Below are 57,671 nucleotides of genomic sequence, written 5' to 3'. Positions count from 1 at the left end.
ACCGCCGACTTCAGCTTGTGCGGGGCGCGCAGGCCGCGGTAGCGCAGCTCCAGGTCGATGGCCATCCGCACCGAGTCCTGCACGCCGTAACGGCACCAGGTCTGCCCCACACAGGACTTCACGGTGCGCAGCGCCTTGCCGTAGGCGTGGCCGGACTCGAAGCCCGCGTCCACGAGCCGCGTCCAGATGATCGGCAGCTGCTCGACGCGCGCGCCGAACAGGTCGATGCGCTGGCCTCCGGTGATCTTCGTGTAGAGGCCGAAGTCCCGGGCCACCTCGCCGATCACGATCAGCTTCTCGGGGGTGATCTCGCCGCCGGGGATGCGGGGGACCACCGAATAGGAGCCGTTCTTCTGGAGGTTGGCGAGGAAGTGGTCGTTGGTGTCCTGCAGCGCGGCCTGCTCGCCGTCCAGGACATAGCCGCCGGCGCCGATCGTCGGGGCCAGCGAGGCGATGATCGAGCCGACCGCCGGCTTGCACTCGTCGCATCCCTCGCCGCCGCGCGCCTCCTCGCGGCCGTGCCCGTCGAGCAGCGCGCGGAAGGAGGTGACACGCAGGGCGCGCACGATCTCGTACAGCTCCTGGCGGGTCTGCGCGAAGCAGCCGCACAGCCCGACGTCGCCGCTCTTCGGCAGCAGCTGCCCGATCACCTTCAGGCAACTGCCGCACCCGGTACCGGCCTTGGTGCACTTCTTCACCTCGGGCAGGCTGGAGCAGGCGCAGATCTGGTCCTTGGTGACGTTGTGGCAGTTGCAGATCACCGCGGAGCCCGGCAGCGCCTCGGGGCCGAGCGCGACCGGCGCCCCCGCGCCCGCCGGCAGCACCAACTGCTCGGCGGGGACGGGCGGTACGGATCCGGTGAGCGGGCGCAGCAGCCCGTACGCCTCGGCGTCGCCGACGAGGATCCCGCCGAGCAGCTCCCCGCCCGGCGCCATCACCAGCTTCTTGTACGTGCCCGAACGCGAGTCGGTGTAGACGACGTCGAGGCAGCCCTCCGCCGCGCCGTGCGCGTCACCGAAGGACGCCACGTCGACGCCGAGGAGCTTCAGCTTGGTGGACAGGTCGGCGCCGGTGAAGCTGCCCTCGTGGGAGGCGATGGCGGCGGCCGCCGTCTGCGCCATCTCGTAGCCCGGCGCGACCAGGCCGTAGACGCGGCCGTCCGCCGCGAGGGCGCACTCGCCGATCGCGTAAACGTGCGGGTCGCTGGTGCGGCACCGCTCGTCGACGGTGATGCCGCCGCGCTCGCCGACCTCCAGGCCGTGCTCGCGGGCGAGTTGGTCACGCGGCCGGACACCCGCCGAGAACACCACGAGATCCGTGGCGAGTTCACTTCCGTCGGACAGCTTCATGCCGGTCACGGCGCCGTCATCACCGGTCACGATCTCCTGCGTACCGGTGCCGGTGTGCACGCTCAGGCCCATGCCGGTGATGGTGCGCAGGAGCGCGGCGCCGCCGCCCTCGTCGACCTGCACCGGCATCAGGCGCGGCGCGAACTCCACGATGTGCGTGGTCAGTCCGAGGCCTTGCAGGGCGCCCGCCGCCTCCAGGCCGAGCAGCCCGCCGCCGACGACCGCGCCGGTGGTGGCGCGCCGCTTCGCGTACTCCTCGATGGCCAGCAGGTCCTCGATGGTCCGGTAGACGAAACAGCCCGCCGCGTCCTTGCCGGGCACGGGCGGCACGAAGGGGTACGAGCCGGTGGCGAGCACCAGCGCGTCGTACGGGAAGACGGCGCCGGAGCGCGCGGTGACCGTCCTGGCCTCGCGGTCGAAGGTCTCCGCCGCGTCGCCCACGTACAGCTCGATGCCGTGCTCGTCGAGGAACGCCCGGTCGGTGAGCGAGAGTTCGTCGGGCGTGCGACCCGAGAAGTACGAGGTGAGCTGCACCCGGTCGTAGGCGGGGCGCGGCTCCTCGCAGAGCACCACGATCCGGTGGCTCGCGGTGAGCCCCTGCTCGGCGGCGGCCTCAAGGAACCGCTGACCGACCATGCCGTGTCCGACGAGCACGAGGGTGGGGCGGGACTGCGGGGTCTGCGTGGTCTGGGCGGGCCGCGGGGGCTGCGGGGTCCGGGCGGGCGTTGGCATGTCAGCGGCCTCCGTCGTGTGCGAGCAGGTGGAGCAGGGGGCTGTCGTCGTCGGGCAGCGGGTCGTCGGCCTCCCAGGCGCGGGCGAGCGCGCCGACCGCGGCGAGTTCGCCGAGCAGGACGCCGCCGACCAGCCGGCCGTCGCGGACGACGACCTTGCGGTAGGTGCCGCGGGTGGCGTCGGTGAGCTGGACGACGTCGTCGTCGGGGCGCGGCTCGGGATCCCCGAAGGCCGCGAGATCCAGCGGGCCCGGGCCCGGCAGGGTGAGGCGGGTGAGGGTGCGGGTGCCGGTGTAGGGGCGGGCGGGGAGGTGGAGGGGCTGGGGGGTTGGGGTGTTCGGGGTGGGGGAGGTCTGGCCGGGCGGGGCTTGGGTCGTGTCGTCTCGGCGGGGGGCGGTTCGGCTCGCGGTGTCGGTGCCGGCGCCTTGGCTCGGGTCGTCTCGGTCCGCGGCGTGTCGGCTCGCGTGGTCTCGGCCCGCCTCGTCGGGGTGAGGGGCGTTCCGACTCGTGGCGCGTTGGCTCGCGGCGGCTTCGCCGAGGGCATTCCGGCCTGAGGAGCCTCCCTCCGCCGCGTCCCGGATCAGGGCCTCCGCCAACGCGTCGGCCTGCTCGACGGCGGGCGTGGCGAGACCGTAGACGCGGCCGTCGTGCTCCGCGCAGTCGCCGATGGCCCGGATGTGCGGGTCGGACGTCCGCAGCAGGTCGTCCACGACGACGCCCCGGCGTACGTCGAGACCGGCGGCCCGGGCGAGCCCGGTGCGGGGCCGTACGCCACACGCGACGACGGTCAGCTCCGTCTCCAGCAGATAGCCGTCGGCGAGGACGACGCCCCGCACCGCGCCGTCCGTGACTCGGACTCCGCGCACCCGGCACTCCGTGTGGACTTCGACGCCCAGCCCCGTGAGGTGGCGGTGCACCAACTCGGATGACGTCGGGTCGAGTTGGCGCTCCATGAGCCGTTCGGCCTGCTGGACCAGTACGACCTGGGCGCCGCGGCAGGCGAGCGCGCGGGCCGCCGAGACGCCGAGGAGGCCGCCGCCGATGACGACGACGCGGACGCCCTCCGCCACCGCCGCGGACAGGGCGAGACAGTCGTCCATGGTGCGGAACGCGTGCACGCCGCCGGGCAGTTCCCTTGCGCCGGGCGCGAACAGGCCGCGCAGCGGCGGCAGTACGGGATTGGAGCCGGTCGCGAGGACGAGGGTGGTGTACGGGACGACGGTGCCGTCGGCGCACAGTACCCGGCGTTCCGTACGGTCGACCCGGACCACGCGGGTGCGCAGCACGGGGCTCCGCGGACTCGGCAGGGCGATCACCTCGGGGCCGTACCGGCCGGCGAGGACCTCGGCGAGCAGGACGCGGTTGTACGGGGAGTGCGCCTCCTCGCCGATCAGGACGGTGCCGTCGCCGAGGCGCTGAGCCAGGCGGGCGCCGGCCAGGCCCGCGCCGATCACCACCACACGGGCAGCTTCCCCGGGGTGACCTTCGGGGGCCGGTGCGGTGCCGGTGGCCGGCGGCTGCGCTGAGGAGATCATGTCCAGCAGCCTGCGACGCGGGTGTTACCCGGCAGGATCGGAGCTGTTTCCCGCGGGGAACGCTGCGCTCAGCGGCGGCGGGGGAGGGCTGTGAGGGCCCATGGCTTAACCCCTGTTGAGCGGTTCCTCAAGGCCGCCTTAAGGAACCGGCGAACGCCGCTGACCAGCGGATCTCGACCCCTCACGGCGCCTAGTGTGCCGCCGTGACCACCGAGGCAGCCGACCCCAGACTCGACGCGTACCCCGCGCTGGCCGCGTACCTGCGCCAGATGGACGCCCCACCGGACCCCGGCGTTCCGCCGACGGACGGCGGGCCGACGCAGGGCGGGCCGACGTACGACGACCCGACGCATGGCGGGCCGATGCGCGGCGCGCCGACGCACGGTGAGCCGGCGCACGGTCAGCCGGTGGAGGTGCCGCCTGCGGGCGCGCCACCGGTCGGGGCGCCGGGCGTGCGGCGTCGCGTGTCACGGAGGGGGCGGCGGGGCGTGTGGCGCGGGGGGCGGCGAGGAGTGGCTCCGAGCCAGCCGGGCCAGCCGGGCCAGCCGAGCCAGCCGAGCCAGCCGAGCCAGCCGAGCCAGCCGAGCCAGCCGAGCCAGCCGGGCCAGCCGGGCCCGCCGAGCCCGCAGCACCCGCCGAGCCCGCAACACCCGCAGCACCCGCAGCACCCGCCGTGCCCGCCGAGCCCGCCGTGCCCGCCGAGCCCGCAGCACCCGCAACACCCGCAGCACCCGCCGAGCCCGCCGAGCCCGCCGAGCCCGCCGAGCCCGCCGAGCCCGCCGAGCCCGCAGCACCCGCAACACCCGCAGCACCCGCCGAGCCCGCAAAGCCCGCCGAGCCCGCAGCGCCCGCCACGAGGCGCGACCACGGCACCGCAGAACCCCGGCACCACCGGCACCACCGGCACCACCGGCACCACCGGCACCCCCGTCACCCCCGTCACCCCCGGCACCCCCGGCACCCCCGGCACCCCCGTCCCCCCGATCCGCGTCTCGCCCCGCGCCCTGCGGACCGGTGTGCTCGGCGGCGCGTTCGCCGTCACCGCGCTGTGGGCCGCCCAAGTGGAGCCGTCCGCGCGCCTCGACGTGCTGTGCGCCACCGCGGCGCACCTCGCCGGGCTGCTCGCCGGGTACGGGATCCTCGTCATGCTGTTCCTGATGGCCCGCGTCCCCGCCGTCGAGCACGGCGTCGGCGCCGACCTGCTCGCCCGGCGGCACGCCCTCGGCGGCCGGTACGTGCTGAGCCTCTGCGCGGCCCACGCCCTGCTCGCCCTCTGCGCGTACGCCGCCCACACCGGCACCGACCTGCTGAGCACCGCACTCGGCCTGCTCGGCTACCCGGGCGTCGCCGCCGCCTCCGCGGGCACCGTCCTGCTCGCCGCCGTCGGCGCCACCTCGGCCCGCGCGCTGCGCCGCCGCGTCTCGCACGAGACCTGGCGCGCCGTCCACCTGCTCACCTACCTCGGCGCCGCACTCGCCTTCGCGCACCAGCTCGCGGGACCGGACGTCGCCGCCGGCGTCCTCACCCTGTGGCTCTGGTCGCTGCTGCACGCCACCGTCGCCGTTCTGCTCGGCTGGTACCGCCTGGTCGTCCCCGTACGTCAGGCACTGCGCCATAGCCTGCGCGTCACCGAGGTGCGCGGCGAGGGGCCCGGTGTCGTCTCCGTCACGGTGCAGGGCATCGGGGTCGACCAACTGCGCGCCGAGCCGGGCCAGTTCTTCCGGTGGCGCTTCCTGCAGCGCAGGCTCTGGCGCACCGCGCTGCCGTTCTCGCTCTCGGCGCCCGTACGCGACGACATGCTGCGCATCACGGTGAAGGCGGCCGGTGACCACACCCGGCGGATGCGGCGCCTGCGTCCGGGCACGCGCGTCCTGGCGACCGGGCCCTTCGGCGCGCTCACCGCGCATCGCCGTACGCGGCGCAAGGTGCTGCTCCTCGCGGGCGGCGTGGGCATCACGCCGATGCGGGCCCTGTTCGAGACGCTGCCCGGCGGGCCCGGCGACCTCACGCTGCTCTACCGCGCGGGCAGCGCCGAGCAACTCGTCCTGCGGGAGGAGCTGGAGGCGATCGCGGAGCGGCGCGGCGCGGGCCTGCACTATCTGCTGGGGCGCTCCGACGCCGCGTTCTCCCCGCTCGCGCCGCAGGCCCTGCGCAACCTGGTCCCGGACCTGGCCGAGCACGACGTCTACGTGTGCGGGCCGCCCGGCATGACGGCCGCGGCCACGACGGCGCTGCTGCGTGCGGGGGTGCCCGCCCAGCACATCCACGCGGAGCACTTCACGCTCTGACCGCTCCGGCTCCAGCTCCCGCTCCCGCTCCGGCTCCCGCTCCCGCTCCCGCTCCGGCTCCGGCTCCCGCTCCCCTCCGCCCCACCCCGCCCCGCCCCGCCCCGCCCCGCCCCCGAGAACGAAAGCTGGTCACCCAACCCCATGGGACGTCACCGCAAACCCGTCGCCCCCGCCCCGGGACCCACCCTCCTGGCCCGCCGGAAACTCGCGGCAGGCCTGGCAGGAGCGAGCGCGCTGGTCGCCACGGTGCTGGCCCTGGCCGTCGACCCGGCGGCGCCCCCGGCCCCCGACCGCACGTCGCCGATGGCACCGGCTCCCCAGGCGGCGCCCTGAGGGGGCCGGGCCCCGCTCGAACGCCCTGCCGCGGTCTCCTGCCCGGACCTCAGAAGACCCTCAACTCTCCGACTTTTCGTGGACGCCGTGATCACCCGGTACTTAAGGTCGCGATCATGCCTGACATATCCCTGACCGCGATCGTCGTCCTCTGCCTCGCCGCCCTCGCGGCCGGCTGGATCGACGCCGTGGTCGGCGGCGGGGGACTGCTGCTGCTCCCCGCCCTGCTCCTCGGCCTCCCCGGCGGCACCCCCGCCGCGCACGCCCTCGGTACGAACAAGGCCGTGGCGATCGTCGGCACGACCGGCGCCGCCGTCACGTACGTCAGGAAGACGCCCGTCGACGTACCGACCGCCGTGCGGATCGGTCTCGCCGCGCTCGTGGGATCGATGGGCGGCGCGTTCCTCGCGGCCGGGATGAGCACGGAGGTCCTGAAGCCGGTCATCATGGTGGTGCTGCTCGCCGTCGCCGCCTTCGTGATCCTGCGGCCCGCGTTCGGCACGGCGCCGGCCACCGGGCCCGCCTCGCCGAAGCGGATCCTCGCCGCGATCGGCCTCGCGGGCCTCGGCATCGGCTTCTACGACGGCCTCATCGGCCCGGGCACCGGCACGTTCCTCGTCCTCGCCCTGACGGCGGTGCTCCACCTCGACCTGGTCTCCGCCTCCGCCACCGCGAAGATCGTCAACTGCTGCACCAACGCGGGCGCCCTCGCGATGTTCACCTGGCAGGGCGCGGTCCTGTGGCAGCTGGCCGCCCTCATGGCCGTCTTCAACCTCGCGGGCGGCATGTTCGGCGCACACACGGCCCTGAAGAAGGGCAGCGGCTTCGTCCGCGCGGTCCTGCTGACCACGGTCCTGGCCCTGGTCGTGAAGATGGCCTACGAGCAGTGGCTGGCGTGAGGGGGCTCGCCGGGGGCGCAACAGGGACTCGGGCCCCGCGCCGCGTTGGGGGCGGTAGGGTCTGGCGTCCCACGCCGGGGCGGTAAGGGTCTGGTGCTCCCGCCGGGAAGGCGCAGTGCCCGGCGCCGCAAGCGGGCAGCGCCCCGCGCCGGGAGCAACAGGGTCTGGCGCCCACGCCGGGAAATCGCAGTGCCCGGCGCCGACCAGCGGCAGCACATCGTACCGGGAACGCCACGGCGCACGGCGCGAGGGAGCGCAATGCCCCGCACCGGGAGGGGGCTGGGCTCGGTCCGCTCGCCGAGGAATCGCCCGCCCCCTCCGGGCCGGGCGCGCAGCCGAGCCACCCTGCCGGGCAATCCTCGACGCCCCGCACACCGGGCGGTCACCACGCTGCTGCCCCGCGCCGGGCAGCAGTCACGCCCCCGCCCCGCACGGGCCTCACCGCACCGCCGTCAGGTGGGCGAAGACGACTACGTTGCCCTGGTAGCCCGTCTGCTTCGAGTATCTGCCGCCGCATGTGATGACCCGCAGCTCGGGGCGGGGGGCCGCGCCGTACACCTTCTCGTCGGGGAAGTCCGCCGCGTCGTACACCTCGTTCGCGTCGACGGTGAAGACGGCCACGCTGCCGTCCCTGCGCGCGACCTCGATCGTGCGGCCCTTCTGCAACGCGCCCAGCTGGTAGAAGACGGCCGGGCCCTCCTTGTTGTCGACGTGGCCCGCCACGATCGCGGTGCCGCGCTCGCCGGGCGTCGTGCCCGCCTCGTACCAGCCCGCCAGGTTCTTCCGCTCCGGCGGCGGCACGTCGAGGCTGCCCTGCTTGGTCAGGCCGAGCCCCATCAACGGCGTGTCGACGCCGATCGAGGGGATCCGCACACGGTCGGGCGGGGACGGCGGCAGCGGCGCGGTGGCGGTGCCGGAAGCGCGGGTGGCGGCCGGCTGCCGCTCGTGGTGGGGAGGGCGCGTGACCGGCCCGGCGGGCGACGCGGCCTGCGCGGCGGACGGCTGCGGCGGCGGATGCGTCCGCCCGCCACTGCTCAGCAGCCACGCCCCGGTGCACAGCGCCACTGCGGTGACCGTGCCTATGAGCGCGTTCCCGACCTTGCGGCGGTTACGGGACCCCGTACGGGAACGCGTACGGGACTTCGGTGCGCGGCGTGTACGGCATGTACGGCGCATACGGCGTCCCCCTCGGGGTCGGTCGGGCCACTCCCTCGTCCCCCTCCCCCTCCCCGCCCGCGAGGGGACACGGGCCGGGAAGGGGCGGGGGCGGCGGTACCGGTGGACAGCGGAGGGTGTCCGTCAGATCCTGTCGCCTCTCGCCCGGCGATGCAGGAGCCAGGTACCGCCCGCGGCGGCGACGGCCAGGGCCGCCACTCCCGCCGCGGTCTGCACGGGGTCGGGGCCGAGTGCGCCGCCGACCCCCGTCTTCACGTGTCCCCGCGGGAGCGGGTGCGGACGCTCGCCGGCGGCCGCGGTGGAGGTGATGGTGACCACCAGGTCGCCCGCGATCCGCTTGTCCTTCGCCCCGGAACCGCCGGATCCGGAGCACTTCGCGACGATCTCGTAGGTGCCGGGCTGCGCCGACGGAGGCACCTCGAACCGGCCGGCCGTGGCCTCACCGCTCTCCTGGTGTGCCCCGGGCGCCATCGTGAACGTTCCCGCGCCCACCGCGCTGGCGTCACCCGTCGCCGTCCCGCCGGGTCCGCACGCGGTGGTGTGCACGGTGACGTTGGAGCCGGGGGTGACGGTGGCCGGCTGGATCTGCAGGACCCCGGCGGGCGGGCCGGGGGCGCCGGCCGCGGCGAGGACGGGGACGGTGAAGGCGGGGACGGACAGGGCGCCCACCGCCACGGCTAGAGCGGTACCGGTCAGCAGGCGGGCGTTGCGCATTGCTCGTTCCTCCGAGGGCCTTCGCGCAGGCACGGCCCGCGGCACCCCCAAGTGCCGCTGCGTCGGTCGAACCCCGCTCTACCGAGGTAAGTGGCAGCGAGCGGCCCACGCTTCCTGATGGGGCATCAGAAACAGGGGTTTCGGGCTCTCTGGGACCCGGTGACGGACGCGTTCCAGCAGGTCACCGGGGTAGCGGGGGAAACTGCCCGAAGGGCGCGCGGGACGCCTGTGAATGGGTGACCCGCACCCGCCGGGTAGCCCGTCCGGGGGAGCGGCCGGAGGGGGGCCGGGCCGAGGGGAGAGGCCGGGTCGAGGGGGGAGACCAGGCCGAGCGTGGAGACCAGGCCGAGGGGAGAGACCAGGCGGACGGAGGGGAGGTCGAGGGGCGACCGGGATCAGATCGCGTCCCACGGCACCGCCTCGTAGACCCCGGCCACCCTCCCCATCAGCTCCTCGTCGATCCCGTACGTCACGTCGTCGATCCGCCGCACCGGCCTGACCCCCCAGGCGTTGGTGACGAAGGCCGCCGCGTACGACGGGAGGTCGGCGAGGGTGACCGGCGCGTGCCGGGTCGGCAGGCCCGCGGCGGGCAGACCGGCCTCGACCAGCTGCATCGTGATGCCGGACAGGTGCGGTGCGCTCGGCCACACGACCGCGTCGCCGTCGAAGAAGGCGACATTCGTGACGGCCCCCTCGCTGACCGCGCCGTCCGCCCCGGTGAGCAGCGCCTCGTCGAAGCCGGCGCGGCGCACGAGCTCGGCGTGCCGCGCCTGCCCGAAGCCGCCCAGGTGCTTGATGTGGGCGAACGGCCGCTGGTACGGCACGGACCGCAGCGACTGCGCCCGCTCATCCCAGGTGACCGCCAGCTCCGTCGGCGGCCGGACGGTGACCATGAACGACGGCTCCCCGTCGGGAGCGTGGACGTGAATCCGTACGGTCGCCTCCGTGATGTCGTCGCGCAGGATGTGCCGGATCAGGCCGCGCACCCGCTCCCCGTCGACGGCGTGCCCGAAGAGCTCGCGGGTGGCCGCGTCGAGCCGGGCCAGATGACGGTCGAGGCCACGCACCTTGCCGCCCCTGACCTGCATCGCGGTGAAGTGCCCGGTCTGGACGAGTGCGGGCCACAGCAGGGCCTCGGCGGTGGCCGGCTGTCCGTCGATCTCGATGCGCTCGACCAGTGCGGTGATAGTCATGCGGACACGCTACGAGACGTGCGCGCGGCGGCTGACGAGGCGTGTGCACGGCGGTGTGCACGGCGGTTACGAGGCGTGGGCGCGGCGGCGGCGAGGCGTGGGCGCGGCGGCGGCGAGGCGTGGGCGCGGTGGCGGCGAGACGCCGGTATGCCGTCCGTCCGTCGCCGCTACGGGGTGGCCCGGTCCGCCGGCGTGGACCCGCACGCCCCGGTGGCGCAGGGGATCTCCTTCTCCACCACGCGGCGCGGTCCCGGCCCGCGCGAGCCCAGCCCGTCCCACGAGTTGGACAGCGCGCACCGGGAGAGCGAGAGGCAGCCGCAGCCGATGCAGTCCGTGAGGTTGTCGCGCAGCCGCTGCAGGGTCCGTATGCGCTCGTCGAGGTCCTCGCGCCAGCACTCGGAGATTCTGGCCCAGTCCGCCCGGTTCGGGGTGCGGTCCTCGGGGAGCAGGGAGAGCACCTCACGGATCGCGGCCAGCGGCATGCCCAACTGCTGGGAGGTGCGGATGAAGGCGACGCGGCGCAGGGTGTCGCGGCTGTAGCGGCGCTGGTTGCCGGACGTACGGCGGGACGTGATGAGCCCCTCGCTCTCGTAGAACCGCAGGGCGGAGGGTGCGACGCCACTGCGTTCGGCGAGCTCGCCGATGGTGGCTTCCTTGGCTAGCGGGGCGAGGCGGTGGGTCATGCCGCCAGCGTAGTCAGGGGTGGAGCGGGACCCCGGACCGCGGTGCGCACCGCCCAACTCCCCGCCGTACGCGCCCGGTACGGCCCCGCGGCAGCCGCGCCCCTCCGCGAGGCCAGCCCCACGGCAGCGGCACCCCCGAGGTCAGCCCCACGGCAACCGCGCCCCCCGACGTCAAGCCCGCGGCAACCGCACCGTCGCCACCGCCCCGCCGTCCGCGGCGTTGGTGAGCGTCACCCGGGCGCCGATCACCTGGGCCTGGCCGAGCGCGATGGTCAGGCCGAGGCCCGTGCCCTGGCCGCGCTCACGCGCTCCGGTCTGGAACCGCTGCGGACCGTCCGCCAGCAACCGCTCCGGGAAGCCGGGCCCGTGGTCACGCACCCCGACCTCCACGCCGTCGACCCGCACCTCGACCGGAGCACCCCCGTGCCGGTGGGCGTTGCTGACCAGGTTGGTGAGGATCCGCTCCAGACGGCGCGCGTCGGTCCGTACGTACGTCTCGTACGCGCTCTTCGCACCCACCGCCGTGAAACCGGCCGTCGAACCGCCCGTACGCTCCGCGATGGTCTCGACGAGCCGCCCCAGCGGGTGCACCTCCAGGTCCGGCTTCTCCACCTCCGCGTCGAGCCGCGCCACTTCGAGCAGATCCTCGGTGAGGACGTGCAGGGCGCGCACCCGGTCGCGGACCAGCTCGGTCGGGCGGCTCGCCGGCAGCAGCTCGGCCGCCGTGTGCAGCCCGGTCAACGGGGTGCGCAGCTCGTGCGCGACATCCGCGGTGAACCGCTGCTCGGCCTCCAGGCGTTGCTGCAGGGAGGCGGCCATCGTGTCGACGGCGGTGGCCAGTTCGGCCACCTCGTTCCCGCCGTGCGTCCCGGCGGGCCGCCGCGGATCGCCGATGCGGGCGTCGAGTTCGCCCTGGCTGATCCGGCGCGCGATGGCCGCAGCGGTGCGCAGTTCGCGGCTGAGCCGGCTGGAAAGCCCCGCGCCGCCCAGCGCGGCGAGGCCGACGACGACGGCACCCGAGACGAGCAACTGCCGGTCGAACTCCGCCATCTCGTCCGCCTGTTGCCGCAACGACTCCCGCACGGACAGGACATGGCGCGGATGGTCGCCGACCGGCCGGGCCGCCCAGACGCACGGGTCGTCCGACGCCATGTCGAGGTAGGTGGTCCGCTGCCCGGCCAACGCGGCCCGCCGCAACGGCCCCGGCAGCCGCGGGTCGTCGAGGGCGGCCCCCGTGTCGGCCTGGTCGACCTGGCCCGTGAGCTCGTACAACTGCCGTACGCGGACGAGTTGTGCCACCGCGCCGGAACGGGCGCTGTCGGTCACCTGGTCGAGCCGGGCGTCATGCACGAGCAGGCCGATGGCGACGGCCACCACGGCGCAGCCCGCGGCGAGCAGCGCGGCGATCTTCCAGCGCAACCCGAGACGGCCCGGCGCGGCACGGAGCTGGGCCAGAGCCAGAGCCAGGGCCGCCGAGACCGGGTGCGGCCGCCGCCCGACCGTGCGCGACATCGAGGTCCTCACGGGGATGGGGGCGGCGACGGGGACTTGGGGGGCGTGGCCGGTGTGGGCGATGTGGGCGGCGTGGAGGTGCCGGCTTCCGGTTGCGGCTGGAGTTGCGGCTGAAGGGGCCCGGCAGGCCGGTCGGAATGCTTGTTGTTCTTGTTGCTCTTGCTGTCCTTGCTGTTCTTGTAGTTCTTGATGTCGCTGACCGTGGACATCCGGGCGCCGTCCCAGTGGAACCGCACGGCCTGCTCGCCGCCGTCCGAACACGGCGTACGCACCAGCAGATCGGGGCCGATCGTCTCCACGGCCAGATTCCTGCCGGAGGTGAACAGGATCGGATAGACCTTGCCGCCCTCCTCGCGGTAGACGGCCAGGACGGACCGGCCGCTCTCGGTGTCGGCGGCCACGAGCATCTCGGGCTTCTTGTCACCGGTCAGGTCCAGGAACTTCGGCGGACGCAGCCCCGCACGCCCCGGCCGGTCGATCTCCCCGCGGTCGGCCAGCGGCTTCGTACGGGGATCGGCCCGCAGCACCGCGTGCACGTCCACCGAGGCCAGCCCCCCGGAGCCGACGCGCGCCAGCCCCCTCAGCGGGCGCGGCGGCGGCTGCCGCGTGGCGGCCTCCGCGCCGGGCGCCCGCGAGGACGTACCGGTCCAGGCCGGCCAGACCGCCTCGGGGCGCGGCTGTACGGAGACGGTCGGCGCGGCCTCACCGTGGCCGAGGCCGTTCGTGCCGCCGCACCCGGCGAGCGCGAAGGCGGCCAGGACGGCGAAGGGGGCGGCGCCCAGCAGGAGCGGGCGGCGGGAGATCGGGTTCATGGCGAGGCTGACCGTCAGGTGGCGTATGGCATGCACATGTGACATGCGGCATGTGAGGGGGCGCGCTGGTGGTGGCCGGCCGGGGGACTGCACCGGGGATTCGGCAGAACGGCCGGCCACCGCTCTCGAAGGTAGGAACCGTCCATCACGGAAAACGGAAGATTGTGTAACAGCTGCCCCTAAGCACTGCCGAACCACCAGTTTCAGGACCTTCGACCTGGGCGCTCGCCTCTGGCCGAAGCTGTGCACAATCGTCATATGGACGCTGCGCACGATCGGCACGTGAACCTGCCGTTCTTCGTCTACGGCACCCTGCGCCCGGGCGAACCCAACCACGCCGCGTACCTGCACGGCCGGACCGTCGCGCAGGAGCCCGCCCGGTGGCCGAACGCGGTCCTCTACGAAGGCCCCGGATATCCCTACGCCGTCGAAGCCGCGGGCCACGGCCCGGTCCACGGAGAACTGGTGACGGCCGGGCCCGCCTCTTACGACCGGCTCCTCGTCGCCCTCGACCTCCTTGAGGAGTACGTCCCCGGCGACCCCCGCAACCTGTACGAACGCGTCGCCCGCGACGTCATCCGCCCGGACGGTACGACGACCCGCGCCTGGATCTACATCGCCGCCCCCCGCCTCGCAGCCGACCTCCTGACCTCCGGAACGGTGATCGACGGCGGGGACTGGACCACCCCCACCACCCCCACCACCCCCAGGACCCACCACTGAGCACCAGGGCACACAACCCACCCAGCACCACCCGCGCACTCGATCCGGTGGACTTCGTCGCCCGTGCGAGCGACAAGAGCCGCCCGCGTGATCACGGAAGGCGCCGGTCGATGCGACTCTCTGTCCGCACCGGTCGGTGCATGAGCCGGTGCGCGAGCACCACGTCCTCAGCAGGAGTTGCCCATGAGCCTTCGCCGTACGCTGTCGGTCCTCGTCGGAGCCGCGGCCCTCACCCTCGGCCTCCCCGCCGCGGGCACCGCGTCCGCTCACGCACCGGCCGCGGCCCTGAACCCCTGCGGTTTCTACGAGACCGCCAGCGACGCGTACTACAACCACTGCACCAGCGACGGCTCCCGTGTCGTCATCAAGGTGCGGGTGGCCTGGGGCCCCGACTACGAGCGCTGCGTCGCCCCGGGCAGGAGCTGGCTGGGCTCGGCGAAGAAGATCCAGGGCGCGCACTACATCGGCCGCACCTGCTGACCCTGACCCCGCCCCCGTAGGACGACGGGCCGCCCCCGACCACCCCAGCGGCCCGTCACCCTGCCAACCCCCAACCTGCACACCGCTGCACACGCTCCCCCCGGCCCACCACCCACCACCCCCTACGCCCGTTCCAACCGCACCGCGCACACCTTGAACTCCGGCATCCGCGAGACGGGATCCAGCGCCGGATGCGTCAGGTTGTTGGCCCGGCCCTCGCCCGGCCAGTGGAACGGCATGAAGACCGTGTCCGCGCGGATCGCCGTCGTGACCCGCGCCGGAGCCACCGCGCGGCCGCGCCGCGAGACGACGGCGACCGGATCGTCCTCCCCGACCCCCAGACGCGCGGCGAGCCGCGGATGCAGCTCCACGAAGGGCCCCGGAGCCGCAGAGTTGAGCTCGTCGACGCGCCGCGTCTGGGCCCCGGACTGGTACTGCGCGAGCACCCTCCCCGTGGTCAGCAGCACGGGATACTCCGCGTCCGGCTCCTCCGCCGCTGCCCGGTGCACCACCGGCACGAACCGCGCCCGCCCGTCCTCGGTCGCGAACCGGTCCAGAAACAGCCGCGGCGTCCCAGGATGCGGCCCCCCACCACCCGGCACCCCCGCCGCGTCGGCCACCCCCTCGTCCGGGCACGGCCAGAACACCCCCGCCCCCTCGTCCTCCCTCAGCCGCTCGTAACTGATCCCCGAATAGTCCGCCGGGCCGCCCGCACTCGCCCGGCGCAGCTCCTCGAACACCTCCTCCGGTTCCGTGGGAAACCCCTTCCCGTGACCGAGCCGGGCCGCGAGCCCGTGCAGTACGTCCAGGTCGCTGCGCACTCCCGCCGGCGCGGACACGGCCCGGCGCCGCAGCAGTACCCGCCCCTCCAGGTTCGTCACCGTCCCGGTCTCCTCCGCCCACTGCGTCACCGGCAGCACCACGTCCGCCAGTCGGGCCGTCTCGGACAGCACCACGTCCGCCACCGCGAGGAAGTCCAGCGAACGCAGCCGCTCCTCCACGTGCGCGGCCCGCGGCGCGGAGACGACCGGGTTGGAGCCCATCAGGAGCAGCGTCCTGATGTCCCCGCCCAACGCGTCGAGCAGCTCGTACGCCGACCGGCCCGGACCCGGCAGGGAGTCGGGATCCACCCCCCAGACGCCCGCCACATGAGCCCGCGCCGCCGGATCGGTCAGCTTGCGGTAACCGGGCAACTGGTCCGCCTTCTGGCCGTGTTCGCGCCCGCCCTGGCCGTTGCCCTGGCCCGTCAGGCAGCCGTACCCGGACAACGGCCGACCGGCGCGCCCCGTGGCCAGGCACAGGTTGATCCACGCCCCGACGGTGTCCGTGCCCTTGGCCTGCTGCTCGGGCCCGCGCGCGGTGAGCACCATCGCTGCGCCGGCGTCGCAGAAGAGCCGTACGGCGTCCCGCAGTTGGGGCACCGCCACGCCGGTGATCCGCTCCACGTGCTCGGGCCAGTGCGCCATCGCCGCCGCCCGTGCCTCCTCCCATCCGCTCGTCCGCTCCTCGATGTACGCCTCGTCCGTGCGCCCCTCCGCCACCACCAGGTGCAGCAGGCCGAGCGCCAGGGCGAGATCCGTGCCGGGCCGTGGCGCCAGGTGCAGGTCGGCCTGTTCGGCGGTCCTGGTCCGGCGCGGGTCCACGACGATCAGCGTGCCGCCGTTCGCCCGCAGCTCCGTGAGGTAGCGCAGCGCGGGCGGCATGGTCTCGGCGAGGTTCGACCCGACGAGGATCACGCAGCCGGTGCGCGGCACGTCCTCCAGCGGGAAGGGCAGCCCCCGGTCCAGGCCGAACGCCCGCTGCCCGGCGGCCGCCGCCGACGACATGCAGAAGCGGCCGTTGTAGTCGATCTGCGACGTGCCGAGCGCCACCCGCGCGAACTTCCCCAGCGCGTACGCCTTCTCGTTGGTCAGACCGCCCCCGCCGAACACCCCGCAGGCGTCCGCCCCGTGCTCCGCCCGCGCGCGGGACAGCTCGTCGGCGATCCGGTCGAGTGCCTCCTCCCAGGTGGCCGGCGCGAGCTCGCCCGTGGCGCGGGACCGGACGAGCGGCTCCGTCAGACGCACCCGCGAGGAGAGCACCTCGGGAGCCGTCCGGCCCTTGCCGCAGAGTGCCCCCTTGTTGACGGGGAAGCCGGCACGCTCCACCACCTCCACCCCGCCGCCCGGCTCCGCCCGGAGGCCCATCCCGCACTGCAACGCGCAGTACGGACAGTGGGTCGCCGTCACCCCGGCCCGGGCAGCCGGGTCCGTGGCCGGGGGAGTCGCCGGTGTCGCCGGTGTCGCAGTGGAGTGCATGCCGTCCAGCCTCCGCCGGGCGTGTTACGTGCCCCGGCGTGATCACGTTACGCACGCGGTAAGCCGACCTCAGCGTCCCCCGCGCCCGGCTGTGAGGCCGGCCCGAGCCTCCCGCAGGGGTGAGGGCCACCCGTCCCGACCCTCCCGCCGGGGCGAGGGCGAGGGCGAGGGCGAGGGCGAGGGCGAGGGCGAGGGCGCGGACCCGGAACCGGTCGCGGTCACAGCCAAGGCCACCGCGCACGCACGCCCACCCTCCGCTCAGCGCCGTGAGGCCAACGCCCGCTCCACGCCCGGCTCCTGCCGCCCCAGGAAGTGCGGATCGGGCCGGAACGCCGCGTCGAGCGCCGCCTTGCCCGCCGCGAAGACCTCCCGCGCGCCGCCGTAGTACCAGGTCGCGTCGTGCACCGCGTCCACCCCCACGCCGTACGACGAGACGCCCGCCGCGTCGCACAGCGCGACCGCCCTGCGTATGTGGAACCCCTGGCTGATCAGCACCGCCTGGTCCACGCCGAAGATCTTCTTCGCGCGGACGCAGGAGTCCCACGTGTCGAACCCGGCGTAGTCGCTCACGATCCGGCGCCCCGGCACGCCGTGCTTCTTCAGGTACGCGCGCATGGCGTCCGGCTCGTCGTAGTCCTCACGGCTGTTGTCGCCCGTCACGAGCACGACCTCTATGCGGCCCTTGCGGTACAACTCGGCCGCCGCGTCGAGCCGGTGGGCCAGATACGGCGACGGCTCGCCCTTCCACAGCCCCGCGCCGAAGACCATGGCGACCCGGGAGCGTGGCGCGTCCTCGACCGTGCCGACCTTGTCGTCCGTGGTCACGAACAGCCAGGTCGCGGGGGACAGCGCGAGCACGCACAGGGCCATCACGGCCTGCACGGTCCGCCGCCGCTCCGTGCGGGTGCGGGGCATGCGCAGCCAGGCCGGCCTGTGCGTCCGCCACCTCGGCCCCGTCCGCAACCATCGCGCCCGCAACCTCCGCGCCCACCCCGGCCGTTCCCGTTCCCCGTGTCGTTCCACCGTCATCCGCCCCCGTGCCCCTGTACCCACCGGATCCCCCCGACCCGATCACTGCCACAACCGTAAACGCCGCCACCCGCCGCGTCAGCGCCTCCCGCCCCCGAAACAACCCGGAGATGACCCCGACCCCGCCCCCGGGCCCGACCCTGACCGCGCCCCGCCACCCACCGTGAGCGGCGGGAAAACAGCCGTCACCACCGCGCAACGCCCCGGCAACATCCCCCGGCCATCCTCGGTCCATGACGCCGTCGAACCCTCTTCACCACGCGTCCGGCAGCACTCACCGCGACCTCCGACCCCGCCGCCCCACCCTCGTCATCGTCGCCCACGGCAGCCGCGACCCCCGCGCCCTCACCACCGTCACCGCCCTCGCCGAACGCGTCCGTGAGCAGCGCCCCGGTCTCGTCGTCCGCCTTGGCCACATCGAACTGAACGAGCCCCTGCTCACCGACACTCTCGGCACCCTGGCCCACGAGGCCGCCGTCCTCGTCCCCTTGCTTCTCGGCCGCGGCCAGCACGTCAAGCGCGACATACCCGGCGCCGCCGCGGACGCCGCCGCGGTCGACACCCGCGTCGCCGCCGCGCTCGGCCCGCATCCGCTGCTCGCCGCCGCGCTGCACGCCCGGCTCGTCCAGGCGGGCTGGCCCGCGCGGGCCATGAGCGCGCTTGAGCGCCGACGGCACGCCGTGGTCCTCGCCGCCGCGGGCTCCCGCGACCCCGAGTCGGCCGCCGACACGGAGAGCGCCGCCGCACTGCTCGCCGACCGCATCGGCGTCCCCGTCGTCCCCGCCTACGCCGCCCCGACCGCCGCCTGCGCCCGCACCGTGCCGCAGGCGCTCGACACCCTCGCCGCGCAGGGGCGGACACGGGCCGCCGTCGCCTCGTACTTCACCGCGCCGGGCCGCTTCGCCGCCCAGAGCGCGGCCGCCGCCCCCTGGCTCGCCGCGGCCCCGCTCGGTGCGCACCCGGCGCTCGCCCGGCTCGTCCTGCACCGCTACGACCAGGCACGCACCACCCCCGTACCGGCCCGGGGACGCCGTCTCAGCGGCGTCTGACGCAGGCCGAAATCACCGGGGCCACATCCCTGTTTGTCAGTGCTTGCGTCTACTGTCGGTGCATGGAAGGCACAGCACCGCACGCGCGACCCGAGGACCGCACCGCTCACAGCGCCTACAGCGTCTACGACGAGGCAGCCGTCGACCGGTGGGCCGCCGAGCCCGACAAGAGGCCGGGGCGCACGGCCTTCCAGCGTGACCGCGCGCGGGTCCTGCACTCCGCCGCGCTGCGCCGCCTCGCAGGGAAGACGCAGGTCGTCACGCCCGGCACCCGCAGCCAGGCCTGGGACGCCAGCGCCCGCACCCGGCTTACGCACTCTCTGGAGTGCGCCCAGGTGGGCCGCGAGCTGGGCGCCGCCCTGGGCTGCGACCCCGACCTGGTGGAGACGGCGTGCCTCTCGCACGACCTGGGCCACCCGCCCTTCGGGCACAACGGCGAACAGGCGCTGAACGAAGTGGCGGCCGACTGCGGCGGCTTCGAGGGCAACGCCCAGTCGCTCCGGCTCCTCACCCGCATCGAGCCCAAGCGGTTCGTGCGCGCGCGCGGTGGCGACGAACTGGTCAGCGTCGGCCTCAACCTCACCCGCGCCGCCCTGGACGCCGCCACCAAGTACCCCTGGCCGCGCGGCGGCCACCCCAGCGACCCGGCCTCCGCCAAGTTCGGCGTCTACGAAGACGACCGGCCGGTCTTCGACTGGGTGCGCGGCCAGGCGCCGGGGGACCGCACCTGCTTCGAGGCGCAGATCATGGACTGGTCGGACGACGTCGCGTACTCGGTCCACGACTTCGAGGACGGCCTGCACGCCGGGCACATCGATCCCAACGCGCTGCACGCCGAGCCCGAGCGCCAGGACATCTACGCCGTCGCGATCGGACGCTACGTACCCGAGGACACCGACCCCGAAGAGCTCGCCCAGGCCCTCGACCGCCTCCTGGAACAGGAGTGGTGGCCGCACGGGTACGACGGATCGGCCGTCGCCCAGGCCCGGTTGAAGGACGCCACGAGCCAGCTCATCGGCCGCTTCTGTCTGGCCGCGGAGACCGCCACCCGCGCGCGGTACGGCACGGGGCCCCTCACGCGGTACGCGGCCGAGCTGGTCGTCCCCCGCGCGGCGCGCCACGAATGCGCGGTCCTCAAGGCCGTCGCCGACCGCTATGTGATGCAGCGCCCCGCCCAGGAGCGGCTCCGCGCGGACCAGCGCATCGTCGTCGCCGAGCTCGCCGAGGCGCTCACCGCCCGCGCCCCCGACGGCCTCGACCCCCAGTTCCGCGCGCTGTACGACGCGGCGGCCGACGACCGGGCCGCCCGCCGCGTGGTGATCGACCAGATCGCGTCGCTCACCGACGCGGCGGCCCGCGCCCTGCACACGCGCATGACGGCGAAGCCGTGGGCCGTGTCCCGGCGGAACGACGGTAAGTGACCATGGAGTGACCACAGGGGGTGACGGAATGTGGCCAGTCGGGGCCACGCCCCCTTCCCGCATCACGCTCCGTGCGGGACGCTCCCTGTGGCGGCAAGACCGAGTGGCAAGTCTGTGTTCTTCCGGGGTACATCCCCGGTACCCCGGGCAAGGAGGCATCAAGTGGTCGACGCGGATCAGACGTTCGTCATTGTCGGAGGAGGGCTGGCCGGCGCCAAGGCGGCCGAGACGCTCCGCTCCGAAGGGTTCACCGGACGGGTGATCCTCATCGGTGACGAGCGCGACCACCCGTACGAGCGTCCGCCCCTGTCCAAGGGCTATCTCCTCGGCAAGGAGGAGCGCGACAGCGTCTTCGTCCACGAACCGGGGTGGTACGCGCAGGCCGACGTCGAACTGCACCTCGGCCAGACCGTCGTCGCCATCGACCGCGCCGCCAAGAACGTGCGCCTGGGCGACGGCACCGTCATCCGCTACGACAAGCTCCTGCTCGTCACCGGCGCCGAACCCCGTCGCCTGGACGTCCCTGGCACCGACCTCGCGGGCGTCCACCACCTGCGCCGGCTCGCCCACGCCGACCGGCTCCGCAACGTCCTGGCCTCCCTCGGCAGGGACAACGGCCACCTGGTCATCGCGGGCGCCGGCTGGATCGGCCTGGAGATCGCCGCGGCCGCCCGTGAGTACGGCGCGGAGGTCACCGTCGTCGAGCCCGAGCCGACCCCGCTGCACGCCGTCCTCGGCCCCGAGGTCGGCCAGATGTTCGCCGACCTGCACGCCGAGCACGGCGTCCGCTTCCACTTCGGCGCCCGGCTCACCGAGATCACCGGCCAGGACGGCATGGTCCTCGCCGCCCGCACCGACGACGGCGAGGAGCACCCGGCGCACGACGTGCTCGCGGCGATCGGCGCGGCCCCCCGCACGGCCCTCGCCGAGTCCGCGGGCCTCGAACTCGCCGACCGCGCGGACGGCGGCGGCATCGCCGTCGACGCCTCCCTGTGCACCTCGGACCCCGACATCTACGCGGCGGGCGACGTGGCCGCCGTGCGCCACGCGCTCTTCGACACCAGCCTGCGCGTGGAGCACTGGGCCAACGCCCTCAACGGCGGACCCGCCGCGGCCCGCGCGATGCTCGGCAAGGACGTCAGCTACGACCGCGTGCCCTACTTCTTCTCCGACCAGTACGACGTCGGCCTGGAGTACTCCGGCTGGGCGCCCCCGGGCTCGTACGACCAAGTGGTGGTCCGCGGCGACACCGGCAAGCGCGAGTTCATCGCCTTCTGGCTGCGCGACGGGCAGGTCCTCGCGGGCATGAACGTCAATGTGTGGGACGTCACGGAGCCGATCCAGCAGCTGATCCGGGAGGGCAGGCGCCCCGATACCGACGCCCTCGCGGACCCGTCGACCCCCCTGGCGTCGCTCCTGGGGTGACCGGCCGGGCAGGAGTGTCACAGGTGCCCCGTAGTATTCCTACGTGGCAGGCAGGATCAATGACGAAGACGTGAAGGCGGTTCGGGACGCGGTCCCGATCGACGCCGTGGTCTCCGACTACCTCCAGCTGCGCAACGCCGGAGGCGGAAACCTCAAGGGCCTGTGCCCCTTCCACGACGAGAAGTCCCCGTCCTTCCAGGTCAGCCCGAGCAAGGGTCTCTTCCACTGCTTCGGCTGCCAGGAAGGCGGCGACACGATCGCCTTCGTGATGAAGATCGACCACCTCACCTTCTCGGAGACGGTCGAGCGCCTCGCCGCCCAGGCGGGCATCACGCTGCGCTACGAGGAGGGCGGGTACAACCCCGCCCACCAGCGCGGCGAGCGCATCCGCCTGGTCGAGGCCCACAAGATCGCCGCGCAGTTCTACGTGGACCAGCTGGAGAGCCCCGAGGCCGAGATCGGCCGCAAGTTCCTCGCCGAGCGCGGCTTCGACCAGGCCGCCGCCGCGCACTTCGGCGTGGGCTACAGCCCCGCGGGCTGGGACCACCTCACCCGCTATCTGCGCGGCAAGGGCTTCACCGACAAGGAGCTGACCCTCTCCGGCATCTCCCAGGAGGGCCGCCGCGGCCCCATCGACCGCTTCCGCGGCCGCCTGATGTGGCCCATCCGCGACATCGGCGGCGACGTGGTCGGCTTCGGCGCCCGCAAGCTCCGCGACGACGACAACGGCCCGAAGTACCTGAACACGCCCGAGACGGCGATCTACAAGAAGTCCCAGGTCCTGTACGGCATCGACCTCGCCAAGAAGGAGATCGCCAAGTCCAGCCGCGCGGTCGTCGTCGAGGGCTACACCGACGTGATGGCCTGCCACCTCGCCGGCATCACCACCGCCATCGCCACCTGCGGCACCGCCTTCGGCGGCGACCACATCAAGATCCTCCGCCGCCTCCTGATGGACAACGGCTCGGCCCGGGTGATCTTCACCTTCGACGGTGACGCGGCCGGCCAGAAGGCCGCCCTGCGCGCCTTCGAGGACGACCAGAAGTTCGCCGCAGAGACGTACATCGCCATCGCCCCCGACGGCATGGACCCCTGCGACCTGCGCCTGGCCAAGGGCGACGCGGCCGTCGCCGACCTGGTCGAACCCCGCACCCCGCTCTTCGAGTTCGCGCTGCGCCAGATCGTCTCCCGGTACGACCTGGAGACCCCTGCGGGCCGCGCCGCCGCCCTCGACGAGGCCGCGCCCGTCGTCGCCCGCATCAAGAACAGCGGCGCGCAGCACGAGGTCGCCGTCCAGCTCGCCGGCATGCTCGGCATCCTCGACACCCAGTTCGTCGTCAAGCGCGTCGCCCAGCTGGCCCGCTGGGCCCGCGACCGCGGCGGCCGCGGCCCCGCCCCGGCCCCCCAGCGCACCTCGCCGACGTACGAGAACGCGCCCCAGGGCTTCAGCGGCCCCGCGCTCAACCTCCGCAGCCCCGCCCACCGCACCGAGCGCGAGCTGATCAAACTCGCCCTGCAGTACCCGCAGTTGGTCTCCCCGGCCTTCGACGCGTACGGCATGGACGAGTTCACCGCCCCGCCCTACGCCGCGGTGCGCCGCGCCATCGAGGAGGCGGGCGGCGCGGAGTACGGCGTGCAGGACCCCCAGGAGTACCTCGTGCGCGTCCGTGACGCGGCGCCCGACGACGCGGTCCGCTCCATGGTCACCGAGCTCGCCGTCGAGGCGATCCTGCGCAAGACGGTCGACGAGATGTACGCGGGCATGCAGCTCGTGCAGGTCCGGCTGCGCGCCGTCGACCGCCGCATCCGGGACGTACAGGGCAGTCTCGCCCGGCTCGGCGCGGGCGGCGACCCGCAGCATCTGGCCGCCGTGCAGAACGAGTTGTGGGTCCTGCAGCAGTACGGCCGCGCGCTGCGCGAGCGCGGCGCGGACGCGCTCTGAGGGTGGCCCCCGAGGCGGTCCCGGAAAACGGCCCCTGAGGTTTTTCGGGGATTCGCCCCGGGCCCACGGGTTACCCGCCGGGTAACCACGCGGTCACGGACCGGACTCAAAAAGTCACCGCACGCCCCTCGTGGCGGCCGTGTGTCGTGCCCCACACTGGGTTCCGGTGCCTGAGTCCTCGGAGCGCGGCCGACCCGCAGACAGCGGGTCCGACACCCCCGCGGTTCCACACATCGTGTCCGGGACGGACAGCGGCGAGGCCGTCGTCCCTCTCCCGTTGCCGCACGCCTCAGCTGCGATCACCCTGGAGGTCGCCCCCGTGCAGACCCAGACCCTCACCCAGACCGACACCGCCGCACGCGCGGATGCGGAACCCGGCGTCCTGGAGTCGGTGCCATCCCAGAGCCGCGGAAGCCGGCATCCGGAGGCGCCGGGCACACCGGACGCGGCGCCCGCACAGGACTCCGTGACGGCGCCGGACGCGGCACCTGAGGCCGCCGAAGCCCCCGAGGCCCCCGACGCTGCCGACGCCCCCGAGGCCCTGGCACCGGAGACCCTGGAGCTGCCGACGCCGCGCGGCCGCGCCGACGCCGGCGGCCCCTCGTCCGACCTGTTCCGCCAGTACCTGCGCGAGATCGGGCGGATCCCGCTGCTCACCGCCGCGGAGGAGGTCGAGCTGGCCCGCGCCGTCGAAGCCGGTCTCTTCGCCGAGGAGAAGCTGAGCAACACCCCCGACCTCGACTCCCAACTCGCCCTGGACCTCGACAAGCTGGTCGTCGTGGGCCGGATGGCCAAGCGCCGCCTCATCGAGGCCAACCTGCGCCTGGTCGTCTCCGTCGCCAAGCGGTACGTGGGCCGCGGCCTGACCATGCTCGACCTGGTCCAGGAGGGGAACCTCGGACTGATCCGGGCCGTCGAGAAGTTCGACTACGCCCGCGGCTACAAGTTCTCGACGTACGCGACCTGGTGGATCCGGCAGGCCATGTCCCGCGCCCTCGCGGACCAGGCCCGCACCATCCGCGTGCCGGTGCACGTCGTGGAGCTCATCAACCGCGTCGTACGCGTCCAGCGCCGCATGCTCCAGGAGCGCGGGTACGAACCCACGCCCGAGGAGGTCGCCGCCCATCTGGACCTGCCGCCCGAGCGCGTCAGCGAGGTGCTGCGCCTGGCGCAGGAGCCCGTCTCGCTGCACGCGCCCGTCGGCGAGGAGGACGACGTCGCGCTCGGCGACCTCATCGAGGACGGCGACGCCGCGTCCCCCGTGGAGTCGGCGGCGTTCCTCCTCCTCCGCGAGCACCTGGAGGCCGTCCTCTCCACGCTCGGCGAACGCGAGCGCAAGGTCGTCCAACTGCGTTACGGCCTCGCGGACGGCAGGCCCCGCACGCTGGAGGAGATCGGCCGCATCTTCGGCGTGACGCGCGAACGGATCCGGCAGATCGAGTCGAAGACCCTCAACAAACTGAGGGACCATGCCTTCGCCGACCAGCTGCGGGGCTACCTGGACTGACCTCAGTCCACCTCGGCGACCGCCTGGGCGAACTGCGCCGCGTACAACCGCGCATACGCCCCTTCGGACGCCAGCAGCGCGTCATGCGTGCCCTGCTCCACGATCGCGCCGTCCTCCATCACCAGGATCGTGTCCGCGTCCCGGATCGTGGAGAGCCGGTGCGCGATCACGAACGACGTACGCCCGTGCGCGAGGCGGGCCATCGCCTTCTGGATGAGGACCTCCGTACGCGTGTCGACGGAGCTGGTCGCCTCGTCGAGCACCAGGATCACCGGGTCGGACAGGAACGCCCGCGCGATGGTGATGAGCTGCTTCTCGCCGGCGCTCACCCCCGTGCCGTCGTCGTCGATCACGGTGTCGTACCCGTCGGGCAGCGTCCGCACGAAACGGTCGGCGTGCGCGGCGCGTGCCGCCTCCTCGACCTCCTCGCGCGTGACGTCCTTCGACGCGCCGTACGCGATGTTCTCCGCGATGGTGCCGCCGAACAGCCAGGTGTCCTGGAGGACCATGCCGATCCCGGTGCGCAGCTCGTCCCGGGACATCCCGGCGATGTCGACGCCGTCCAGGGTGATGCGGCCGCCCGTCACCTCGTAGAACCGCATGAGCAGGTTGACCAGGGTGGTCTTGCCGGCGCCCGTCGGGCCGACGATGGCGACCGTGTGACCGGGCTCCACCACCAGCGACAGGTCCTCGATGAGCGGCTTGTCCGGCTCGTAACGGAAGGAGACGTGCTCCATCTCGACCCGGCCCTCGAGGTGGTCGGGGCGCTCGCCCGGCACCGGGTCGGCCTCCTGCTCCTCGGCGTCGAGGATCTCGAAGACCCGCTCGGCCGATGCGACGCCCGACTGCACGAGGTTGGCCATCGAGGCGACCTGCGTCAGCGGCATCGAGAACTGCCGCGAGTACTGGATGAACGCCTGCACGTCACCGATGGACAGCGACCCGGAGGCCACCCGCAGACCGCCCACCACGGCGACGAGCACGTAGTTCAGGTTCGAGATGAAGAACATCAGCGGCTGCATGACACCACTGTTGAACTGCGCCTTGAACCCGGCCTCGTACAGCTGTTCGTTCTGCTCGCGGAAGGCCTCGGCGGACTCGTCCTGCCGGCCGAACACCTTCACCAGGGCGTGCCCGGTGTACATCTCCTCGACGTGGGCGTTCAGCTTGCCGGTGGTCTTCCACTGCTGCACGAACTGCGGCTGGGACCGCTTGCCGACCTTCGTCGCGACGAAGAACGACAGCGGGACGGTGACCAGCGCGACCAGGGCGAGCAGCGGGGAGACCCAGAACATCATCACCAGGACGCCGATGATGGTCAGCAGCGAGTTGATGAGCTGCCCCATCGTCTGCTGCAGCGTCTGGTTGATGTTGTCGAGGTCGTTCGTGGCGCGGCTCAGGACCTCGCCGCGCTGGCGCTTGTCGAAGTACGACAGCGGAAGCCGCGACAGCTTCGTCTGGACCTCGGCGCGCATCCGGAAGACGGTCTTGTTGATCACCCGGTTCGAGAGCCGCGTCGCCACGGCCATCAGCAGGCCCGCGACCAGGAAGGTGCCGAGCGCGAGCAGCAGGACCTCGCCCACCGCGCCGAAGTCGATGCCCTCGCCGGGGGTGAAGTCGACGCCGGAGAGCATGTCGGCCATGCCGCTCTCGCCCTTGACGCGCAGCGCGTCGAGGGCCTGCTCCTTCGTCGCCCGCGCCGGCATGTCACGGCCGACGATGCCCGCGAAGAGCAGGTCGGTCGCGCGGCCGAGGATCTTCGGGCCGAGCACGGAGAGCGCGACGCTCAGGACGGCGGCGGCGAGCATCGCGTACAGCGTGGCGCGCTCGGGCCGAAACTGCGCGAGCAGCCGCTTGCCGGACCCCTTGAAGTTCATCGAACGGGAGTCGGGGCCCATCATGGGCCCGCCCATACCACCTGGGGGCATTACGCGGCCTCCGCTTCCGTCAGCTGGGAGAGCACGATCTCCCGGTAGGTCTCGTTGCCCTCCATCAGTTCGTGATGGCGGCCGGTGCCCACGACCCGGCCCTCGTCGAGGACCACGATGCGGTCGGCGTCCCGGATGGTCGACACCCGCTGGGCGACGATGACGACGGTCGCCTCGGAGGTCTCACGGCCCAGCGCGGCCCGCAGCGCCGCGTCGGTGGCGTAGTCGAGCGCGGAGAACGAGTCGTCGAAGAGGTAGATCTCCGGACGCTGCACGAGCGTGCGCGCGATGGAAAGGCGCTGGCGCTGGCCGCCGGAGACATTGGTGCCGCCCTGCGAGATGGGCGCGTCAAGGCCCTCCTCCAGACCCTCGACGAACTCCTTGGCCTGCGCGACCTCCAGCGCGTGCCAGAGCTCCTCGTCGGTGGCGTCGGGGTTGCCGTAGCGCAGGTTGGTGGCGACGGTGCCGGCGAACAGGTACGGCTTCTGCGGTACGAGGCTGACGGTCCGCGCGAGCAGCGCGGGCTCGACGGTGCTCACGTCCACGCCGCCGACCAGGACCTCGCCCTCGGTGACGTCGATCAGCCGCGGCACGAGATTGAGCAGCGTCGACTTGCCGCTGCCGGTCGACCCGATCACCGCGGTCGTCTCGCCGGGCCGGGCCACGAGGTGGACGGACTTGAGGACGGGCTCCTCGGCGCCGGGGTAGCGGAAGCCGGCGTCCCGGATCTCCAGGTGGCCGTGGCTGCGCAGCTCGCGCACCGGGGCGGCCGGGGGCACCACACTGCTGTCGGTGTCCAGGACCTCCTCGATGCGCTCGGCGCAGACCTCCGCGCGCGGCACCATCATGAACATGAAGGTGGCCATCATCACGGACATCACGATCTGCATCAGATAGGCGAGGAACGCGGTGAGCGCGCCGATCTGCATGCCGCCGCTGTCGATGCGGTGGGCGCCGAACCACACCACCGCGATCGAGGAGAGGTTCACGACGGTCATCACGATCGGGAACATCAGCGCGAGCAGCCTGCCGGTGCCGAGCGAGACCTCGGTCAGATCGGCGTTGGCCTTGCGGAAGCGCTCCTTCTCGTACTCGTCGCGGACGAAGGCGCGGATGACGCGGTTGCCGGTGATCTGCTCGCGCAGCACGCGGTTCACGGTGTCGAGGCGCACCTGCATGGTGCGGAACAGCGGCCGCAGCCGCCGCACGATCAGGCTCACGCTGACGCCGAGGACGGGCACGACGGCGAGGAGGACCCCGGAGAGCGGCACGTCCAGGCCGAGCGCCATCACGATGCCGCCCACACACATGATGGGCGCCGACACCATCAGCGTGAACGACATCAGGACCAGCATCTGGACCTGCTGGACGTCGTTGGTGGTGCGGGTGATCAGCGACGGGGCGCCGAACTGGCCCAGTTCGCGCGCGGAGAACGACTGCACGCGGTCGAAGACGGCGGCCCGCACGTCCCGGCCGAGCGCCGCGGCGGTCCGTGCGCCGAAGTAGACGGCCCCGACGTTGCAGATCATCTGCACGACGGTGACGGCGATCATGATGCCGCCGAAGCCGAGGATGTAGCCCGTGTCTCCCTCGACGACACCGTTGTCGATGATGTCGGCGTTCAGGGAGGGCAGGTAGAGCGCGGCGCAGGTCTGCAGGAACTGCAGGAGCACCAGCAGGGCGATGGGTTTCTGGTACGGACGCAGATACGTCCGCAGGAGTCTTATGAGCACGCTCGGTCTCTCGAGGAGTCGGGTGTCGGCAGGGTGGTGGGCGAGGTGGCCCTCAATCCTGCGACACCCGACCCGTGGGTGTGCAACCGATTAACCCATGACCGGGTCAAATTTCAGCCCGGGTAAAGAAGTGGATCCACTGAAGGATCTTCGTGTCGCCCGTCGCCGCGCACGGTGAGACGGGGCCGCGCGCGGCAGGACGGGTCTCAGGAGGCGAACGCCCCCGGATGGGACTGCTCCCGCACCGTCGCGTACTGCTGGCGCACCGCCTGCCCCACCGCGAGCTCCTCGCCCGGCTCGAAGACCTGCGCCGCCGCCCCCTGCCAGTACGGCAGCTGACCGGTCAGCGCCCAGGCCGCCTGCCGCGCCGCACCGATCGCCGCGTAGTCCGCGGGCTGCGGCACCACGACCTGCGTGCCGAACAGCATCGGCGCGGCGGCCTGGACGGCGGGCAGCTCGGCGGCCGCGCCCAGCAGGAAGACCCGCCGGACCTCGACCCCGCGCCCGCGCAGCACGTCCAGCGCGTCGCCGAGCCCGCACAGCATCCCCTCGAAGGCGGCCCGCGCCAGATGCTCGGGCTTCATCGACTCGCGCCGCAGCCCGGTCAGCGTGCCCGCGGCGTGCGGCAGGTTCGGCGTCTTCTCGCCCTCCAGGTAGGGCAGGAGTACGAGCCCGTGGGCGCCCGGCGTGGACTTCATGGCGAGCGCGGAGAGCTCCTCCAGGTCGGTGACCCCGAGCATCTCGCCCGTACCGCGCAGGACCCGTACGGCGTTCATCGTGTGGACCACCGGCAGATGCAGCCCCGTGGCGTCCGCCAGTGAGGTGATGATCCCCCGCGCGTCGACGAGAGCCTCGTGGTGCACGGCCATCACCGAGCCCGACGCCCCGAGCGACACCACGGCGTCGCCCTGCTGCACGCCGAGCCCGAAGGCCGCGGCCATCGTCTCGCCAGTGCCCGCGGAGATCAGCAGCCCCTCGGGGGTGGTGCCCGCGGCCTCGGCGGGGCCGATCACCTCGGGGAGCATCGCCTGGTGGCCCAGGGCCAGTTCGACGAGGTCGGGGCGGTACGCGCCGGTCGCGGCGGACCAGTACCCGGTGCCGGATGCGCCGCCGCGGTCGGTCGTCCGGCGGGCGGGCCGGCCGAGCAGCTGCCAGACGAGCCAGTCGGGGGCCTGCATGAGGGCGGAGACCCGGCGCGCGGCATCCGGCTCGGTCTTCGCCAGCCAGCGCAGCTTCGTCACCGGCTCCGCGGACCGGGGTACGCACCCCACGGCCTGCGCCCACGCCTCGCGCCCGCCGAGCCGGTCGACGAGGTCGACGGCGGCGACCTGCGTCCTGCGGTCGTTGCCGACGAGGGCGGGCCGCACGGTGTTGCCGTGCTGGTCGAGCGGTACGAGGGCGTTCTGCTGGGCCGATACGCCGATGGCCTGCACGCCTTCGAGCAGCCCGCCGCCGGCCGCCTCGCCGAGGGAGAGCAGCCACGCCTGTGGATCGACGTCGGACGGCCGCGAGCCGCCCTCGCCGCTCTCCAGCGGATGCGGGGCATAGCCCTGCTTGAGTACGGCGCCCGTGTCCGTGTCACAGACCACGATGCGCGTGAAATCGGGCGAACTGTCCAACCCTGCGACTATCCCCATGAGGGAATTCTGCCGCACCGCGGGGCGTGTCCCGTACCCGCGTTCGCTCCACGCGATGCCGCCACCGGACGCGGAGCGCGCCGCCCGGCCTCTGCGGCGGGGCGACGCGCGCGGCGGACCGCTCGGCTCCGTCAGGTGTTGCTGGTGCCCCAGTCGTCTCCGGCGCCGCCCTGCCCGCGCTGCTCGCGCAGGGAGCGGACCCGGCCGGCGACCGAGTCGGGCATCCGGTCCCCGACCTTCTCGGAGACCGAGTGGAGCGCCTTGCCCGCGACCTCGCGCCCCTGCTGGGTCGCGGACTCGACGGTGTTGCGCACGGCCGGGTTCTGCGAGATCTCGCGGGCGGACTTCTTCAACTGCTCGTAGCGCTCGCGTCCGGCCCGGGTCCCGAGCACGTACCCGAGGGCCAGTCCCACCACGAATGTGAGCCGGTACCGCATGGCTGCCACCCTTCTTCTACGTCGTCCGCTGCATCGGCTGCGCACGTGCGTCGCTCTGTCACTGTCTGCCGTCACGGTGTGCCGTCACTGTCGGCCGTCACGTATGCCGTCACGGTGCCGGCGCTCGCCGTTGATCGCCCGAGGGGATACCGATTGGCGGAGCACCCCCCTGCTTGCGCTAATGTATGTGTCGCAGCGAACGCCCGCCGCCCGGAGAGTTCCCAGGTAGGTGCGTTCGATGCAAACGAGACGATCCCCTGTAGCTCAATTGGCAGAGCAGCCGGCTGTTAACCGGCAGGTTACTGGTTCGAGTCCAGTCGGGGGAGCTCGGTCTCCTGTAGCTCAATTGGCAGAGCAGCCGGCTGTTAACCGGCAGGTTACTGGTTCGAGTCCAGTCGGGAGAGCTGTACGAAGGACCCCCGAGGACCCCCTCGGGGGTCCTTTTTCGTGTCCGTTCGTGCACGTGTCCGTGCCTGTCCCGTACCTCTTTCGCGCCTGGTGGAACCATGCGGGCAGCACGGAGGTCCTCATGGTCGAGCGATGCCGACCATCCGAAGCAGGAGATCGTATGAGCGGCTATGCTGCGGCAGACGGCGCGCACAAATGTGCGCGACGCGCCGTTAGGGGCGGTAGCTCAGCCGGTTAGAGCAGCGGACTCATAATCCGTCGGCCGTGGGTTCGAGTCCCACCCGCCCCACCACAGCGCTAGGGCGCAGGAACGATTCCACCTGCGTCAACGCCGCAAACCTCCGGGTGGCGCCCGTTTGGGTGGCCCGTGAGTCCCCAGGGCCTCGCTCTCGGGCGCCGGCGCCTGGCATGGGCAGGGACAGTCCCGTTCGGGGCCCCAGATCCGCGTCGCGTAGCTCTCGCCGTCCTGGATCGGATAGTGGCACGTCCCGCACAAGGGCGGAGGGGCCGCGATTACGACGTCCCCTTCGAGCGCAGCGGGCCGGGCGGCTGCCGAAGGTACCCCCCCCCGGTCCCGGGCAGTCCCAATGCCTGACGAAGGTCGCGCCTCCGCCGGAGATCGACACCTTTACGCCGGTCACCACAGGTTGCCCGGCAAGGATCGGCTCGTCGCAGCGCCAGCAGAAGCGCGTGCCCCCACTCATCGCCGCACCGGCTCGCTGATCCGCATGGCCGCGCCGAACAGTCGCTGGCCCCGGATGCACCAGGGGAGACTGGTGGTGCACTGCTTGCAGCTTTCTCTGTGCGCCTGGAGCGCCGCGTAGAGGTGCGTGTAGCCGCACGGACGGCATCTGCGGGGGAACCAGCGGGTGACGCTGCCGTGTGCTCCGACGTCCCGGTCGCCCAGGTCGACGGCTGCGGCATTGTCGAGAGCCACCGCGCACCACACACAGGCCCTTCCGCACACCTGCGCTTGGGCAAGGTCTTGGGGGTCGGGCAGCTCGACGGGGAGTTCCCCTATCGTCTGGGTCTCGGTCACCGGCGTCTCCCGTCCGCATCTGCATGGGTGCGGCGTCGGCTTTCGCCTGGCGGGGGTGAGCCGACGCCGCGTCATGCAGATCACGCTATGGAGAGGCGCGATCACCGCCCAGTGACGGGCAGTCCTAGCTTACGAATCAGGTAGGACAGGGCGCCCTACCTCAGCAGGCCCAGTCGGTCCGCGAGCCCATTGACGGGGGCATCGCGTCGCGTGGAGCGCCCGCGCAACTCCTCGACCAGGCGGCGCGAAGTCGAGTGATACCGCATCCACTCAGGGGCGTCCTGCTCCGCAGCAAGCAGGGCACTGACAGCCGAGCGGTCCTTATCCATGTCGCTGAAGGCCAGAGCGCGGTCAACGTGGAAACGGGCCCGCCACGTCGGCGGTAGGGAGGCCAGATTGGGCACACGGCGCGCCGCCTGCGCGGCGTCGTCGGCGTGCTCCATCTCGACGAGAAAGTTGACCCGTGCCACACCAGCGTTGGTCGGGCCGAACGGCGTGGCGTACAGCAGGAGATCGCCATCCATGGTCTCGGCGGCACCCTTGGCCAGCCGAAGCAGGTCCAGCACCTGCCCATGACTTTCCCGCCGCACTGCGGCGGTGGCTGCACGCAGGAGCAGGATCCCCCAGAGGGCCAGGTCCTGCGGGCCGCTGTGGAACCCCGGCTCGATGGCCTCGGCCTGTTTCAGCGCTACGCGTTCGGCGTCGGCGAGGCGGCCCTGCTTGGTGAGGACGTAGGAGAAGGTGGAGGCGGCCATCGTCTCCAGGCCGGGGTCATCGCAGCCTTGAACGGCGAGCAGTGAGCGTTCCATCGCGGTGAACGCGGCGTCCTCTTTACCTAAGCCGGTGAGCGTGACCGAAGCGACTTGGTAGGCGAGCGCGAGGACCGAGTTGGCGGCGGCCTTGTCGGCGCCTGTGGAGGCGTGGACGACGGCGCGGGCGTCCTTGATGAGCGGCGGCAACAGTACGCCGATCTCGGCCATGCGTCCCTCGCGGCGGATGGCTTCAGTCGACCGGAGCGACTCCTGAAGTTCGTGAATGCTGGGCGGGTCTTCTGGGTCGCTTTCGCCGTCGAGCAGGTTGGTTATCGGGGAGATCGCCTGGCGCAGCGCGAGGACCGAGGGCGCGTCCTCTTCCGGCATGCCGTGCGTCTCGAACGTGGTCGGCTGCCCCACCAGGTAACTGGGTTCCGTGTCGAGCGCCTGGGCCAGTGAGTTGATGGTGGTGAGCCGGGCAGTCTTCCTGCGGCCCTGCTCCAGCTTGCGCACGACATCGACGGAGACATCCGCGCGCTCGGCAAGTTGCTCTTGCGTGAGGCCGCGTCTGTACCTGAGTTCCGCAACGCGGTCGCCCATGCCTGAACCGAAAGGTGTGTTCACCGGTACCCCCACCAGAAGGTGTTGTTCCCACGCTACTCCCGGCAAGACGGCCTGTGCCGCCGACCTACGGCCCGACGGTTCAGAGGTTTCTCCAAGGCGGGGCGCATTTGCGATGGAGATCCACCTCAACTTTTACAAATGCGAGGCCATCGCCCTTATCGTGGCGCACATGCAGTCCTACACGATTGGGCAGGCCGCGCGTCTGCTCGGGGTCAGTCCCGATACCGCTCGGCGGTGGGCCGATGCCGGTCGGGTCGTCACGCATCGCGATGAAGGCGGGCGGCGGCTCATCGACGGGCGGGATCTCGCCGCGTTCTCCGTCGAGCTCGCGCGGAGCGGGGGTGACGCGGGGGACGAGGACGTCTCGTACACCACCGCCCGCAACGCCTTTCCCGGCATCGTCACCGCCGTGAAGCTCGGTGACGTCGCCGCGCAGGTGGAGATCCAGGCCGGGCCCCACCGGCTGGTCTCGCTGCTGACCCGGGAGGCCGTGGAGGAGCTCGGCCTGGAGGTCGGCGTCGAGGCCACCGCCCGCGTGAAGTCCACCAACGTGCACATCGATCGCGCCTGACGTCGGGCGGTCGAAGCCCCCCCGCCTCACTCCCCGTACGCCACCGCCAGGAGCCCACTCATGTCCCCGACGTTCTCCGCCCGTACCGTGCGCCGTACCGCCGCCGCCGTCGTCACCGCCGCCCTGCTCGTGCCCCTCGCCGCCTGTGGCAGCGATGACGACAGTGACGGGAAGAAGGAGGGCGGCAGCGGCAAGGACGTGAAGCTCACCGTGCTCGCCGCCTCCTCCCTCACCGACGTGTTCGCCACCGCCGAGAAGACGTACGAGAAGGAGCACCCCGGCACCGACATCACCGTCTCCGCCGCCGGGTCGCAGGAGCTTGCCGCGCAGGTCAAGCAGGGGTCGCCCGCCGACGTGCTGGTCACCGCCGACACCAAGACCATGGACGGGCTCAAGGGGGAGACGAACAAGCCCGACATCATCGCCAAGAACCGGCTCGTCATCGCCACCCGCGAGGGCAACCCCGAGAAGGTCGCGTCGCTCAAGGATCTCTCCGACAGCAAGCTCAAGGTCGTCCTCGCGGATGACACCGTGCCCGTCGGGCGGTACAGCAAGCAGGTCCTCGACGCCCAGAAGGTCTCCGTGCAGCCGGTCTCCAAGGAGGCCAACGTCCGCTCGGTGCTCAGCAAGGTCGAGCTCGGCGAGGCCGACGCCGGCATCGTCTACAAGACCGACGCCGCCACCGCGACCGACAAGGTCGACGCCGTCGACATCCCCGACGCGCAGAACGCCGTCGCCTCCTACCCGGCCGCGACCCTCAAGGGGTCGAAGAACGGGGACGCCGCCGCCGCGTTCGTGAAGTGGCTCAGCACCCCCGAGGCGCAGAAGATCCTTCGGGACGCGGGCTTCCAGAAGCCGTAACGACCGCGACAGCCGTCCCGCGCCATGCCCCGCTCACGTCCACGCGTCCGTACCCGGCCGCCGTTCACGCTCGCCGTTCCCGCCCTGCTCGCCGTCGCGTTCCTGCTGATGCCGCTCGTCGGCATCCTCGCGCGGACCGAGTGGGGCGACCTCGGCGCGCATCTGACCGCCCCCGGCGTCACCCAGGCCCTGAAGCTGTCGCTGCTCGTCTCCTGCTGGGCGCTCGGGCTCTCGCTCGTGCTCGGGGTGCCGCTGGCCTGGCTCCTTGCCCGGGTGGAGTTCCGGGGGAAGGCGCTCGTACGGTCCCTCGTGCTGCTGCCGATGGTGCTGCCGCCCACCGTCGGCGGCGTCGCGCTGCTGCTCGGGTTCGGGCGGCGCGGGGTCCTCGGACCCTGGCTCGAAAACACCTTCGGGATCGTGCTGCCCTTCCACACCTCGGGCGCGGTGGTCGCGGCCACCTTCGTCGCGATGCCGTTCCTCGTGATCAGTCTGGAGGGCGCGCTGGGCGGGCTGCGGCCCGGGTTCGAGGAGACCGCGGCGTCGCTCGGGGCCTCTCCGGTACGGGTGTTCCTCACCGTCACCCTGCCGATGGTCGCCCCCGGACTCGTCGCGGGAGCCGCGCTGACCTGGGCGCGGGCCCTCGGCGAGTTCGGGGCGACCATCACCTTCGCGGGGAATCTGCCCGGGACCACGCAGACCCTGCCGCTCCAGGTGTATCTGCTCCTCCAGGACTCGCCGGAGGCCGCCACCTCGCTGTCGCTGCTCCTGCTCGCCATCGCGATGGCCGTCCTCGTGGGGCTGCGGGGACGGTGGACGGCGGGGGCCTCCGTGCGCGTACAGGGCGTACGGGGAGTACGGGGATCGGTGTCCGCCGACTCCCCGGAAGGGGACGATCCGGCGGCGGCGCCCGCCTCCCCGGCAGCGGGGCCTTCGGCGACTTCGGGGCCTTCGGTGACCCCGGCGACTTCGGCGGCAGTGAAGGCCGCGGAGCCCTCCGAACAGTGGGCCCTGCACGCCGACGTCACCGGTCACAACCAGCTCACCCTCGACGCCGCCCCCGGCACCACCATCGCCGTCGTCGGACCCAACGGCGCCGGCAAGACCACCCTGCTGCGCGCCCTGCTCGGGCTCACCCCGCGCGCCCACGCGCGGCTGCGGCTCGGCGAACGGGACGTCACCGCGCTGCCGCCGCACCGCCGCGGTGTCGCCTGGGTGCCGCAGGAAGGCGCCCTCTTCCCGCACCTCGGCGCGCTGGGCAACACGGCGTACGGGCTGCGCGCGCAGGGCGTGCGGCGTGCCGAGGCGCGCCGGGAGGCGCAGGTCTGGCTCGACCGGCTCGGCGTCGGGCACCTCGCGCACCGCAGGCCCGCCCAACTCTCCGGCGGACAGGCCCAACGGGTCGCGCTCGCCAGGGCGTTGGCGGCGCGGCCCCGGCTGCTGCTCCTCGACGAACCGCTCGCCGCGCTCGACCAGACCACCCGCGCCCACGTCCGCCACACGCTCCGCCGCCACCTCGAAGGGTTCGGCGGGGTGTGCCTCATCGTCACGCACGATCCCGTCGAGGCGGTGTCGCTGGCCGACCGGGTCCTCGTACTCGACGACGGGCGTACGTTGCAGGACGCCTCGCCCGCCGATGTCACCCGGCATCCGCGGTCGCCGTGGGTGGCTCGGATGCTCGGCCGCAACGCGTGGCCCGGCACGGTCGACGCCGACGGCACGCTGGTGCTGGCGGGACAGGGGCGCCTGGTCGTCGCCGAGCCGCCGACGGCGGGGGCGGGTGCGCCGGCGCTCGCGGTGATCGCGCCGGAGGCGGTGTCCGTGCACCGGGAGAAGCCGGAGGGCAGTCCGCGCAACGTCTGGCCGGGGACGGTACGGGAGATCACCACCGCCGGGAGCCGGCTGCGCGTCCTGATCGCCTCGCCCGAGGCGCCCGACCTGGTCGCCGAGATCACCCCGCAGGCCGCGTTCGACCTCGGGCTCGTGGACGGGGCCGAGGTGTGGACGAGTGTGAAGGCCACGGAGGTCTCGGTGGTCGAGCTCTGACGTTCTCCCAGGGTTACAGCGAGGGTTACAGCGGCGCCTGCCAGGTCACCGTCGTGCCCGCCTCGACGCCGTCCGTGTCCCCGTCGTCGTACACCGTCAGGCGTACGCCCTCCCTGCTGTCGGGCAGCGTGGCCTTCGCGTCGATCGCGACGTCGACCCGGGTGACGCCGGTGCGGCGCGACGCGGCGGCCAGCGCGCGGCGCAGGGCGGCGAGGAGGTGGCCGGCGGTCGGTTCGGTGACGCGGTGGTCGACGGCGCCGGCGAAGTGCACCGACGGCCGGATGCCGAGGACCGCGGACGCGCCCGCGGTCTCGCGCAGCACCTTGCCGCGGAAGGTCGCGGGGGCGTCGGCGGGGGGCTGCTGCAGGGCGAAGATGGCGGTACGGACCTCCTGGATCGTCGACTCCAGCTCGTCGACGGCGTGATCGAGGGTGGACTCGACCGTGGTCGACCGGGCCCTGTTGCGGGTCGCGTCCAGCATCATGCCGGTGGCGAACAGCCGCTGGACGACGAGGTCGTGCAGGTCGCGTGCGATGCGGTCGCGGTCCTCGAAGACCGCGAGGCGCTCTCGGCTCTGCTGTGCGTCGGCCAGTACGAGGGCCAGCGCGGCCTGCGAGGCGAACTGGGTGGCGAGCAGGCGCTCGGCGGGCGTGTAGGCGGGCGCGCCGCGGCGGCGGGGCAGCGCGAGCGTGCCGATGAGCCGGCCGCCGGCCTGCAGCGGCAGCATCATGCTGGGCCCGAAACGGACGCGCACGTGCGTCGTCATCCGGGCGTCGGTCGCCGAGTCCTCGATGAACACGGGTTCCCCGCCGAGCAGTTGCTCCAGCACGGCGCTGCCGGGCTCGATGGTGGTGCCGATGAGGTCGTTGTGGGTCGGGGGGTAAGGGTCGCGGGTGGGGGTGGGGGTGTGTGCCGGCGTGGCTGCGGCCGGATTTCGCCTGTCGGGTGAGCCGGAGGCCGGCGGCGTGGCGGTCGTCGGACGGCCGCGCCGCGGCTCCGCTGGAGGTGCCGTGGGCGAGGTCGGCTCCATGGGAGGTGTGGTGGGCGGGGGCGCGCTCTCTGCGGGGGCGGCGGTCCCCATGGCCGGTTCCGGGGGGCGGGGCGTCCCCCGGTCCGTCGCCCCGGGGGACGGCGGGTGGTCGACCCGAGCTTGCGCCGCAGGCGTGGGCCGCGCCGGCCCCGGGGGCCGGTCCCCGGGGGCCGGCGCCCACACGTTCCGTTCCGGCCCGGCGGCCCGAGCCGACGTGCCCCAGCCGTGCGGCGCGCCGTCCGTCGCCGCCGCGACGATCCGCATGCCGCCCGCCTCCGTGGGCTGCAGGATCACCCCCGCCGCCGCGCCCGCCAGGATCCTCGCCCGGTCCGCCACCGTCATCAGCGCGTCGGCCGCCGCCTCGCCCGTGAGCAGGGCCGTGGTGACCGCCGCCGCGCCCTCGATCCAGCGCTCCCGTTGGCGGGCCGCCTCGAACAGGCGGGCGTTGCCGATCGCGATGCCCGCCTGGCTGGCCAGGACCCGCAGGAGCTGCTGGTCCTCGTCCGTGAAGGTGCCGCCCCGCTCCTTGTGTGCCAGGAGCAGCGTGCCGAACGGCTCGTCGTGGACCTCGATCGGCACCCGCAACGCCGTGCCGTCCGCCGTCGCGGCGGGGCTCACCGTCGGCACACCCTCGGGGTGACGCGCGGGGCCGCCCGCCACGAAGAGCTCGGCCGGCCCGTCGAGGCCGGGCGCGTCGACCCCGAGCGTGCCGAGCCCCGCCCCGGTCAGCCGCGCCGCGCTGTCCACGATGTGCTGGAGCGTGGCACGGAGTTCGAGCTCCGTGCCCACGTCGAGGACGGCGTCGAGGAGTGGCTGCATCGCGGACGGCGGCGCGTCCGTCCCGTCGGGCATCTCGGTCACGTACGACGTACTCCGTGGTCGGGGGAGGCGGCTGCCCGGGCGGCCGGCGAGGGCGTCAGCCGGAGAGCGGAGCCAGGGCCAGCGGCTGGATCTTGCCCTCCAGCATCGCACCGAGCCCCATGACGGCGCACACATCAGGCCGTTCCGCGATATGTACGGGCATTCCGGTCGCGTCCCGCAGCATCTGGTCCAGGCCGGGCAGCAGCGCGCTGCCGCCGACCATCATGATGCCGCGGTCGGCGAGGTCGGCCACCAGATCCGGCGGGCAGTCGCGCAGCACCTTGCCGATGCCGTCGAGTACGGCGGTGAGCGGGGTGTGGATGGCGTCGCGGACGGCGGCGGTGTCCACCTGGACGGAACGGGCGAGGCCCGTCGCGACGTCCCTGCCGTGGATCTCCGTCGACTCCGGCCCCTGCGGCGTCAGGCCGTTGCCGCGCAGGGCGAGTTGCAGGGGGCGCACGGACTGGGAGGGGAGCATCAGCTCGTGGTGGTGGCGCAGGTGCTGCACGATCGCGTTGTCGATGGCCTCGCCGCCCACCGGGATCCGCTCCGCCGTCACGATCGCGCCGAGCGAGAGGACCGCGACCTGCGTGGTGGCGGCGCCGCAGACGAGGATCATCGTCGCCTCGGGACGCTCCACGGGCAGGCCGCAGCCGACCGCCGCCGCGATGAGGGTGTCCACGAGCTCCACCCGGCGCGCGCCGAGTCCGACCATCGTCTCGATGGCGGCGCGCTGGGCCAGCGGGTCGGCGTCGTGGGGGGTGCAGGCGGCGGCGCGCAGCCGCGGCTTGCGGCGCAGGGCGCGGCGGAGCTTCTCGCCGATGAGGTTGCGCAGCATCCGCTGGGCCATCTCGATGTCGACGACGGTGCCGCCGGAGACGGGGCGGACCACCCGGATGTATCCGGGCGTACGTCCCGTCATCTGCTCGGCGAAGTGGCCGACCGCGATGAGCGCGCCGGTCCGGGTGTTGACGGCGGCGGCGCTCGGCTCGTCGACGACGAGTCCCGCGCCCTTCACGAACACACGGGTCCTCGCGGCTCCGAGGTCGACGGCGATATGGCAGCGGCGCAACTGCTCCAGACTGACGGTCATGGCAGATCCTCCCGAGAGCGCAGACCGTACGGACCGTCGGACGGCGGTCCTTTCTCGCATCGTGCGACGGGGGCGGGCGGGCCGCGCGGTGGGATGGGCCGGGCGGGGTGCGGCCGCACGGGTGATCTTTTCTGGCCGGGGGGCCGGGGGGCCGGGGGGCCGGGGGGGCAGGGACCGGGATCGCGTCGCGTCGGGGTCCGCGCCGGGGTGCGCTCCCCGTCGGGCCCGGGGTGCTCAGCGCTCGCGGAGTGCCCCTGCCACGTCCGACAGGAGCGCGCGCGTGAACCGGGCGCCGGCGTCGAGCAGCCGTTGCCGGGTCCGGCTGTCGGGGGCGATCCCGATGAAGGGGATGCCCAGGTCGCGCGCCGCGGTCGCCTCCACCGCCGAGGAGCCGACCATGACGCAGCGCTCCGCCGACGAGCCCAGCTGGTCCAGCGCGCGGCGCAGACAGTCGGGGTCGGGCATGAGGCGGGTGAGGTCGGCGGTACGGCCGTGCACGGCGGCCTCGGGAAAGGGGAGGCGCTTGGCGGTCAGGTACGCGGTGACGGCGCGCGGGGAGACGTCGGTCGCGATGGCCAGGGGGAGGCGTTGGGCGGGTCCGGCGAGAGCGCGCAGAGCGTCCGCGAGGGAGCCGGGAGGCTTCGTCGTGGTCGCCGCCCGCAGCTCGATGTCTTCGAGGTGGGCGTGCAGTTCGGCCGGGAGCGTGGGGTGGTGGGCGAAGTCGCGCAGGATGTCGAGGGGGTGGATCCGGTCGTCCGCGAGGACGGCGTGCCCTCCACCGGGCACCAGGGGCTCCCCCGCTTCGGCCGCCTCGGGGTCGCGCCGCTCGGCGATGAGAGCGGCAAGCGCTCGCGCGGCGTCCCGTGCGGCTCGCCCCGGATAGAGCTGGGCGAGGGTCCCGTCGAAGCCGAGGATCAGGGAGTCGATGGGGTGGGGGAGGTGGTGGGTGGGGGTGTTGTGGCGGGGGGTGGGGGGTGTCGTTGCCGAGGAGTGGGTGGGAGCGGGGGTCTGGTCGGCTGAGGGGGCTGCCTCGGAGGCGGGCGGGGTGGCTGAGGGGGCTGCCTCGGAGGTGGGCGGGGTGGCTGAGGGGGCTTCGGGGGCGGGTGCCGGGTCCGACGGGACGTCGGGGGTGGCTGACGCTTCCGGCGGGGTGGTCGGGGTGGTCGGGGTGGTCGGGGTGGTCGGGGTGGTCGGGGTGCCCGACGGGACTTCGGGGGCGGTCGAGGTGCCCGGCAGGGTGTCCGGGGCGGGGGGCAGACCTATTGGGACGTCGGGGATGGCTGCTGCTTCGGTCAGAGCGTCCGGGGCGGGCGGTGCGCCTGACGAGGCCTCGGGGCTGGCCGACGTGTCCGGCAGGGCATCCGGGGCGGGTGGTACGCCTGACGAGGCGCCGGGGTCGGACGACGCGTCCGACGGGGTGCCCGGAGTGGTCGACGGAGGATCCGGCGCGGTGGTGCCCGCCCCGTCGGGCGGGGGGTTGGAGTCGGCCCCCGGCCCCGCCGGAACGGTGCAGTACCAGTCGTCGGACTGGGGGACCGGTTCGAAGGCGTGGGGGGCGGTGGTGCGGCCCGAGCGGGTGAGGCGGACGTACAGGTCGCCGGAGATGATGACGGCCGCGCGGGTTCCGGGGCGGTCGGAGAGGTGGCGGAGTCCGGAGGGGAGCGGGGGTGCGGGCGCCGTCCGGTCGGGGTCGAGTATCACGGTGACGGTGAGGATGAGAGGGTCGAACCCGCCGTGGGGCGTGTGGAGTTCGGTCAGGAGTCCGGGCAGGTGGTCGACGGTCGTGAGGAGTACCTGGAGGGCGTCCACCTCGGGGGCCACGGTCACATCCCACCCGTACCGTTGGAGCCGCATCTCGAATCGCTCCGGTCCGATGCCGCCGCGGACGAGCAGGTGGGAGACGGCGCGGCCCAGGGTCTGCAGGGCGTCGTCGGACGGTGGGTCCGGATGGGTGGGGTAGGCGAAGGAGACGTCGGTCGCCGGGTACGGGAGGTAGTCGGACGAGGCGGATTCCTCGGGGGCGAGGGCGTCGGGCCGGGAGCGGGGGAACCGCTCGTGTGGAGCGGGCCGGCTTCTGGCCTCGTCGGGGGTGAAACCCTGTGGGTCGCCTTCGAGTTCAGACGTGCCCGGGTCGGATTGCTCCAGTTCCGCGGTGAGTTGCTGCTGGCCGTGGACAAGACGGGAGTGGAGATCGGCGAGTTCGGTGCGCGCCTCCCTGCCCGCCGGGTCGGGAACGTTCTCCAGGGGAGCGTCGTCCCACAGGTCCAGCGCGGACTCGACGCAGTGCAGGGCGCTCTCGATCTCCCCCTCGCGCCGGTGCGTATCCGCCTGCGCGGCCAGTTCCCGGCAGCGGAACAGGTCGACCTCGTCGGCCGCGGACGTCAGCAGCAGGGCGTACCCGTCCCCGGTCCTCGCCACCGAGTCCGGCCCGAGCGCCTCGCGCAGCCGGGCGGCGGTCGAGGCCAGCAGGCGCGGTGCGTTGGCGGGGGGATCCGCGCCCCAGATGGCCGCCGTCAGCTCCGCATCCGGGACGGCGCGTCCCTCCCGGCGCAGCAGGACGCAGAGCATCGCCCTCGACCTCGAATCCGTGACCGAAAGGGTCCAGCCGTGGGGCTGGGTGACGCGGAGAGGGCCGAGCAGGGAGTACGTGCGCCCGTGCAGCGAAGGTGAGGAGAGTTGCCGGAGCAGGCGGAGGCCGCGGCTGAGCCCGTCGGCGTCCTCGGAGCGGAGGGCGTTCAGGCCCGAGGAGAGCAGGCCCGCGGCCTCGGAGGTCAGGGTGTACGTACCGGGCCGGTCGCGCCGCAGGGACTGCGGGGCCCCTGAGGCGCTGTACCGCCAAGGGTCGTCGGCCGCATCGGGGTCGACGACCCAGGGGTCGTCGGCGGCGCGGCCCGCTGCCGGGAGGTCGGCGGGGTCCGGTTCCTGGGGGGCGTCCTCGAAGGAGGGCGGGCCCAACGCCCATGGGTCGTCGGACCAGAGATCCGGACCCCAGAAGTCGTCGGCGGGGTCTGACGAAGGGCCGGCGGAAGCGGGGTGCGTCGCCCACAGGTCGGCCGGGTCCTCCTCCTGCGGCTCGTACGGGCCGTGGAACTCGGAAGTGTCCCGTGGCGCGTGTGCCACCTGGGCCCCGTACGTCTCCCGCGGCTCGAACATCTCCCGGACCAGCCGCCCCAGCGCCCGCAGATCGTCCGCGCGGCTCGCCTCGTCGAAGGGGCGGAGCGTGAAGCCGCACAGCACCGGCCCGGCGGCCGAGACCCGTACATAGGGCGAGGTCAGCGCGCCGTGCGCCAGGTCCGCCGCGTGCAGGGCCGCGACCGCGTCGGCCAGGCGCGGCACCAGGTCCATGAGCTGGTCGGCGGGCAGCCCGCGCGGGTGGTCCAGGAGCAGGTCCTCCAGACTGCGGCCCTCGACGAAGTCCATGGTCAGATACGGGACTTGGCGGTGGAACCCGTAGTCGTGCACGGCCGCCACATGGGGGTGCCGGAAGCGGGCGAGCCGGCGCGCCGCCCCGGTGAAGTCCAGGCGCAGCCATCGCGGCGCCCGCAGGAACCGCTGCACCACCACGGTCCTGCCCCCGTCGCGCACGTCCTCGGACCGCCAGACCCGTCCGCTCAGCCCGATCTGCTCCAGGCCCCGATAGCGGCCTCCGAACAGGGGCCCTGCGGTCCCGAGGGCCGGCCGGCCGTCCCGCGACCCGGCCAACTGACGCACGGTCTCCGGCGCGACCGTCGCGAACGGCTCCCCCTCCGGAACCCGGGCGGCGCCGCCACGCCCCGACTCCACCCCCGCGCCCGCCCCCCGCACCCGTACGCCCGCCACCGCCCGCAACTCGCCCGGCGCCACCCCCGCCCGGTCGTCGATCAACTGGCCTGCCCGGGCCAGGAGTTCGCGAGTGCGCCCCCGTGCCGTGCGCGGCAACGTGCGCAGCAGCACCTCCCGTACCCCGTCACGGAACGCGTAGGACTCCGGGTCCGCCGTCGACCGCACGGTCAGCATTCCGCTGAGGATCACCTCCGCCAGGTGCTGCGGGCGCGGGCGTGCCTCCACCGCCGCCTGGACCAACCGCATGACCGGCAGCCGGGGTTCGCCGACGGCCAGGTGGCCAGCCAGGCGGAAGGCCTCGGCGGACGCCGTGGAGCGGAAGCGCAGGACGAGGTCCTCTGGGGAGAGGCGAGTGACGTCCTCGGGGGAAGGGCGGGTGACGTCCTCGGGGGGCGGCTCGTCGGGCGAGCGGGACGGGGTCGGGCCGGCCCCTAACCACCCCACCGCGCCCGGCAGTTGTACCCCGCTCCCGTCCGCCACCAGCGACGCCCAATGGGCCCACCAGTTCGGTGCCGCCTCCAGGACCGGGACCGGCAGCGCGCCGGGAGGCGGTGGCTGGGCGGCGTACGGGGTGAAGGTCAGCGCGCCCGAGGGCGCGGCCGGGTGCGGGGCGGCGAGTGTGCCCGGTGTCGTGGGGAGCGCCGTGGTGCGCCAGAGCCGCTCCGGGAGCGGCTGGATCACGGCCAGCGGCATCCGCTCCGCCCACCGGCGCAGCGTGCGGTACCAGCGGTCGCCCGCCGCGCCCTCCCGCCATTGCGGGCCCATGCAGTCGCTGACGAGGAGGGTGACCGTGCGCCCGGTGGCGGGGGCGGCGGCCGCCTGGGGCGGGACCGTGCCGTCGGGCGACGCGTGGTGCAGCTCGACCGTGCGGAAGATGCCGGACTGGACGAGCGCCGTGTGGAGTTCGCGGACCAGTGGGCGCCAGACGGGCATCGTCGGCCCGGCGTCGTACACGAGGGACAGCCGCAGCCAGCGCTCCTCCGCCGGGCGCAGCACCGGCAGCCAGTCCCAGGGGCGCGCGCCGAGGCGGGCGATGCGGTGTGCGGTGGCCTCCTCGTCGAGCACGCGGCCGACCGGCGAGGGGACGCGGCGCTTGAGCGGGCGCAGCGCGCGCTGCAGGGCCAGCGGGTGCGCGACCATCGGCGGTACGGGCACGCGGAGGGTCGCGTGGACGGTGGCCGGGCGAGCCCCGCCGCGGGCGCCGAGCGCGTCCCGGCCGTCGGACGGACGGGCCGAAGCTCCCGCCGGTCGCGGCGCGAGTGTTCCGTCCCCGTCCCCGCTCCCGGCCGGGGGCGCGGGCAGGTACAGCGGCACCCGTTCGTCGTCCGCGGTTTCGGTCGGCGCGACGGGGCCCTGGTCCGGCGACGCGTCGGCGTGCGAGGACGGCGGGAGGGCGGAGCGCGCCGCCTCGTCGTCGTCCGGGGCCCGCGAATGACCCGCCGCGGACCGCGCCCGCTCCTGCTCGGCCAGCCACAGCACTTCGGCCAGTTCGACGGGGGTGGGCCCGGCGCCGTCCGACGCCCGCGCCAGTACGTCGGCCAGGCGTGCCAGCGGGGTTCCGCGACGGGAGGCGTCAGAGCGCATCGGGCCCCGGATCCGCCGCCTGCGTCAGGTACGGCATCAGCTGCTGGGCGAGCTCGTCGCGGGACGCGGCGTCGATGCCCGCGGCGCCCGTGAGGTAGATGGCGTTGAGGAGCTGGTCGGTGGCGAGTTCGCCGCCGCTGCCGCGCTCCAGGAAGCGGGTGATGAGGCTCCTGGCGTAGGCGTCGGGCTCGCCGAGGTGGGCGCGGACGATCTCCTCCAGGTGCTCGTCGCGCGGCTGGCGCAGCCGCAGCGTGACGCAGCGGCGCAGGAAGGCGGGCGGGAACTCGCGCTCGCCGTTGCTGGTCAGGACGGTGAAGGGAAACGCGCGGCAGCGCACCCTGCCGCGTACGACGGTGACCGGGTCGTCGGAGCCGTCGGCGAGCAGGCCCGCCTCCGGGGCGTGCCGGGCGGTCCGCACCAGCTCGGGGATCTCGTACTGGCCCTCCTCCAGGATGTTCAGGAGGTCGTTGGGGAGGTCGAGGTCGCTCTTGTCGATCTCGTCGATGAGCAGGACGCGGGGGCGGGCGTAGGGCAGCAGCGCGGTGCCGAGGGGGCCGAGGCGCAGGTGGTCCTCGACGCCGGCCCGGTCGGGGCGGGCGTCCTCGTCCGGCCGCGCGCCCGGCCCCTCGTCGGGGCGCGGGCTGGTGGCGGCGCGGCCCGCCGCGTACAGCCGGGAGAGCGGGTCGTACTGGTAGAGCCCGTCGCGCAGGGCGCTGCGGCTCGTGATGTTCCAGCGCAGGACCGGGCCGAGGCCCAGCTCCCTGGCGACCGCGTACGCGAGGCTCGACTTGCCGCTGCCGGGCGGACCCGTGACGAGGAGGGGGCGGCGCAAGTACAGGGCGGCGTTGACGAGTTGGACGCAGTTCTCGGTCGCCCGGTAGGTCCGGGCCCGGTGTCTGCGGTCCGGCGAGGTCGCCGAGGTGTCGTCCGAGGGGGCGGGAAGGACCGGGCCGCCGTCGAAGTCGCGCCAGGGCGGCGGCGGGGGCAGCTGGGCGATGCCGTCGTGGGGCTCGTTCGTACCGGTGTAGACGGGCCACAGGGACATGTTCCGGGTCTCTTCCGTAGGGGCTCGGGCGGCGGACGACGGGGCGGTGGTCGGGTCGGGTCGGGTCGGGTCGGGCGATGGTGCGGGGCAGGAGACGTCTTGGGTCAGGCGACGTTTCGGGTCAGGCGACGGGTGAGCGCAGGGGGCCCTGCGGTGCGGCGGGGAGGCAGCGCGGGTCGTCCCAGAGGAGCTGTACGTCCCGTGCCCAGTGTGCGTCCGGTTCGTCCGCGGCGTCCGCGCTCTCGCGCAACGCCAGGATGGCGCGGGGGAGTTCGGCCAACGGGAGGCCGTCGACGTGCGCGGCGATACGGTCGAGGAATTCGGTGCCGGGGCAGTTGGCGCCGGTGTCGGGGTCGCCACTGGTGCAGGGCAGGGGTGCGGGCCCGGCTCCGGGTGTACGGGGTTGGCCGCCCCGGCCCTCGCCGTCGTACGGACGGCTCCCGTCGTCGTACGGATGGCTCCCGTCGTCGTACGTACGATCCTCGTCGTACGGATGCGCGTCGCACCCCGAGCGCGGCCACAGCAGCACCGGTACCGGCGCGTTCAGTGTCGCGTCGAAGCGCGGGGCGGCCCGGGGTGTGCGGGGCGGGACCGTGAAGCCCGCCAGGTCGGCGTCGTCCTGGCGCAGCCGGAACCTGAGCCGGTTCGGCTTCTCCTGGGTGCCGCACTCGATGCGGTGCAGCGGGGCGGCGGGTCTGCCGTCCCCGTTCTGCCACTTGCGGGCCAGCTGATGGCGCAGTCCGCCCGCGCGCCGCGCACGGTCGGCGAGGACCAGGGGGTACGAGCAGCCGAGCGGGGTCGGGTCGTCGGCGCCGCGCGGCCACGTCGCCACCGGCAGGTCGAGCAACGGCCGCGGCAGGACGAACGCGAGCAACTCGTCGGCGTCCGGGGCGAGATGGGAGAATGCCTCGTCGATGCGCTCCTGGACGAAGGCGGGTACCCGGTCGCCGGGGAGCGTGCGCGAGGCGACGGGGTGGCGGTGGCCGTCGCGGCAGGCGGACACCTCGACCAAGAGCTGGTCGCCGCCCGCGCCGCTGTGCTCGATCTCCACGAGGATCGGCGCCCAGGCGGGGGGCGGCCCGCCGGGGGTCGGCCCGCCGGAGGGCGCGAGTGCCGTGGGCTCGGTGGCAGGTGTGATCCCGGGCTGGGCTGCGGGCGCGGCAGCGGGCTTGTCGAGCAGGGCGCCGAGCCGGTCCGCGAGCCGGGTCACCGCGTCCGGGTCGTCGACCTCGGAGAGCACGTACCAGGCCGCCGGCCAGAGCGAGCCGAACCCCTCCGGCGGTACGGGCGGACCGAGCGGCCCCACGGCGTCGCGGTACAGCCGCTCCGGGTCGTGGGCGGCGCCGGAGTCCTCGACCCGGTCCACCAGCGCGCGCAGCCGCTCCTTCGCGGCCCGGCGGTGGCCGGGGGTGGGGACGAGGTCGCCGAGCGGGGGCCAGTAGCGGGCCATGACGGCGGTGGGGAGCATACGGCCGTTGCGTACGCCCGCGGCGCCCGCGGCCGCCGCGACCATGCCCACGACCCGGCCGGAGTCCGCGAGCGTCACCGCGGCCCCGCTGAACCCCGGGGCGAGCGGCTGCCCGTGGGCGCTCCACGCCTCCAGCTGCACCCACTCGTCGGCGATCAACTGGGCGGCCGTGGCCCGGTATTCGGCGAGCGAGCCCTCCTCGTACCCCTTGGGGAACCCGTAAACGAGCAGCCTGGGGCGCGGGTGGCCGTACGCGTCCTCGGGCGGCGCGAAGACGGCGGGGGCCAGCTGCACGGGGTGCTCCAGTTCGAGTACGGCGAGGTCGCCGAGGTCGTCGTGGCCGCCGCCCCAGCCCCCGTGGGCGCTCACCGTGGCCGTGACCCGGCCGAGCGTTCTGCGGTGCGGGAAGGAAACGGTGATGGCACTGTCGCGGGCGCCGCTGTCGCGGGCGCCGCTGTCGCGGACGACGTGCGCGCAGGTGAGGAGGTGCCGCTCGGAAACGAGAAATCCCGCGCCGACCTCACGGCCACACTGAACCCGAACATGCCAGGACGCGCTGCTCATGAGGCGGGGGTGGGCTCCGGGGCGGGGGGTGTCGGGGGTGCCGGCGGCGCTGGGGGCGCGGAGGGTGCTGAGGGTGCCGGGGTGGTTTGGGCTGCCGGGGGTGCTGGGGCCGCCGGGGTTGCCGGGCCCCCCGGAGGTGCGGCGGACCCGGCGGGTGCCGGTGGCGCCGAGGGCGCTGGGGGTGCCGTCAGTGTGGGATCGCCCGTCGCGGTGGGCCGGTGGTGTGCCGTGCGCGAAGCGGACCCGTGCTGCTCCGGCGCCGGGGGTCCCTCCGGCGACCACGTGAGGCGTACGACCAGGTGGCCCTCGGCCTGGCCCTTTACGATCACCGCGCCGGCCTCCGCCGACATCCGCACGCCGAACTCGATCTCCACCGAGTCGGGCCGCAGGGCGCCGCCGCGGAACACCCGCAGCGCGGACTCGGCCGCCGCCCGTGCGCCGTCGAGCGACGCCTCGAAGGTGCGGGCCGCCAGGGCGGGTTCGTCGCCGCGGGACACCAGGCGGGAGCCGGAGCCCTCGTCCACGTCGGCGACGACGATCCGGCTGCCCTCGTCGGTCGTGAACTCCACCAAGCCATCCATGTGACGCCCCCGTTGAGCTGTATGTCTTTCCCGCCTTGCCAACGGCATTGTCGCCGACGGACTTTGGGCCTGTCATCCGCTCCGGACATCCGGAGCCGGCCCACGAGGTCGCGTGGCCGGACGCGGCCGGCCTGGCGGGTACTGGCCCTGGCGGCTTTCCGCCAGCTCCCGTCAACTCCCGTGTCGCACACGCTCCCTGACACTCTTCGCAGCACTCGGGCACCACCCCCGCCCGGGTCCGACGAAGAGAGGCAGCCCCATGACCAGAGCCCCCGTGCGGCGAAGAGCCCCGCTCGTGGCCGCCGCCGGTCTCGCGTTCGCCCTGCTTCCCACCGGGCAGTACGCCACCGCCGTTGCCGCTACCGGAACCACCGCCGTCGACACTGCGCGGGTCGCCCCCGCCGCGCGTTCCGCCCACACCGTCACCCTCATCACCGGCGACCGGGTCACCGTCACCCGGCTCCCCGGCGGCCGGCAGGCCGTCACCGTCGACCGGCCCGCCGGGGCGGGCGGGGTGGGCGGGGCGGTGCGCAGCCAAGTATCGGACGGGCACGTCACCGTCGTACCGGACGAGGCGCGGCCGTACCTGCGCTCCGGTGTCCTCGACGCGCGGCTGTTCGACGTGACCGAGCTCATCCGGCAAGGCCTCGCCGAGCCGGGAGCCCCTGGCGCGCCGGGTGCGGGATCCGCGCGGGGGCGAACCGGAGCGCTGCCCCTCATCGTCACGTACGACAAGAAGGCGCGCGGCGCACGCGAGCTGCCCCGCGGGGTCGAGAAGGTGCGGTCCCTGCCCAGCGTCGCGGGCGTCGCCGTCACCGCCGAGAAGCCGGACGCGCTCTGGCGGTCGCTGCGGGGCGGCGCCTCGGGCATCGGCAAGGTGTGGCTGGACGGGCGCGTCGAGGCCGACATGGCCGCCAGCAACGAACAGATCGGCACCCCCGCGGCGTGGGAGGCGGGCCTCACCGGCAAGGGCGTGAAGGTCGCCGTCCTCGACACCGGGGTCGACGCCGGGCACCCGGACCTCAAGGACCGCGTCGCCGAGAGCAAGAGCTTCATCCCCGGCGAGGAGGTCGCCGACCGCAACGGGCACGGCACCCACGTCGCCTCCACCGTGGGCGGCAGCGGCGCCGCGTCGGACGGGCGGAAGGAGAAGGGCGTCGCGCCCGGCGCCGCACTCGCCGTCGGCAAGGTGCTCGGCGACGAGGGCACCGGCAGCGAGTCGGAGATCATCGCCGGGATGGAGTGGGCCGCCAAGGACGTCGACGCCAAGGTGGTGTCGATGAGCCTCGGTTCGCAGGAGGCCAGCGACGGCACCGACCCGATGGCGGCCGCCGTGAACTCCCTCTCCGAGGAGACCGGCGCCCTCTTCGTCGTCGCCGCCGGCAACACCGGCGCGCCCTCCGCGATCGGCTCGCCCGGCGCCGCCGACGCCGCGCTGACCGTCGGCGCCGTCGACTCCGCGGACGAGGCCGCGTACTTCACGAGCCAGGGCCCCCGCGCCGGCGACCACGCGCTCAAGCCCGACCTGTCCGCGCCCGGCGTCGACATCCTCGCGGCACGCTCCCAACTCACCGAAGGCGAGGGCTACTACACCGGGATGAGCGGCACGTCGATGGCCACGCCGCACGTCGCGGGCGTCGCCGCGCTGCTCGCCGAGCGGCACCCCGACTGGACCGGCGCTCAGCTCAAGGACGCCCTGATGTCCACGTCCGCACAACTGGACGCGTCCGCCTATGTGTTGGGGGCGGGACGTGTCAGCGTGCCCGGTGCCGTCGAGGCGAAGGTCACCGCCACCGGCAGCGTCGACCTCGGCTTCTACGGCTGGCCCTACGACAACAACAAGCCGGTCACCAAGACCCTCACGTACGCCAACTCGTCCGACACGCCCGTCCAGTTGAGCCTTGCCGTGCGGGGCGGCGCCGAGGGTGTGGCCGCCCTCGGCGACTCCACCCTCACCGTCCCGGCGCACGGCACCGCGTCGACCACCGTCACCGGGGACGGGGCGAAGGCGCCGGTCGGGAACACCAGCGGTGCCGTCATCGCGAGCGTCGGCGGCAAGCCGGTCGCCCACACCGCGTTCGGCCTGGTCAAGGAGGAGGAGCGGTACACGCTCACCGTGCACGTCAAGGACCGGGACGGCGCCGCCTCACCCGCCGACCTCGTGGTGCAGCGACTCGCCGAGGGCACCGAACCCTTCCCCGCCTCCGTCGGTGACTCCGGGACCCTCCAACTCCGCCTGCAGCCGGGCACGTACGCCCTCTCCACCTTCCTCGACGTACGCGGCAGCAAGGGCAAGGACTCCCTCGGGCTCGGCTTCCTCGCCGACCCGCAGATCCGCCTCGACCGGAACCGCGAGATCACCCTGGACGGCCGCAGACTGCGCGAGATCACGGCCGACGTGGACCGGCGCACCGAGACCCGGCAGCTCCTGATGGAGTACGACCGCAAGGCGGGCGGCGCCGATCTGATGGGCGCGGTCCAGGTCCCCCTCACGTACGACAGCATCTTCGCCGCGCCCACCGTGAAGGTCACCGAGGGCACCTTCGAGTACCGCACCGTCTGGCGCCTCGGCAAGCCGCTCGTGGACGTGAAGGGGCTGCGGGAAGCCGTCGCGCAGCCCGGCGGCACCCTCGCCGAGGGCCGGCACACCTGGACGCTGGTCGACGCGGGCGACGGCACCCCGGCCGCGTACGAGGGCAAGGACGTCCGCGGCAGGGCCGTCGTGGTGCGCCGCACCGACGGGGTCGACCCGGCGCGGATCGGGCAGGCCGCGCAGGACGCCGGCGCCGCGGCGCTCTTCGTGACGGACGACCGGCCGGGGCGGCTCAACGCCTGGTTCGGCACCGACGACAACGCCGACCGGCCGCTGCAGATCGCCACGGTCGACGCGGCGGACGGCGCCCGGCTCGTCGCGGCGGCGCGGACGGGGAGGAAGGCCGAGAGCACCGGCACGCTCAACACCCCTTACGTGTACGACCTTTCGGAGGGGCACAAGGGGGCCGTGCCGAAGGACCTCGCGTACGAGCCGGGCAAACGTGAACTGGCTGTCCTGGACACGGCGTTCCACGCCGTCAAGCCGGCCGCGGGCGGCGAATTCCGCTACTCGATCACCGACAGCTTCCCCGTCGGCCTGGGCTTCCAGGAGAAGATCGACCTCCCGGCCGAGCGGACGGAGTACGTGTCCACCGGCCCCGGTCAGCTGTGGCACGAGTCGGTGTCCACTGGCCCCGGCGCGCTGGAGGAGCGCGGCGGCCTGGTCGCCCGCCGGGGCGGCAGCCGCGCCGGCCTCGACTGGTTCAAGCCGGCCCTGCACCCGTGGCTCGGTACCGGCCTCGGCTGGGGCCAGACCCGCAGGGGCAACGACCTGGAGTTCAATGTGCCCGGCTGGGGCGACTCCGGCCCCGACCACACCGGCTTCGGCGACGTCTGGAACGAGGAGTCGATGACGCAGGTCAGCGAGGTCTTCGTGGACGGGGTGAGCGCCGACCGGCGGCAGAGCTCGGGCGTGTACGTGTGGGACGCGGACCCCGACGAGCACACGTACAAGGTGGTGACCGACACGACGCTCGACCCGGAGCGGTGGGAGCTCGCCACGAAGGGCCACGCGGAGTGGACCTTCAGATCGAAGGAGACCGCCGCGGACCGCAAGACGTTCCTGCCGCTGCTGAACCTCGGGTTCGACGTGGACACGGACCTGGCGGGCCGGGTGCGGGGCGGCCGGACCCTCGACGTCGGGCTCTTCGCCGCGTACGTGAAGGGGGCGCCGGACACCGGCACGATCGGGGGCGGCGCGCTGTCCGTCTCGTACGACGAGGGCAGGACGTGGAAGTCCGTCCCGCTGGACCGTGACGGCAGGAAGGCGTCCTGGCAGGGCGAGTTGAGGGTGCCGCGCGGCGCGGACTCCGTGTCGCTGCGGGCCTCGGCGCGGGATGACCGGGGCGGGTCCGTGGAGCAGGAGATCGTGCGGGCGGTGGGGGTGCGGTGAGGTGAGGGGAGGGGAGTGAGGTGGGGGTGAGGTGAGGGGGGTGAGGTGACGGGCGGGGCCCGGGGCGAGGCGCACGCGCGACGGCCGCCGGGCCCCGCCGCCCGGCCCCCTCACCTGCTCAACGCCCCCTCACCCACTCCTCACCCCCTCACCCACTCCTCACCCCCTCATCGCCCCTTCACGCACCCAGCGCCCGCTTCATGATCTTGCCCATGTCGTTGCGGGGCAGCTTGTCCAGGAACCGCACGACCCGGGGCCGCTTGTGCGGGGCGAGGCGGGCCGCGACGTGGTCGGCCAGCGCCTCGGCGGCGGGCGGCGTGCCGGGGTCCGCGGGGACGACCCACGCCACGATCCGCTCCCCGAGGTCGGCGTCCGGCTCGCCGGTGACCGCGGCCTCGCGGACCCCCGCGTGTTCGAGGAGCGCGTTCTCGATCTCGCCCGCGCCGATCTTGTAACCGCCGCTCTTGATCAGGTCGGTGGCCTTGCGGCCGACGATGCGCACGTATCCGTCGGGGTCGCGCATCGCCACGTCGCCGGTGCGGAACCAGCCGCCCGGCGCGAAGGCCTCGGCGGTCGCGTCGGGGCGGTTCAGATACTCCGTGAAGAGGTTCGGGCCGCGTACCTGGATCTCGCCGACCGCCTCGGGGTCGTCCGCCGCGAGCTCCTCGCCCGCGTCGTCGACCAGGCGCAGTTCGACGCCCGGCAGCGGCACGCCGACCGCGCCCGCGCGTGCCTCGCCGTCGGCCCGCACGCTGGTGTTCATCAGCGTCTCCGTCATGCCGTACCGCTCGACGACGCGGCGCCCCGTGGCGGCCGCGATGCGCTCGTGGTCGTGCACGGGCAGCGCCGCGGAGCCCGAGACCAGCAGCCGCGCCCCGGCCAGCGCTTTCGCAAGCTCCGGGTCGTCGGGGAGGGCCTCGGCGATCCGGTGGTACATCGTCGGCACGCCGAACAGCATGGTCGCCCCGGAGCCGAGCTCGCGCGCCACGCCCTCGGTGCTGAACCGCCAGAGGTGCCGCACGGAGCCGCCGCGCCGCAGCGGGCCGAGCGTGCCGAGGATCAGGCCGTGCACGTGGAAGAGCGGCAGGCCGTGCACGAGCACGTCGTCGCCGGTCCACTGCCAGGCGTCCGCCAGGGCGTCCAGCGTGGAGGCGACGGCGCGGCGGGGCAGGACGGCTCCCTTGGGCGGGCCCGTGGTGCCGGAGGTGTAGACGATCAGGGCGGGGGCCTCGGGGTCGGGCTCGGCGGGCGGCTCGGCCGGGTGGCCCTCTTCGCCCGGTCGTACGTCGACGTCGTGCCGGGGCACCTCGGCCAACGCGGCCGGGAGGCGGGCGCCGGGCTCGGCGAGGACCAGGGCCGGGGCGCTGTCCCGGAGGATGTGGGTGAGCTCGGAGTCGCCCGACTTCGGGTTGAGGGGCACGGCGGGGACGCCGGCGAGCAGCGCGGCGACGACGGCGACGGCGGTCTCCAGAGATGGCGTCGCCCAGACGGCCACCCGCCCGGCGCCGTTCAGGCGACTCGCCAACGCGCCCGTGACCGAGGCCAGTTCGGGGTAGCTCAGCGAGTGGTCGCCGAACCGGAGGGCCTCGCCGCGCTCGCTGGTCAGGGCCGGGAAGAGGGGATCCACGTCTCGTACTCCTTGTCGTTCGTCCGTCGTCCGTCGTCCGTCTGCCGAGTCGGTGCGGGGCCGAGTGGTCTCCGCGCCGACGCTTCATCAGAGTGTCCCGCCGCCGGCCCCGCCATGCCGGACCGGGACCGCACACGGCGACGCCGCCTCCCGTGGGACGGGGAGGCGGCGTCGCTGCGGACTGCTGCGGGTGACGTCAGACGAGCCAGCCCAGGAAGTGGGCGAGACCGGCGACGACGTCAGTGATGAGGTTCATGGTGGTGCTTCTCCTTGTGGGACTTCTCGGAAGCCGGACCCGGCGTAACGCGGACCCAACACCCCGGCCCTGTATGGGACATGGACCGGGCGCACGGTCACGGTCTGCAGCCCGTCGCTCGCGCACCGTAAGCATCGTCAATCACGGGGCCCCGCGCAATCCCTGCTGCGACGATCACCTGTTCCAGGGAACAACTGCGCGCCCGTTCGCATCGGTTGTTCGTACGGGGGGCCCGCGGGGGAAGCCGACTGGGTACGTTGTGGTGGCCACATCGACGCTCACGGGAGGGCAGATGCCTGCAGAGCCAATGGAGCCGCCCAGGCTCCCCGGATCGGCAAAGGGCGAACAGCGGGGCGAGAGCCCCCCTCCCGGTGGCGGACGCGCCGGGAAGGCCGGTGGCTACGGGTACCCGCTGCCGGACCTCGCCGAGGTCGTGGTCACCGCCGTCGGTACGGCAGCCGTGCTTCCCTTCGTACAGGTGCTTGCGACGCAGGCCGGCACCGGTGCGTTCGAGGCGGCCCGGCGTCTGGTGGCCCGTTGGGTGCGGGAACCCGGATCGGGGATGCCGCCCGTGGTGGACCGGGGCGAGCGGCTGCGGGTCACCGATGAAGGCTGCGGACGGCTCTCGTTCGAGGTCCCCGCCGGGCTCCCCGACGTGGCTCTGGAGGCGCTGACCCGGACCGATTTGGAGGCTCTCGCCGCTCTGCCGCCCGAGGGCGGGCGCGTGCAGATCCGCTGGGACGCCGCAGCCCGCGAGTGGAAGCGGGACGTCATCTAGGGGCTGCCCCCGGCAATCAGGCAGGCGAGCGGGCGTGGCCGCGGACCCCCGTGCCGGACCCCCTCAGTACGTCAGCAGCACCCCCACGTACGAGATCCCCGCGATCACCACCCACGAGACGAGTCCGAGGGCCGCGACCCGGCCTCCGGTGCGGGTCAGGGACGGCAGGTCCACCGCGCTGCCGAGGCCGAACAGGGCCGCTGCCAGCAGGAGTTCCTGGGCCGTCTCCGCGACGTCGATCGTGCCGCCGGACAGCCAGCCCGTGGTGCGCAGCGCGACCATCGCGAGGAAGCCGACGACGAACAGCGGGACCAGGGGCGGGCGTTTGGTGCTCGCCGTGGCCTGAGGGTCCGCCGTGCGCGCGCGGCGCCGCGCCCGTACCGAGAGCGCCACCGCCGCGACGAGCGGCGCGAGCAGCGCGACCCGCATCAGCTTGACCAGGACCGCGTCGCCGAGCGCCCCCGCTCCCGCGGTCTGCGCGGTCGCCACGACCTGGCCGACGTCGTGCACGCTCGCCCCGACCCAGCGCCCGAACTCCGCGTCGCTGAGCCCCAACGGGTGCTGCAGCAACGGCAGTACGGCGATGGCGAGCGTCCCGCACAGCGTCACGAGCGCCACCGACGTGGCCGTGTCCCGCTCGTCGCTCTCGGAGACCTCGCTCACCGCCCCGATCGCGGACGCCCCGCAGATCGAGTAGCCGGTGGCGATCAGCAGCGGCTGGTCGCCGCGCAGCCCCATTCTGCGCCCCAGCCACCACGTGCCGAAGAAGGTGACCGCCACCACGCACAGCACCATCGCGACCGAGGCCCAGCCGAGCCCCAGCACGTCGTCCAGGCTCAGCTTCAGGCCGAGCAGCACGACGCCGACGCGCATCAGCCGCTTCCCCGCGAACGTCAGGCCGGCCTTGCCGGGACCGCGCACGAAGGCGTGGGCGCGGCCGGGCAGATGGGCGGCCACGATGCCGAGGACCACGGCGGCGGTGAGCATCGGCACGCCGGGCACCAGTCGGTGCACGCCCCAGGCGACCGCGACGCCGAGCACGGCCAGGGCGAGGCCCGCGGCCTTGCCCGGCGGGCGGCCGGCGACGGGCGGCGCGGCGGCGGACGGCGCGGCGGCGGGTGTCGTACGGGAGGCGGGGCGCTGCCCGAGCAGCGCCATTACCGGTCGGCCGGGAGCTCGTACACGCGGCGCACGCTGCTGCCGAGGCGGGCGATGTCCGCGCCGTAGACGTGGATCGATATCGCGCGCGTGCCGCAGGCGTTCCACACCCGGTGGATGTCCCCGGGCGGCGCGAACCCGCAGACCGAGCCCCGCGGATTGACGACGTCGTCCGTGGCGACGAGGCGGGCGGCGCCGCCGTTCTCCGCGGCGGGCACGAGCCGGTAGCGGCGCTCCTGCTCCTCGCCCTCGTGCACGCCCGTCACACACCACGACACGTGGTCGTGGACGGACGTCCGCTGCCCCGGCAGCCAGACGAGGGCGACGATCGAGAAGCTGCCGTCCTGCTCGGCGTGCAGGACGTGCTGGCGGTAGCGGTCGGGGTCGCCCTCGCACTGCTCGTCGGTGAGCAGGTCGGCGGCGCCGAGGTGCGGGGCGAGCCGCTCGCCGACCAGGTACGCGGTCAGGTCGGGGGGCAGGCCGCGCCCGACGGCCTCGCGCACGTCGGCGACGAGGGCGCCGAGGCGCTCTGTGGTCCGGGCGGCCCGGTACGCGATCGGAGTGCTCATGTCGGCAGCGTCGCGCCGCCCGATCCATCACGTCCAACGACAGTCTTTTCGCGTCCCCCCAAATTCCGCTTATGGGTGGAGGGGATTCCGCCGACCGCCCGTACCGCGGTCAGCAGCCG

At 73.7% G+C, this 57,671-nt stretch carries 41 protein-coding genes and 3 tRNA genes (2 of these 44 only partly in view); 18 read left to right on the top strand and 26 right to left on the bottom strand.

From position 1 onward, the window contains the following. Together nirB and ACFYO9_RS15110 are read right to left on the bottom strand one after the other, a co-directional pair. Positions 1-1,985, bottom strand: the 5' portion of a protein-coding gene (gene nirB, locus ACFYO9_RS15115) for a nitrite reductase large subunit NirB (protein WP_358773349.1). The gene continues 517 nt to the left of window position 1, outside the view; 1,985 of the gene's 2,502 nt are visible here — the first part of the coding sequence; its start codon is at positions 1,983-1,985; its stop codon lies off the left edge, out of view. Between the two features lie 97 nt (positions 1,986-2,082). Next, positions 2,083-3,540, bottom strand: coding sequence for an FAD-dependent oxidoreductase (locus ACFYO9_RS15110; RefSeq protein WP_358773347.1), 1,458 nt, complete (start codon positions 3,538-3,540; stop codon positions 2,083-2,085). 278 nt (positions 3,541-3,818) lie between these two features. On the opposite strand from ACFYO9_RS15110, the gene ACFYO9_RS15105 reads away from it, so the two are divergent. From ACFYO9_RS15105 to ACFYO9_RS15095, 3 genes are all read left to right on the top strand, one after another. After that, the gene (locus tag ACFYO9_RS15105; RefSeq protein WP_358773266.1) at positions 3,819-5,903 is read left to right on the top strand and encodes a ferric reductase-like transmembrane domain-containing protein; all 2,085 of its coding nucleotides are present in this window, start codon (positions 3,819-3,821) and stop codon (positions 5,901-5,903) included. A gap of 141 nt (positions 5,904-6,044) precedes the next feature. Next, positions 6,045-6,236, top strand: coding sequence for a hypothetical protein (locus ACFYO9_RS15100; protein ID WP_355808603.1), 192 nt, complete (start codon positions 6,045-6,047; stop codon positions 6,234-6,236). A gap of 116 nt (positions 6,237-6,352) precedes the next feature. Further along, positions 6,353-7,135 carry a TSUP family transporter gene (locus tag ACFYO9_RS15095; protein WP_358773264.1) on the top strand — a complete coding sequence of 261 codons (783 nt, stop codon included), beginning with the start codon at positions 6,353-6,355 and terminating at the stop codon, positions 7,133-7,135. A gap of 438 nt (positions 7,136-7,573) precedes the next feature. Here the strand turns inward: ACFYO9_RS15095 and ACFYO9_RS15090 are convergent, their stop codons facing one another. The 6 genes from ACFYO9_RS15090 to ACFYO9_RS15065 form a co-directional block, all read right to left on the bottom strand. Beyond that, complete coding sequence (locus tag ACFYO9_RS15090) at positions 7,574-8,200, bottom strand: class F sortase (RefSeq protein WP_355808609.1); 627 nt, start codon at positions 8,198-8,200, stop codon at positions 7,574-7,576. A gap of 234 nt (positions 8,201-8,434) precedes the next feature. Then, on the bottom strand, positions 8,435-9,025 hold the full coding sequence (locus ACFYO9_RS15085; RefSeq protein ID WP_355808612.1) for a hypothetical protein: 591 nt from the start codon (positions 9,023-9,025) through the stop codon (positions 8,435-8,437). Positions 9,026-9,420: 395 nt separating this feature from the next. Beyond that, a complete protein-coding gene (locus ACFYO9_RS15080) occupies positions 9,421-10,218 on the bottom strand; it encodes an aminotransferase class IV (protein ID WP_358773262.1) in 798 nt (265 codons plus the stop codon). Between the two features lie 167 nt (positions 10,219-10,385). Then, the gene (gene soxR / locus ACFYO9_RS15075; RefSeq protein ID WP_355808617.1) at positions 10,386-10,901 is read right to left on the bottom strand and encodes a redox-sensitive transcriptional activator SoxR; all 516 of its coding nucleotides are present in this window, start codon (positions 10,899-10,901) and stop codon (positions 10,386-10,388) included. A 171-nt stretch (positions 10,902-11,072) separates the two neighbouring features. Beyond that, the gene (locus tag ACFYO9_RS15070; protein WP_358705054.1) at positions 11,073-12,413 is read right to left on the bottom strand and encodes a HAMP domain-containing sensor histidine kinase; all 1,341 of its coding nucleotides are present in this window, start codon (positions 12,411-12,413) and stop codon (positions 11,073-11,075) included. An 8-nt stretch (positions 12,414-12,421) separates the two neighbouring features. Then, complete coding sequence (locus ACFYO9_RS15065; RefSeq protein WP_358773260.1) at positions 12,422-13,270, bottom strand: hypothetical protein; 849 nt, start codon at positions 13,268-13,270, stop codon at positions 12,422-12,424. A gap of 213 nt (positions 13,271-13,483) precedes the next feature. Here ACFYO9_RS15065 and ACFYO9_RS15060 point away from each other — a divergent pair, with 213 nt between their 5' ends. Continuing rightward, entirely contained in the window at positions 13,484-13,948 is a 465-nt protein-coding gene (locus ACFYO9_RS15060) for a gamma-glutamylcyclotransferase family protein (protein ID WP_358773259.1), read from the top strand. 183 nt (positions 13,949-14,131) lie between these two features. Next, a complete protein-coding gene (locus ACFYO9_RS15055; protein ID WP_355808629.1) occupies positions 14,132-14,428 on the top strand; it encodes a DUF6355 family natural product biosynthesis protein in 297 nt (98 codons plus the stop codon). A 122-nt stretch (positions 14,429-14,550) separates the two neighbouring features. On the opposite strand, the gene ACFYO9_RS15050 is transcribed toward ACFYO9_RS15055, so the two are convergent. Next, positions 14,551-16,725: a molybdopterin oxidoreductase family protein gene (locus ACFYO9_RS15050; protein ID WP_358773257.1), complete on the bottom strand. Its 2,175-nt coding sequence runs from the start codon at positions 16,723-16,725 to the stop codon at positions 14,551-14,553. A 258-nt stretch (positions 16,726-16,983) separates the two neighbouring features. After that, the gene (locus ACFYO9_RS15045) at positions 16,984-17,640 is read right to left on the bottom strand and encodes an ElyC/SanA/YdcF family protein (RefSeq protein ID WP_355808634.1); all 657 of its coding nucleotides are present in this window, start codon (positions 17,638-17,640) and stop codon (positions 16,984-16,986) included. A 347-nt stretch (positions 17,641-17,987) separates the two neighbouring features. On the opposite strand from ACFYO9_RS15045, the gene ACFYO9_RS15040 reads away from it, so the two are divergent. The 5 genes from ACFYO9_RS15040 to ACFYO9_RS15020 all read left to right on the top strand — a co-directional run bounded on the left by ACFYO9_RS15040 (position 17,988) and on the right by ACFYO9_RS15020 (position 25,098). Then, entirely contained in the window at positions 17,988-18,803 is an 816-nt protein-coding gene (locus ACFYO9_RS15040; RefSeq protein WP_358773254.1) for a CbiX/SirB N-terminal domain-containing protein, read from the top strand. Positions 18,804-18,865: 62 nt separating this feature from the next. Beyond that, a complete protein-coding gene (locus ACFYO9_RS15035; RefSeq protein ID WP_358705042.1) occupies positions 18,866-20,224 on the top strand; it encodes a deoxyguanosinetriphosphate triphosphohydrolase in 1,359 nt (452 codons plus the stop codon). A gap of 162 nt (positions 20,225-20,386) precedes the next feature. Next, positions 20,387-21,649 (top strand): FAD-dependent oxidoreductase, encoded by a 1,263-nt coding sequence (locus tag ACFYO9_RS15030; RefSeq protein ID WP_358773252.1) that lies wholly within the window; start codon positions 20,387-20,389, stop codon positions 21,647-21,649. A gap of 43 nt (positions 21,650-21,692) precedes the next feature. Then, positions 21,693-23,591 (top strand): DNA primase, encoded by a 1,899-nt coding sequence (dnaG, locus tag ACFYO9_RS15025; protein WP_355808645.1) that lies wholly within the window; start codon positions 21,693-21,695, stop codon positions 23,589-23,591. A 166-nt stretch (positions 23,592-23,757) separates the two neighbouring features. Further along, positions 23,758-25,098, top strand: a complete 1,341-nt coding sequence (locus ACFYO9_RS15020) for an RNA polymerase sigma factor (RefSeq protein WP_358773250.1) — start codon at positions 23,758-23,760, stop codon at positions 25,096-25,098. 2 nt (positions 25,099-25,100) lie between these two features. Here the strand turns inward: ACFYO9_RS15020 and ACFYO9_RS15015 are convergent, their stop codons facing one another. From ACFYO9_RS15015 to ACFYO9_RS15000, 4 genes are all read right to left on the bottom strand, one after another. Next, positions 25,101-27,026, bottom strand: a complete 1,926-nt coding sequence (locus tag ACFYO9_RS15015) for an ABC transporter ATP-binding protein (RefSeq protein ID WP_388666296.1) — start codon at positions 27,024-27,026, stop codon at positions 25,101-25,103. After that, positions 27,026-28,759: an ABC transporter ATP-binding protein gene (locus ACFYO9_RS15010; RefSeq protein ID WP_358773247.1), complete on the bottom strand. Its 1,734-nt coding sequence runs from the start codon at positions 28,757-28,759 to the stop codon at positions 27,026-27,028. The genes ACFYO9_RS15015 and ACFYO9_RS15010 overlap by 1 nt, the downstream gene beginning before the upstream one ends. A gap of 206 nt (positions 28,760-28,965) precedes the next feature. Then, positions 28,966-30,396: an FGGY family carbohydrate kinase gene (locus ACFYO9_RS15005; RefSeq protein ID WP_355808654.1), complete on the bottom strand. Its 1,431-nt coding sequence runs from the start codon at positions 30,394-30,396 to the stop codon at positions 28,966-28,968. A 131-nt stretch (positions 30,397-30,527) separates the two neighbouring features. Continuing rightward, the gene (locus ACFYO9_RS15000) at positions 30,528-30,833 is read right to left on the bottom strand and encodes a YtxH domain-containing protein (protein ID WP_355808657.1); all 306 of its coding nucleotides are present in this window, start codon (positions 30,831-30,833) and stop codon (positions 30,528-30,530) included. 253 nt (positions 30,834-31,086) lie between these two features. On the opposite strand from ACFYO9_RS15000, the gene ACFYO9_RS14995 reads away from it, so the two are divergent. The 3 genes from ACFYO9_RS14995 to ACFYO9_RS14985 all read left to right on the top strand — a co-directional run bounded on the left by ACFYO9_RS14995 (position 31,087) and on the right by ACFYO9_RS14985 (position 31,533). Continuing rightward, a tRNA-Asn gene (locus ACFYO9_RS14995) sits at positions 31,087-31,159 on the top strand. Positions 31,160-31,164: 5 nt separating this feature from the next. Then, positions 31,165-31,237: transfer RNA gene (locus ACFYO9_RS14990), tRNA-Asn, on the top strand. 219 nt (positions 31,238-31,456) lie between these two features. After that, positions 31,457-31,533 (top strand) — tRNA-Ile (locus ACFYO9_RS14985). 408 nt (positions 31,534-31,941) lie between these two features. On the opposite strand, the gene ACFYO9_RS14980 is transcribed toward ACFYO9_RS14985, so the two are convergent. Next, positions 31,942-32,178, bottom strand: coding sequence for a hypothetical protein (locus tag ACFYO9_RS14980; RefSeq protein ID WP_355808660.1), 237 nt, complete (start codon positions 32,176-32,178; stop codon positions 31,942-31,944). Between the two features lie 257 nt (positions 32,179-32,435). Beyond that, on the bottom strand, positions 32,436-33,632 hold the full coding sequence (locus ACFYO9_RS14975) for a helix-turn-helix transcriptional regulator (protein WP_355808662.1): 1,197 nt from the start codon (positions 33,630-33,632) through the stop codon (positions 32,436-32,438). A gap of 193 nt (positions 33,633-33,825) precedes the next feature. On the opposite strand from ACFYO9_RS14975, the gene ACFYO9_RS14970 reads away from it, so the two are divergent. Genes ACFYO9_RS14970 through ACFYO9_RS14960 form a run of 3 tightly spaced genes read left to right on the top strand, consistent with a single transcriptional unit; the run spans position 33,826 to position 37,131 of the window. Further along, on the top strand, positions 33,826-34,227 hold the full coding sequence (locus ACFYO9_RS14970) for a helix-turn-helix transcriptional regulator (protein ID WP_355808665.1): 402 nt from the start codon (positions 33,826-33,828) through the stop codon (positions 34,225-34,227). Between the two features lie 60 nt (positions 34,228-34,287). Continuing rightward, the gene (modA, locus tag ACFYO9_RS14965; RefSeq protein ID WP_358773244.1) at positions 34,288-35,088 is read left to right on the top strand and encodes a molybdate ABC transporter substrate-binding protein; all 801 of its coding nucleotides are present in this window, start codon (positions 34,288-34,290) and stop codon (positions 35,086-35,088) included. A gap of 24 nt (positions 35,089-35,112) precedes the next feature. After that, the gene (locus ACFYO9_RS14960; RefSeq protein WP_358773242.1) at positions 35,113-37,131 is read left to right on the top strand and encodes an ABC transporter permease; all 2,019 of its coding nucleotides are present in this window, start codon (positions 35,113-35,115) and stop codon (positions 37,129-37,131) included. 25 nt (positions 37,132-37,156) lie between these two features. On the opposite strand, the gene ACFYO9_RS14955 is transcribed toward ACFYO9_RS14960, so the two are convergent. From ACFYO9_RS14955 to ACFYO9_RS14930, 6 genes are all read right to left on the bottom strand, one after another. Further along, positions 37,157-39,022, bottom strand: coding sequence for a GAF domain-containing protein (locus ACFYO9_RS14955; protein WP_388666292.1), 1,866 nt, complete (start codon positions 39,020-39,022; stop codon positions 37,157-37,159). A gap of 55 nt (positions 39,023-39,077) precedes the next feature. Then, positions 39,078-40,115: a rod shape-determining protein gene (locus tag ACFYO9_RS14950; RefSeq protein ID WP_355808672.1), complete on the bottom strand. Its 1,038-nt coding sequence runs from the start codon at positions 40,113-40,115 to the stop codon at positions 39,078-39,080. 234 nt (positions 40,116-40,349) lie between these two features. Continuing rightward, complete coding sequence (locus ACFYO9_RS14945) at positions 40,350-45,521, bottom strand: SAV_2336 N-terminal domain-related protein (protein WP_358773240.1); 5,172 nt, start codon at positions 45,519-45,521, stop codon at positions 40,350-40,352. Continuing rightward, complete coding sequence (locus ACFYO9_RS14940) at positions 45,511-46,566, bottom strand: MoxR family ATPase (protein ID WP_358773238.1); 1,056 nt, start codon at positions 46,564-46,566, stop codon at positions 45,511-45,513. The genes ACFYO9_RS14945 and ACFYO9_RS14940 overlap by 11 nt, the downstream gene beginning before the upstream one ends. A 121-nt stretch (positions 46,567-46,687) precedes the next feature. Next, complete coding sequence (locus ACFYO9_RS14935) at positions 46,688-48,598, bottom strand: trypsin-like peptidase domain-containing protein (protein ID WP_358773236.1); 1,911 nt, start codon at positions 48,596-48,598, stop codon at positions 46,688-46,690. Continuing rightward, positions 48,595-49,167: a CU044_2847 family protein gene (locus tag ACFYO9_RS14930; protein WP_358773234.1), complete on the bottom strand. Its 573-nt coding sequence runs from the start codon at positions 49,165-49,167 to the stop codon at positions 48,595-48,597. Before ACFYO9_RS14930 ends, ACFYO9_RS14935 begins: the two co-directional genes overlap by 4 nt. 271 nt (positions 49,168-49,438) lie before the next feature. Between ACFYO9_RS14930 and ACFYO9_RS14925 the strand changes: the two genes are divergently transcribed. After that, positions 49,439-53,164, top strand: a complete 3,726-nt coding sequence (locus ACFYO9_RS14925) for a S8 family serine peptidase (RefSeq protein WP_358773233.1) — start codon at positions 49,439-49,441, stop codon at positions 53,162-53,164. A 178-nt stretch (positions 53,165-53,342) separates the two neighbouring features. Here the strand turns inward: ACFYO9_RS14925 and ACFYO9_RS14920 are convergent, their stop codons facing one another. After that, positions 53,343-54,791: an acyl-CoA synthetase gene (locus tag ACFYO9_RS14920; RefSeq protein WP_358773231.1), complete on the bottom strand. Its 1,449-nt coding sequence runs from the start codon at positions 54,789-54,791 to the stop codon at positions 53,343-53,345. Positions 54,792-55,339: 548 nt separating this feature from the next. Here ACFYO9_RS14920 and ACFYO9_RS14915 point away from each other — a divergent pair. Beyond that, on the top strand, positions 55,340-55,825 hold the full coding sequence (locus tag ACFYO9_RS14915; RefSeq protein WP_358773230.1) for a hypothetical protein: 486 nt from the start codon (positions 55,340-55,342) through the stop codon (positions 55,823-55,825). A 63-nt stretch (positions 55,826-55,888) separates the two neighbouring features. On the opposite strand, the gene ACFYO9_RS14910 is transcribed toward ACFYO9_RS14915, so the two are convergent. The 3 genes from ACFYO9_RS14910 to ACFYO9_RS14900 form a co-directional block, all read right to left on the bottom strand. Then, positions 55,889-56,983 carry a putative sulfate exporter family transporter gene (locus ACFYO9_RS14910; RefSeq protein ID WP_358773228.1) on the bottom strand — a complete coding sequence of 365 codons (1,095 nt, stop codon included), beginning with the start codon at positions 56,981-56,983 and terminating at the stop codon, positions 55,889-55,891. Beyond that, positions 56,983-57,552, bottom strand: a complete 570-nt coding sequence (locus ACFYO9_RS14905) for a cysteine dioxygenase family protein (protein WP_358773226.1) — start codon at positions 57,550-57,552, stop codon at positions 56,983-56,985. The genes ACFYO9_RS14910 and ACFYO9_RS14905 overlap by 1 nt, the downstream gene beginning before the upstream one ends. 109 nt (positions 57,553-57,661) lie before the next feature. Next, positions 57,662-57,671: the 3' end of a LysR family transcriptional regulator gene (locus ACFYO9_RS14900; RefSeq protein WP_355808697.1), read on the bottom strand. 896 nt of this gene lie beyond the right edge of the window; only the last 10 of its 906 coding nucleotides appear in the window; the start codon falls outside the window, past its right edge — the gene reads right to left on this strand; it ends in the stop codon at positions 57,662-57,664.

This window comes from Streptomyces sp. NPDC005863 (genome assembly GCF_042871345.1).
Taxonomy (GTDB): domain Bacteria; phylum Actinomycetota; class Actinomycetes; order Streptomycetales; family Streptomycetaceae; genus Streptomyces.
Note: the sequence above shows the minus strand (reverse complement) of the source record. Positions and strands in the feature narration are given on the sequence as shown.

Bases quoted from the DNA above. Each gene is read 5' to 3' on its own strand.
- ACFYO9_RS15080 (WP_358773262.1), bottom strand. From the start codon at position 10,218: ATGACTATCACCGCACTGGTCGAGCGCATCGAGATCGACGGACAGCCG.
- ACFYO9_RS15015 (WP_388666296.1), bottom strand. From the start codon at position 27,026: ATGCCCCCAGGTGGTATGGGCGGGCCCATGATGGGCCCCGACTCCCGT.
- ACFYO9_RS14950 (WP_355808672.1), bottom strand. From the start codon at position 40,115: ATGACCGTCAGTCTGGAGCAGTTGCGCCGCTGCCATATCGCCGTCGAC.
- ACFYO9_RS15065 (WP_358773260.1), bottom strand. From the start codon at position 13,270: ATGTCACATGTGCATGCCATACGCCACCTGACGGTCAGCCTCGCCATG.
- ACFYO9_RS15050 (WP_358773257.1), bottom strand. From the start codon at position 16,725: ATGCACTCCACTGCGACACCGGCGACACCGGCGACTCCCCCGGCCACG.
- ACFYO9_RS15095 (WP_358773264.1), top strand. From the start codon at position 6,353: ATGCCTGACATATCCCTGACCGCGATCGTCGTCCTCTGCCTCGCCGCC.
- soxR (WP_355808617.1), bottom strand. From the start codon at position 10,901: ATGACCCACCGCCTCGCCCCGCTAGCCAAGGAAGCCACCATCGGCGAG.
- ACFYO9_RS15045 (WP_355808634.1), bottom strand. From the start codon at position 17,640: ATGCCCCGCACCCGCACGGAGCGGCGGCGGACCGTGCAGGCCGTGATG.
- ACFYO9_RS14905 (WP_358773226.1), bottom strand. From the start codon at position 57,552: ATGAGCACTCCGATCGCGTACCGGGCCGCCCGGACCACAGAGCGCCTC.
- ACFYO9_RS15070 (WP_358705054.1), bottom strand. From the start codon at position 12,413: ATGTCGCGCACGGTCGGGCGGCGGCCGCACCCGGTCTCGGCGGCCCTG.
- ACFYO9_RS15085 (WP_355808612.1), bottom strand. From the start codon at position 9,025: ATGCGCAACGCCCGCCTGCTGACCGGTACCGCTCTAGCCGTGGCGGTG.
- ACFYO9_RS14915 (WP_358773230.1), top strand. From the start codon at position 55,340: ATGCCTGCAGAGCCAATGGAGCCGCCCAGGCTCCCCGGATCGGCAAAG.
- ACFYO9_RS15055 (WP_355808629.1), top strand. From the start codon at position 14,132: ATGAGCCTTCGCCGTACGCTGTCGGTCCTCGTCGGAGCCGCGGCCCTC.
- ACFYO9_RS15005 (WP_355808654.1), bottom strand. From the start codon at position 30,396: ATGGGGATAGTCGCAGGGTTGGACAGTTCGCCCGATTTCACGCGCATC.
- ACFYO9_RS14960 (WP_358773242.1), top strand. From the start codon at position 35,113: ATGCCCCGCTCACGTCCACGCGTCCGTACCCGGCCGCCGTTCACGCTC.
- ACFYO9_RS14940 (WP_358773238.1), bottom strand. From the start codon at position 46,566: ATGTCCCTGTGGCCCGTCTACACCGGTACGAACGAGCCCCACGACGGC.
- ACFYO9_RS14910 (WP_358773228.1), bottom strand. From the start codon at position 56,983: ATGGCGCTGCTCGGGCAGCGCCCCGCCTCCCGTACGACACCCGCCGCC.
- ACFYO9_RS14945 (WP_358773240.1), bottom strand. From the start codon at position 45,521: ATGCGCTCTGACGCCTCCCGTCGCGGAACCCCGCTGGCACGCCTGGCC.
- ACFYO9_RS14970 (WP_355808665.1), top strand. From the start codon at position 33,826: ATGCAGTCCTACACGATTGGGCAGGCCGCGCGTCTGCTCGGGGTCAGT.
- ACFYO9_RS14925 (WP_358773233.1), top strand. From the start codon at position 49,439: ATGACCAGAGCCCCCGTGCGGCGAAGAGCCCCGCTCGTGGCCGCCGCC.
- ACFYO9_RS15035 (WP_358705042.1), top strand. From the start codon at position 18,866: ATGGAAGGCACAGCACCGCACGCGCGACCCGAGGACCGCACCGCTCAC.
- ACFYO9_RS15060 (WP_358773259.1), top strand. From the start codon at position 13,484: ATGGACGCTGCGCACGATCGGCACGTGAACCTGCCGTTCTTCGTCTAC.
- ACFYO9_RS14935 (WP_358773236.1), bottom strand. From the start codon at position 48,598: ATGAGCAGCGCGTCCTGGCATGTTCGGGTTCAGTGTGGCCGTGAGGTC.
- ACFYO9_RS14975 (WP_355808662.1), bottom strand. From the start codon at position 33,632: ATGGGCGACCGCGTTGCGGAACTCAGGTACAGACGCGGCCTCACGCAA.
- ACFYO9_RS15000 (WP_355808657.1), bottom strand. From the start codon at position 30,833: ATGCGGTACCGGCTCACATTCGTGGTGGGACTGGCCCTCGGGTACGTG.
- modA (WP_358773244.1), top strand. From the start codon at position 34,288: ATGTCCCCGACGTTCTCCGCCCGTACCGTGCGCCGTACCGCCGCCGCC.
- ACFYO9_RS15100 (WP_355808603.1), top strand. From the start codon at position 6,045: ATGGGACGTCACCGCAAACCCGTCGCCCCCGCCCCGGGACCCACCCTC.
- ACFYO9_RS15040 (WP_358773254.1), top strand. From the start codon at position 17,988: ATGACGCCGTCGAACCCTCTTCACCACGCGTCCGGCAGCACTCACCGC.